At 72.6% G+C, this 56,854-nt stretch carries 53 protein-coding genes and 1 tRNA gene (1 of these 54 only partly in view); 28 read left to right on the forward strand and 26 right to left on the reverse strand.

Features of this window, described 5'->3' with window-relative positions:
* Positions 1–1,098: the 3' portion of an NAD(P)(+) transhydrogenase (Re/Si-specific) subunit beta gene (locus B0I33_RS11130; protein WP_106178538.1), read on the forward strand. The gene continues 291 nt to the left of window position 1, outside the view; the window shows 1,098 of its 1,389 coding nt (coding positions 292–1,389); its start codon lies off the left edge, out of view; it ends in the stop codon at positions 1,096–1,098.
* Between the two features lie 120 nt (positions 1,099–1,218).
* Here the strand turns inward: B0I33_RS11130 and B0I33_RS30195 are convergent, their stop codons facing one another.
* Positions 1,219–2,016, reverse strand: coding sequence for an Lsr2 dimerization domain-containing protein (locus B0I33_RS30195; protein ID WP_219927176.1), 798 nt, complete (start codon positions 2,014–2,016; stop codon positions 1,219–1,221).
* A gap of 111 nt (positions 2,017–2,127) precedes the next feature.
* Between B0I33_RS30195 and B0I33_RS11140 the strand changes: the two genes are divergently transcribed.
* Entirely contained in the window at positions 2,128–3,525 is a 1,398-nt protein-coding gene (locus B0I33_RS11140) for a dihydrolipoyl dehydrogenase family protein (RefSeq protein ID WP_106178539.1), read from the forward strand.
* Between the two features lie 31 nt (positions 3,526–3,556).
* On the opposite strand, the gene B0I33_RS11145 is transcribed toward B0I33_RS11140, so the two are convergent.
* Positions 3,557–4,927, reverse strand: a complete 1,371-nt coding sequence (locus B0I33_RS11145; protein WP_106178540.1) for a hypothetical protein — start codon at positions 4,925–4,927, stop codon at positions 3,557–3,559.
* Between the two features lie 222 nt (positions 4,928–5,149).
* On the opposite strand from B0I33_RS11145, the gene B0I33_RS11150 reads away from it, so the two are divergent.
* The 3 genes from B0I33_RS11150 (at position 5,150) to B0I33_RS11160 (ending at position 8,118) form a co-directional block, all read left to right on the forward strand.
* Positions 5,150–6,640 (forward strand): S8 family serine peptidase, encoded by a 1,491-nt coding sequence (locus tag B0I33_RS11150; protein ID WP_106178541.1) that lies wholly within the window; start codon positions 5,150–5,152, stop codon positions 6,638–6,640.
* Positions 6,641–6,848: 208 nt separating this feature from the next.
* Positions 6,849–7,340 carry a DUF3145 domain-containing protein gene (locus tag B0I33_RS11155; RefSeq protein WP_106178542.1) on the forward strand — a complete coding sequence of 164 codons (492 nt, stop codon included), beginning with the start codon at positions 6,849–6,851 and terminating at the stop codon, positions 7,338–7,340.
* A 187-nt stretch (positions 7,341–7,527) separates the two neighbouring features.
* Complete coding sequence (locus B0I33_RS11160) at positions 7,528–8,118, forward strand: hypothetical protein (protein WP_245900600.1); 591 nt, start codon at positions 7,528–7,530, stop codon at positions 8,116–8,118.
* A gap of 130 nt (positions 8,119–8,248) precedes the next feature.
* Here B0I33_RS11160 and B0I33_RS11165 read toward each other — a convergent pair whose 3' ends face one another.
* The 6 genes from B0I33_RS11165 to aceE form a co-directional block, all read right to left on the reverse strand.
* Positions 8,249–9,496: a beta-ketoacyl-[acyl-carrier-protein] synthase family protein gene (locus tag B0I33_RS11165; RefSeq protein ID WP_106178543.1), complete on the reverse strand. Its 1,248-nt coding sequence runs from the start codon at positions 9,494–9,496 to the stop codon at positions 8,249–8,251.
* 52 nt (positions 9,497–9,548) lie between these two features.
* Entirely contained in the window at positions 9,549–9,794 is a 246-nt protein-coding gene (locus B0I33_RS11170; RefSeq protein WP_106178544.1) for an acyl carrier protein, read from the reverse strand.
* A 71-nt stretch (positions 9,795–9,865) separates the two neighbouring features.
* Positions 9,866–10,852 (reverse strand): beta-ketoacyl-ACP synthase III, encoded by a 987-nt coding sequence (locus B0I33_RS11175; protein WP_106178545.1) that lies wholly within the window; start codon positions 10,850–10,852, stop codon positions 9,866–9,868.
* Positions 10,849–11,733, reverse strand: coding sequence for an ACP S-malonyltransferase (locus B0I33_RS11180; protein WP_106178546.1), 885 nt, complete (start codon positions 11,731–11,733; stop codon positions 10,849–10,851). Before B0I33_RS11180 ends, B0I33_RS11175 begins: the two co-directional genes overlap by 4 nt.
* 290 nt (positions 11,734–12,023) lie before the next feature.
* Positions 12,024–13,217, reverse strand: coding sequence for a PucR family transcriptional regulator (locus tag B0I33_RS11185; protein WP_106178547.1), 1,194 nt, complete (start codon positions 13,215–13,217; stop codon positions 12,024–12,026).
* 252 nt (positions 13,218–13,469) lie between these two features.
* Complete coding sequence (gene aceE / locus B0I33_RS11190; RefSeq protein WP_106178548.1) at positions 13,470–16,292, reverse strand: pyruvate dehydrogenase (acetyl-transferring), homodimeric type; 2,823 nt, start codon at positions 16,290–16,292, stop codon at positions 13,470–13,472.
* A 344-nt stretch (positions 16,293–16,636) separates the two neighbouring features.
* Between aceE and B0I33_RS11195 the strand changes: the two genes are divergently transcribed.
* The 6 genes from B0I33_RS11195 to B0I33_RS11220 all read left to right on the forward strand — a co-directional run bounded on the left by B0I33_RS11195 (position 16,637) and on the right by B0I33_RS11220 (position 20,774).
* Positions 16,637–17,062: a DUF3052 domain-containing protein gene (locus B0I33_RS11195; RefSeq protein WP_106178549.1), complete on the forward strand. Its 426-nt coding sequence runs from the start codon at positions 16,637–16,639 to the stop codon at positions 17,060–17,062.
* A 97-nt stretch (positions 17,063–17,159) separates the two neighbouring features.
* Positions 17,160–17,621 carry a peroxiredoxin gene (locus B0I33_RS11200; protein WP_106178550.1) on the forward strand — a complete coding sequence of 154 codons (462 nt, stop codon included), beginning with the start codon at positions 17,160–17,162 and terminating at the stop codon, positions 17,619–17,621.
* A 32-nt stretch (positions 17,622–17,653) separates the two neighbouring features.
* A tRNA-Val gene (locus B0I33_RS11205) sits at positions 17,654–17,725 on the forward strand.
* A 38-nt stretch (positions 17,726–17,763) separates the two neighbouring features.
* Positions 17,764–18,000, forward strand: a complete 237-nt coding sequence (locus tag B0I33_RS11210; RefSeq protein WP_106178551.1) for a hypothetical protein — start codon at positions 17,764–17,766, stop codon at positions 17,998–18,000.
* A 265-nt stretch (positions 18,001–18,265) separates the two neighbouring features.
* Positions 18,266–19,660 carry an alkaline phosphatase PhoX gene (locus B0I33_RS11215; RefSeq protein ID WP_106178552.1) on the forward strand — a complete coding sequence of 465 codons (1,395 nt, stop codon included), beginning with the start codon at positions 18,266–18,268 and terminating at the stop codon, positions 19,658–19,660.
* A 157-nt stretch (positions 19,661–19,817) separates the two neighbouring features.
* Positions 19,818–20,774, forward strand: coding sequence for a neutral zinc metallopeptidase (locus B0I33_RS11220; RefSeq protein WP_106178553.1), 957 nt, complete (start codon positions 19,818–19,820; stop codon positions 20,772–20,774).
* Between the two features lie 12 nt (positions 20,775–20,786).
* Here B0I33_RS11220 and B0I33_RS11225 read toward each other — a convergent pair whose 3' ends face one another.
* Positions 20,787–21,320: a 2'-5' RNA ligase family protein gene (locus tag B0I33_RS11225; protein ID WP_106178554.1), complete on the reverse strand. Its 534-nt coding sequence runs from the start codon at positions 21,318–21,320 to the stop codon at positions 20,787–20,789.
* Between the two features lie 83 nt (positions 21,321–21,403).
* On the opposite strand from B0I33_RS11225, the gene B0I33_RS11230 reads away from it, so the two are divergent.
* The gene (locus B0I33_RS11230) at positions 21,404–21,952 is read left to right on the forward strand and encodes a DUF4383 domain-containing protein (protein WP_106178555.1); all 549 of its coding nucleotides are present in this window, start codon (positions 21,404–21,406) and stop codon (positions 21,950–21,952) included.
* Positions 21,953–22,030: 78 nt separating this feature from the next.
* Here the strand turns inward: B0I33_RS11230 and B0I33_RS11235 are convergent, their stop codons facing one another.
* Positions 22,031–22,795 (reverse strand): PP2C family protein-serine/threonine phosphatase, encoded by a 765-nt coding sequence (locus tag B0I33_RS11235; protein ID WP_106178556.1) that lies wholly within the window; start codon positions 22,793–22,795, stop codon positions 22,031–22,033.
* 72 nt (positions 22,796–22,867) lie between these two features.
* Between B0I33_RS11235 and B0I33_RS11240 the strand changes: the two genes are divergently transcribed.
* From B0I33_RS11240 to B0I33_RS11260, 5 genes are all read left to right on the forward strand, one after another.
* Entirely contained in the window at positions 22,868–24,049 is a 1,182-nt protein-coding gene (locus B0I33_RS11240; protein WP_106178892.1) for an aminotransferase class V-fold PLP-dependent enzyme, read from the forward strand.
* A 37-nt stretch (positions 24,050–24,086) separates the two neighbouring features.
* Positions 24,087–25,226, forward strand: a complete 1,140-nt coding sequence (locus B0I33_RS11245; RefSeq protein WP_106178557.1) for an acyl-CoA dehydrogenase family protein — start codon at positions 24,087–24,089, stop codon at positions 25,224–25,226.
* 246 nt (positions 25,227–25,472) lie between these two features.
* Complete coding sequence (gene dnaE / locus B0I33_RS11250; protein ID WP_106178558.1) at positions 25,473–29,042, forward strand: DNA polymerase III subunit alpha; 3,570 nt, start codon at positions 25,473–25,475, stop codon at positions 29,040–29,042.
* Between the two features lie 26 nt (positions 29,043–29,068).
* Positions 29,069–30,541, forward strand: coding sequence for an MFS transporter (locus B0I33_RS11255; RefSeq protein WP_245900602.1), 1,473 nt, complete (start codon positions 29,069–29,071; stop codon positions 30,539–30,541).
* Positions 30,542–30,969: 428 nt separating this feature from the next.
* Positions 30,970–32,139, forward strand: a complete 1,170-nt coding sequence (locus B0I33_RS11260) for a low temperature requirement protein A (RefSeq protein ID WP_106178559.1) — start codon at positions 30,970–30,972, stop codon at positions 32,137–32,139.
* Here the strand turns inward: B0I33_RS11260 and B0I33_RS11265 are convergent.
* Positions 32,098–32,421: a hypothetical protein gene (locus tag B0I33_RS11265; protein ID WP_146147482.1), complete on the reverse strand. Its 324-nt coding sequence runs from the start codon at positions 32,419–32,421 to the stop codon at positions 32,098–32,100. The genes B0I33_RS11260 and B0I33_RS11265 overlap by 42 nt on opposite strands.
* A gap of 58 nt (positions 32,422–32,479) precedes the next feature.
* On the opposite strand from B0I33_RS11265, the gene B0I33_RS11270 reads away from it, so the two are divergent.
* On the forward strand, positions 32,480–34,414 hold the full coding sequence (locus B0I33_RS11270; RefSeq protein WP_106178561.1) for an acyl-CoA dehydrogenase family protein: 1,935 nt from the start codon (positions 32,480–32,482) through the stop codon (positions 34,412–34,414).
* Positions 34,415–34,486: 72 nt separating this feature from the next.
* On the opposite strand, the gene B0I33_RS11275 is transcribed toward B0I33_RS11270, so the two are convergent.
* From B0I33_RS11275 to B0I33_RS11290, 4 genes are all read right to left on the reverse strand, one after another.
* A complete protein-coding gene (locus B0I33_RS11275; RefSeq protein ID WP_106178562.1) occupies positions 34,487–35,149 on the reverse strand; it encodes a DedA family protein in 663 nt (220 codons plus the stop codon).
* Between the two features lie 134 nt (positions 35,150–35,283).
* Positions 35,284–36,291, reverse strand: a complete 1,008-nt coding sequence (gene lipA, locus B0I33_RS11280; RefSeq protein ID WP_106178563.1) for a lipoyl synthase — start codon at positions 36,289–36,291, stop codon at positions 35,284–35,286.
* Between the two features lie 58 nt (positions 36,292–36,349).
* Positions 36,350–37,306, reverse strand: a complete 957-nt coding sequence (locus tag B0I33_RS11285; RefSeq protein ID WP_106178564.1) for an oxidoreductase — start codon at positions 37,304–37,306, stop codon at positions 36,350–36,352.
* 51 nt (positions 37,307–37,357) lie between these two features.
* Positions 37,358–37,894: a hypothetical protein gene (locus tag B0I33_RS11290; protein ID WP_106178565.1), complete on the reverse strand. Its 537-nt coding sequence runs from the start codon at positions 37,892–37,894 to the stop codon at positions 37,358–37,360.
* A 129-nt stretch (positions 37,895–38,023) separates the two neighbouring features.
* Here B0I33_RS11290 and B0I33_RS11295 point away from each other — a divergent pair, with 129 nt between their 5' ends.
* Both B0I33_RS11295 and B0I33_RS11300 read left to right on the forward strand, forming a co-directional pair.
* On the forward strand, positions 38,024–38,620 hold the full coding sequence (locus tag B0I33_RS11295) for a TetR/AcrR family transcriptional regulator (protein ID WP_106178566.1): 597 nt from the start codon (positions 38,024–38,026) through the stop codon (positions 38,618–38,620).
* A gap of 10 nt (positions 38,621–38,630) precedes the next feature.
* Complete coding sequence (locus B0I33_RS11300) at positions 38,631–39,563, forward strand: LLM class F420-dependent oxidoreductase (RefSeq protein WP_106178567.1); 933 nt, start codon at positions 38,631–38,633, stop codon at positions 39,561–39,563.
* Positions 39,564–39,640: 77 nt separating this feature from the next.
* Here B0I33_RS11300 and lipB read toward each other — a convergent pair whose 3' ends face one another.
* From lipB to lpdA, 5 genes are all read right to left on the reverse strand, one after another.
* A complete protein-coding gene (gene lipB / locus B0I33_RS11305; protein WP_106178568.1) occupies positions 39,641–40,381 on the reverse strand; it encodes a lipoyl(octanoyl) transferase LipB in 741 nt (246 codons plus the stop codon).
* A gap of 10 nt (positions 40,382–40,391) precedes the next feature.
* Positions 40,392–41,027, reverse strand: coding sequence for a phosphatase PAP2 family protein (locus B0I33_RS11310; RefSeq protein WP_425440470.1), 636 nt, complete (start codon positions 41,025–41,027; stop codon positions 40,392–40,394).
* Positions 41,027–41,911, reverse strand: coding sequence for a TIGR01777 family oxidoreductase (locus tag B0I33_RS11315; protein WP_106178570.1), 885 nt, complete (start codon positions 41,909–41,911; stop codon positions 41,027–41,029). The genes B0I33_RS11310 and B0I33_RS11315 overlap by 1 nt, the downstream gene beginning before the upstream one ends.
* 343 nt (positions 41,912–42,254) lie before the next feature.
* Complete coding sequence (gene sucB / locus B0I33_RS11320; protein WP_106178571.1) at positions 42,255–44,165, reverse strand: 2-oxoglutarate dehydrogenase, E2 component, dihydrolipoamide succinyltransferase; 1,911 nt, start codon at positions 44,163–44,165, stop codon at positions 42,255–42,257.
* A 70-nt stretch (positions 44,166–44,235) separates the two neighbouring features.
* Complete coding sequence (lpdA, locus tag B0I33_RS11325; protein WP_106178572.1) at positions 44,236–45,609, reverse strand: dihydrolipoyl dehydrogenase; 1,374 nt, start codon at positions 45,607–45,609, stop codon at positions 44,236–44,238.
* Between the two features lie 177 nt (positions 45,610–45,786).
* Between lpdA and B0I33_RS11330 the strand changes: the two genes are divergently transcribed.
* On the forward strand, positions 45,787–46,158 hold the full coding sequence (locus B0I33_RS11330) for an oxidoreductase (RefSeq protein WP_245900606.1): 372 nt from the start codon (positions 45,787–45,789) through the stop codon (positions 46,156–46,158).
* A gap of 78 nt (positions 46,159–46,236) precedes the next feature.
* Here the strand turns inward: B0I33_RS11330 and B0I33_RS11335 are convergent, their stop codons facing one another.
* Both B0I33_RS11335 and B0I33_RS11340 read right to left on the reverse strand, forming a co-directional pair.
* Complete coding sequence (locus B0I33_RS11335) at positions 46,237–47,304, reverse strand: SMI1/KNR4 family protein (protein WP_106178574.1); 1,068 nt, start codon at positions 47,302–47,304, stop codon at positions 46,237–46,239.
* Entirely contained in the window at positions 47,301–48,806 is a 1,506-nt protein-coding gene (locus tag B0I33_RS11340; RefSeq protein WP_106178575.1) for a leucyl aminopeptidase, read from the reverse strand. Before B0I33_RS11340 ends, B0I33_RS11335 begins: the two co-directional genes overlap by 4 nt.
* Positions 48,807–48,913: 107 nt before the next feature.
* Between B0I33_RS11340 and B0I33_RS11345 the strand changes: the two genes are divergently transcribed.
* Entirely contained in the window at positions 48,914–49,822 is a 909-nt protein-coding gene (locus tag B0I33_RS11345) for a hypothetical protein (protein ID WP_106178576.1), read from the forward strand.
* Positions 49,819–50,457: a ribonuclease FAU-1 family protein gene (locus B0I33_RS11350; RefSeq protein WP_106178577.1), complete on the forward strand. Its 639-nt coding sequence runs from the start codon at positions 49,819–49,821 to the stop codon at positions 50,455–50,457. Before B0I33_RS11345 ends, B0I33_RS11350 begins: the two co-directional genes overlap by 4 nt.
* Here the strand turns inward: B0I33_RS11350 and B0I33_RS11355 are convergent.
* Positions 50,454–50,765 carry a hypothetical protein gene (locus B0I33_RS11355; protein ID WP_106178578.1) on the reverse strand — a complete coding sequence of 104 codons (312 nt, stop codon included), beginning with the start codon at positions 50,763–50,765 and terminating at the stop codon, positions 50,454–50,456. The genes B0I33_RS11350 and B0I33_RS11355 overlap by 4 nt on opposite strands.
* A 52-nt stretch (positions 50,766–50,817) precedes the next feature.
* Here B0I33_RS11355 and B0I33_RS11360 point away from each other — a divergent pair, with 52 nt between their 5' ends.
* Entirely contained in the window at positions 50,818–51,921 is a 1,104-nt protein-coding gene (locus tag B0I33_RS11360; RefSeq protein WP_106178579.1) for a branched-chain amino acid aminotransferase, read from the forward strand.
* Positions 51,922–51,967: 46 nt separating this feature from the next.
* On the opposite strand, the gene B0I33_RS11365 is transcribed toward B0I33_RS11360, so the two are convergent.
* From B0I33_RS11365 to B0I33_RS11375, 3 genes are read right to left on the reverse strand one after another with little or no spacing between them, the layout of a single operon-like run.
* Positions 51,968–52,963 (reverse strand): nicotinate-nucleotide--dimethylbenzimidazole phosphoribosyltransferase, encoded by a 996-nt coding sequence (locus B0I33_RS11365; RefSeq protein ID WP_181193250.1) that lies wholly within the window; start codon positions 52,961–52,963, stop codon positions 51,968–51,970.
* A gap of 3 nt (positions 52,964–52,966) precedes the next feature.
* Entirely contained in the window at positions 52,967–53,920 is a 954-nt protein-coding gene (locus tag B0I33_RS11370) for a sugar-binding transcriptional regulator (RefSeq protein WP_106178580.1), read from the reverse strand.
* Between the two features lie 2 nt (positions 53,921–53,922).
* Positions 53,923–54,189: an HPr family phosphocarrier protein gene (locus B0I33_RS11375; protein ID WP_106178581.1), complete on the reverse strand. Its 267-nt coding sequence runs from the start codon at positions 54,187–54,189 to the stop codon at positions 53,923–53,925.
* Between the two features lie 128 nt (positions 54,190–54,317).
* On the opposite strand from B0I33_RS11375, the gene srlA reads away from it, so the two are divergent.
* Genes srlA through B0I33_RS11395 form a run of 4 tightly spaced genes read left to right on the forward strand, consistent with a single transcriptional unit; the run spans position 54,318 to position 56,821 of the window.
* Positions 54,318–54,968, forward strand: coding sequence for a PTS glucitol/sorbitol transporter subunit IIC (gene srlA / locus B0I33_RS11380; protein WP_245900608.1), 651 nt, complete (start codon positions 54,318–54,320; stop codon positions 54,966–54,968).
* Complete coding sequence (gene srlE / locus B0I33_RS11385) at positions 54,965–56,026, forward strand: PTS glucitol/sorbitol transporter subunit IIB (RefSeq protein ID WP_106178583.1); 1,062 nt, start codon at positions 54,965–54,967, stop codon at positions 56,024–56,026. Before srlA ends, srlE begins: the two co-directional genes overlap by 4 nt.
* A 19-nt stretch (positions 56,027–56,045) precedes the next feature.
* A complete protein-coding gene (locus B0I33_RS11390; RefSeq protein ID WP_106178584.1) occupies positions 56,046–56,429 on the forward strand; it encodes a PTS glucitol/sorbitol transporter subunit IIA in 384 nt (127 codons plus the stop codon).
* Positions 56,426–56,821 (forward strand): transcriptional regulator GutM, encoded by a 396-nt coding sequence (locus B0I33_RS11395; RefSeq protein WP_106178585.1) that lies wholly within the window; start codon positions 56,426–56,428, stop codon positions 56,819–56,821. Before B0I33_RS11390 ends, B0I33_RS11395 begins: the two co-directional genes overlap by 4 nt.
* The last annotated feature ends 33 nt before the right edge of the window (positions 56,822–56,854 follow it).

Raw genomic sequence — 56,854 nt, forward strand, 5'->3', positions numbered from 1 at the left:
GCGCTCATCGCGTGGGTCGAGTTCCGCGACACCGCGGGCTACGCGCACGAGCCGCTGTACGTCGCGATCGCGTCGCTGTTCGCCGCGATCGTCGGGTCGATCTCGTTCTGGGGCTCGAACATCGCCTTCGGCAAGCTCCAGGAGATCCTGCCCGGCAAGCCGATCACCGTCGGCAGGCTGCAGCAGCCGCTGAACATCGTCGTGCTCGTGGCCGCGGTGGCGTTCGCGGTCGCGATCGCGGCCGGGGCCACCTCGGAGTGGCTGATCATCGGCGTGCTGGTGGCCGCGGCCGGGTTCGGGCTCATGGTGGTGCTGCCGATCGGCGGCGCCGACATGCCCGTGGTCATCTCCCTGCTCAACGCGATGACCGGGCTCTCCGCGGCGGCCATGGGACTCGCGCTCAACAACACCGCGCTGATCGTGGCGGGCATGATCGTGGGCGCGTCCGGCTCCATCCTCACCAACCTGATGGCCAAGGCCATGAACCGGTCGATCCCGGCGATCATCGCGGGCGGGTTCGGTGGGTCGACCGGCCCGTCGGGCGGTGCGGGCGACGGGGAGGAACGCCCGGTGCGCAGCACGAGCGCCGCCGACACGGCGATCCAGATGGCCTACGCGAGCAAGGTCGTGGTGGTGCCCGGATACGGCATGGCCGTGGCGCAGGCGCAGCACGCGGTGCGCGAGATGGCCGACCTGCTGGAGTCCAAGGGGATCGAGGTGCTCTACGCCATCCACCCGGTGGCGGGCCGGATGCCGGGGCACATGAACGTGCTGCTCGCCGAGGCGGACGTGCCGTACGAGTCGCTCAAGGAGATGGACGAGGCGAACTCGCAGTTCCCGCAGACCGACGTCGCGCTCGTCATCGGCGCCAACGACGTGACCAACCCGGCGGCCCAGTCCGACCCGAGCTCCCCGATCTACGGCATGCCGATCCTCCAGGTCAACGCCAGCCGGTCGGTGATCGTGCTCAAGCGGGGCATGAGCTCCGGGTTCGCGGGCATCGAGAACGAGCTGTTCCACGACCCGAAGACGAGCATGCTGTTCGGCGACGCGAAGGCGTCGGTCGCCGAGATCGTGGAGGAACTGAAGAACCTCTGACCCGAAGCTCCCCAATGTGGCATAGGGTGCGCTCGACGCCCCCAATGTGGCATTCGGTGCGTTGAACGCCACCAATGCCACATTGGGGGCTCGTCGGCGCTCGGCCGGGGCGGCGGGTGATCAGTCGTCGGCGGCGGAGAACCGCACCGGGGGCACGGCGGGCACCCGCGCGGTGGCCGCCCTCCCGGGCTGCCTGGCGGCGGTGCTCTTCTTCCCGCCGCTCCGCTTCGGCGCCGGGGCCTTCCTGGTGCCGCCCGTCGCCTTCGGCGTCGCCGGCTTCGTGCCCTTCGCCGCCGACGGGGTCTTCTTCGTCGCGGGGGAGCCGGACTTGGCCGTCCTGCCCGTCGCCTTGGCGGTGGTCTTGGCGGTGGTTTTGGCAGCGGTCTCGGCGGTGGCCTTCGGTGCCGTCTTCTTCGTGGCCGACGCCGCGGAGCGCGCGCTCTTCGCCGCACCCGTCTTCGGTTCGGCGGGTGCGGCAGTCTTCCGGGTGCGGCTCGTGCCCGCCGCGCGAGGCGCGGTGGCCCGCACGGGTGCGGTCGAGCGCGTCGTGGTCTTCTTGCCGCCCGCCTGCTTCTTCGGCGCGGTGGCCTTTTTCGGCGCGGTGGCCTTCTTCGGAGTGGTGGTCTTCTTCGGCGTCGCTTTGGCTGTCGCCGTTCGCTTCGGGGCCGTGGTGTCGGTCGCGGTCTTCGTGGCGGCGCCCCGGCGGCGTGCTCGGTTGATGATCCTGGGGCGCCGCTTGCGCCCCCCGGTGCGCCGTCCGTGCGCGACGTAGCGTTCGAGCGCCCGGCGCAGGTCGTCGGCGTTGGCTCCGGACAGGTCGATGTCGTACTCGACGCCGTCGAGTGCGAAGCGGACGGTCTCCTCGGCCGGCTCGCCGTTGATGTCGTCCAGCAGTTCGACTGCCGTGCTCCTGGCCATGAAGATCTCCCGTACCGCTGCCGACCGTTCGCGGCAAGGATAGCGCCCGGTGACCCTCCACTCGCGGGGTCCCGGCTTGCGCCGGACCGTCCTGTGGTGTGCGCTTTCCACATGACTGAACAGACTTTCGACGTGGTGGTGATCGGCGGCGGACCGGTGGGGGAGAACGCCGCGGCCCGCGCCGTCCGCGGCGGGCTCACCGCCGCGCTCGTGGAGCACGAGCGTTTCGGGGGCGAGTGCTCGTACTGGGCGTGCATTCCGAGCAAAGCGTTGCTGCGCCCGGGAAACGCGCTCGCCGCCGCGCGGCGGGTGCCCGGTGTCGAGGCCGGATCCCTCGTGCCCGCGCCGGTGTTCGCGCGGCGTGACGAGTTCGTCTCGCACTGGGACGACGGTGGGCAGTTCGACTGGGCGAACGGTGCGGGGGTGGAGCCGATCCGGGGGCACGCCCGGATCACCGGTGAGCGGGAGGTCACCGTCGACGACGGCACGGTGGTGTGCGCCCGGCACGCGGTCGTGGTCTGCACCGGCAGCGTGCCCCGGATGCCCCGACTCCCCGGGCTGGCCGACGTGCCCGTGTGGACATCGCGCGACGCCACGGCCGCGTCGGAGGTGCCGGGCAGGCTCGTCGTCCTCGGTGGCGGTGTCGTGGGCGTCGAGATGGCGCAGGCGTGGGCCAGGCTCGGCGCCGAGGTGGACCTCGTCGTGGCCGGCCCGAGGCCGCTGCCGCGGTACGCGGAGTTCGCGGGGGACGCCGTCGCCGAGGGACTGCGGGCCGACGGCGTGCGGGTGCGTCTGGACGCCCGTGCCGAACGGGTGTCCACGGTGTCCACAGCGGACGGCTCGGTCCGGCTGGAGCTCGCGGGCGGCGAGCGGATCGAGGCGGACCGCTTTCTCGTCGCCACCGGCCGCAGGCCGGCCACCGACGATCTCGGCCTGGACGCGATCGGGCTCGAGCCCGGCGCGGCCCTCACGGTGGACGACACCGGCACGGTGTCCGGAGTGGACGGACGCTGGCTGTACGCGGCGGGGGACGTGACCGGCCGGGCGCCGCTGACCCATCAGGGGAAGTACGCGGCGCGGGTGCTCGGGGACGTGATCGCGGCGCGCGCTCGCGGCGACGAACCAGCGGCGGCGCCGTGGAGCCGGTACGCGGCGACCGCCGACCACCACGCGGTGCCGCAGGTGGTGTTCACCGATCCGGAGGTCGCCTCCGTGGGCCTGGCCTCGGCCACCGGTGAGCGGCACCGGGAGGTCGACCTCGACATCGCCGTCGCCGGGTCCGCGCTGCACGCCGACGGCTACACCGGCAGGGCGCGGATGGTGGTGGACACCGAGCGCGAGGTACTGGTGGGGGTGACGTTCGTCGGGCAGGACGTCGCGGAGCTGCTGCACTCCGCGACGATCGCGGTGGCGGGGGAGGTGCCGCTGCACCGGCTGTGGCACGCGGTGCCCGCGTTCCCCACCATCAGCGAGGTCTGGCTGCGCCTGCTGGAGGAGTACGGCCTCTAGTGCCCCGCCGCGGGCGGCCGTGGGGCCGTGGTCACGGTGGCACCGGCAGTTCGAGTGCGGCGCGGGCGACCTTGGCGAGCCCGGCATCGCCCGGTTCGGCCGCGCCGCGCAGCGGTCCGCTGAGCGTGAGCCGCACCGTCGGCCCGTCGGCCGCGGCGGCGAACGCGGCGTTCGCGAACGTCGGCGCCGGATCCGGCCAGTCGCCGGTTCGCGTGGCGAGGTCCTCGACGGTGCCGCTGCCGGGCGTCTCGGCGACGGCCAGGAACTCCGCCGCGGTGGCGTCGTCGGCGAAGGTGATCGCGGCGAACGAGACGGCGATCAGCGTGCCGTCCACCGTCGTGTCGTAGCTGCCGCGGTGCAGCCGGACGCAGCCGTGCTCCCGCAGCGCGACCTGAAGGTCGCCGGTGGCGTGCGGGGCGCACCGGCTGTCCGACGCGGTCGCGCGCTCGGTGAAGTCGAGCCCACCCGCGGGAACCACGGTGGGTGGCCGGTCGCCGGGCTCGCCACCGCCGTCGGCGACGGCCACCGCGATGGCCGCCACGGCGAGGAGCACGAGCAGCGCGAGTGCGGCCACGCCCTGCCAGCGCACCCGGCGGTGGCGTGACGCGGGTGCCCGCCCCCGTGCGGAGGGCACGGGAGGGCGCGGGTCCGGAACGGGGGACACCGGGGCGGCGATGGGTCCCCCCGGCACTGCCGGTCGCGGTGCTGGTGCCGGTCTGGACGTGGTGGTCGTGCCCGCCCTGGCGGGGTGTGGCGCGGGCACGGTCGGCGCCGACGCGGCGAGCGGGTGTTCCTCGTCGGCCACCGGGAAGCCCTCCGCGCGCAGCGCGTCGTCGGGTTGCTCGGGCGCGTCGGGGGCGACCACGGACAGCACCGAGCGCACCTGGGTGGCGGAGAGCGGGTCGTCCGCCGAGGCGAGGGAGACGGTGGCGGCGAGCATGCTGGTGGCGGTGGGGTAGACCACCCGCACCGGCCCGGCGAGGTCGGTGGGCGGCTGTTCGATGGTCTCCACGAACGGGCCGACCGCGATCACCGTGCCGATCGGCACGTCCGGCTGTTCGGCACGGACGAGCGAGGCCAGCGACTCGGCGAGCTCGAGCGCCTCGATGGCGGGGTTGACGGCCTCACCGCGGTGGACGAGCGGCCAGCCGTCGGCCTTCCACTGCCCGGCCAGCGGTGCCTCCAGCCGGATCGAGGGATCGGGCAGGTCCACGCCCACCACGACGACGACGCCACGCGGAGTGATCAGCACGGCGTCCAGGTCCCTGGTCCAGCCGGGTGGCCGTACTCCGAGGACGCCGATCCCGCCGATCACGGTCTGCCCGCGCCCGAGGGAGGCCAGTGCCGCGCGGATGTCACCCGACACCCGGGCGGGTTGCCGCGGGAAACGGACGAGTCGCACGCCCACACCTCCCCTGGTCACCGCGCGCTTGCGCACACGCTAGCGCGCGGCCGGTACGGCCGCTGACCGCTCACCCCGCTTCACGCGGCAGGACGACGCCAATCCGGGTGGTGCGTAGCACAACGTGTCCACAAAGTGAGCATTGACAGTGATCGTCGTCACCTAGTTGAGTGCTACTCGTTAGTAGGCACGTTGTTGGTCCGAGCATGTTGGAGGCCGTACATGCGCCCACGCCCGAGCCGGATGCGACGATCCGTCCTGGTCGCCGCGTCCGTGATCGCACTACCGCTGGCCGGGGCCGTCCCGGCGGCGGCACAGCAAGCCGACCCGCTCGCTCCGGTCTCCGACACGCTCGAGGCCCTGCTGGGGTCCGCGTCCGGGGTCACCCCGGTCACCGCGCTGGTTCACGGCACCGACCTCGCGGCGGCGACGGCGGCCGTGCGGGACGCCGGTCTGAGCCCGATCACCAGCTTCCGCAGGATCGGCGTGGTCGCGGCGTCGGGGACCGCCAGCCAGGTGCGCCAGGTGCGGGCGAGCGAGGGCGTCACCTACGTCGAGAACAACGACCCGCTGCGGATGTTCGCCAGCACCGGGACGGCCGCGACGCGCAGCGCGGCCGCGCGCACGACGTTGACCGGCGCGAACGGCCAGCCACTGGACGGCAGGGGCGTCTCGGTCGCCGTGATCGACACGGGTGTGGACCCGACGCACCCCGCGTTCCGCGGGCCGGACGGGTCCAGCCGGGTCGTCGCCAACCTCAAGAGCCTGTGCGCGGGCAGCGGCACCGGCACCGGCTGCGTCGTCCGCGTGCCCAACACCGTCGACACCGACACGCTGTCCCTCGGCGGGCACGGCACCCACGTCACCGGCATCGCGGCGGGCCGGGCCATGACCCTGTCCGGCGGGACCGAGGTCGGCGGGTCCGCCCCGGGCGCGAAGATCGTCTCGATCTCCACCGGGGCCGCGCTGGTGGTGCTGGGCGCCGACGCCGCCCTGAACTGGGTCCTGGAGAACCACGAGGCCCCGTGCGGAGCGGGTGTGCCGGCCGCGCAGTGCCCGCCGATCAAGGTGGTCAACAACTCCTACGGCCCGAGCGGAGGCGGCGACTTCGACCCGAACTCCGCGACGGTCAAGCTGCAGCGTGCGCTGGCCGCCGAGGGCGTCGTCACCGTGTGGGCGAACGGCAACGACGGCGGCGACGGGTCGCAGAACCTGTCCAACCCGCCGGGGCAGGACCCCACCCCCGGCGTGCTGTCGGTGGCGTCGTACAACGACCAGGGCACGGGCACCCGGGACGGCACCGTCTCCGACTTCTCATCGCGTGGCCTCGAGACCGATCCGCGAAGCTGGCCGGACATCTCCGCGCCGGGGGAGAACATCCTGTCCGCCTGCAGGCCCTACCTGGTGATCTGCTCGACCGGTCTGCAGCCGGTGAACGGCCCCGGGCTGCTGGACATCGGCACGTACAACGTGATCAGCGGGACGTCGATGGCGGCGCCGCAGATCACCGGCATCGTGGCGCAGCTGTTCCAGGCGAAGCCGGCCGCGACGCCGGGGGAGATCGAGGACGCGCTGAAGTCGACCGCGTACAAGTACGCCGACGGTGCTCCGTACCAGCAGGCCGGCGGGTACACGTCGAGCTTCGACAAGGGCACCGGCCTGGTGGACACGGTCGCCGCGGCCACCCTGCTCGGCGCCCGCCCCGCCGCCTGACCCGCGCGCCGGGTGAGCGAGGGAGCTTTACTCCCGTTCAACGGTAGTAAAGCTCCCTCGCTCACTGGCGGGTGTGATTTCTGGTGCTCATGTGGCCAAATGGGTGAGCGCGGTGCAGAATAGGCGGCGGAGTCGCTACGGGTCGGTATGTCCGTCACTCGCGAGGTCGTAGGGGAAGACGCCCCTCGTCGAGTAGCGGAGGTCAGCAGTGAGCACTCGTGGCGTGGTGTACGTCCACTCGTCGCCGTCTGCGGTTTGCCCGCACGTCGAGTGGGCGATCTCGGGCACGTTGGGTGGCCGGGTGGATTTGCGGTGGACGGCCCAGCCAGCCGCCCCTGGGCAGCTGCGTGCCGAGTGTGACTGGCGAGGCCCCGCGGGCACGGCCGGGAAGCTCGCCGCCGCGCTCAAGGCGTGGCCGATGGTGCGCTTCGAGGTGGCCGAGGAACCAAGCCCCGGAGTGGACGGCCAGCGCTTCTGTTACGCGCCCGGACTCGGGCTGTGGCACGGGCGCACCAGCGCGAACGGTGACATCGTCGTGGGCGAGGACCAGCTGCGCAGCCTCGTCGCCCGCTGCCGCGCGGGGGAGCAGCTGGCGCACAAGCTCGACGAGCTGCTCGGAGCCAACTGGGACGAGGCGCTGGAGCCGTTCCGGCACGCGGGCGACGGCGCCCCAGTGACCTGGCTGCACCAGGTGGGCTGAGCGCCCGCTCCACCGTGTCCGCGATCCGGGAACGCGTGTCCGACATCGGTGACACCGGCAGCGGCGGGACACCGTCGCGGACCGCGGGCACGTGAGCATGGACCGCGGACACGCGTGCGCGGACGGCGGACACGCGTGCATGGACGGCGGACACGCGTGCGCGGACCGCGGACACTAATCTGGCATCGTGCCGCCGTCGCCGACCCCCAACCCGCTGCGGCTGCTCGTGCCGGTGCTCGTCGTGGTGATCTCGCTGACCGTCGGCGGCGGCCTGCTCGCCCGGGAGCTGTACCACCCGCCGGCCGGGCGGAGCCAGGAGCCGGTGACCGCGTCCACCACCAGCTCGCTGGGCCCGGAGCGGCAGCCGGGCTCCTCCCGCGTCGACCTCACCACCGACGCGGCGGCGCACCCGGAGAGCGAGGCGGTGCGGCGGCTCCTGCAGGCGCACTTCGACGCGATCAACGAGCGGGACTACGACGCGTGGACGACCACGGTGGTGTGGTCGCGGATCGAGGCGCAGCCCAGGGAGGAGTGGCTCGTCAACTACCGCAGCACCCGGGACGGCAGCATCGTCGTGCACCGGATCGAGGCGGGGCCGGACGAGCGGTTGAACGTGCTGGTGGCGTTCACCAGCGTGCAGGATGTCGCGGACGCGCCGCCGGACCTGCCGGAACCCTGCATCCGCTGGCGGCTCAACCTCCCGCTGGCCCGCGAGCAGGGAGCCTGGAAGCTGGACACCCTCCCCGCGGGCACCACGCCCGAACGCACCCCCTGCTGACCCGGAGACGGGAAGTCCCCCAAGGCCACCTTGGTCGCGCCCACCCGTCTCCCACCACCGCCCGAACGGAGACGCTGCGCGCCGCTGTGCTCGATGCCAGCAACCAAGGTGGCCCTGGGGGACAACAGGGCTACGCCGCGGTGAACAGCAGGGCGGTGTTGTGGCCGCCGAAGCCGAACGAGTTGCTGATGGCCGCGGTCAGCTCGACCTTGCGCGGCTCGCCCGCGACGACGTCGAGGTCCACCTTCGGGTCGAGGTTCTCCAGGTTCAGCGTCGCCGGCACGACCCCGTGGTAGAGCGACAGGATCGTCGCGATGCCCTCGACCGCGCCCGCGCCGCCGACCAGGTGGCCGAGGGCGCCCTTCGGCGCGGTCACCACGGGGTGCTGGCCGATGGCCTGCCGAATGGCCGCGGCCTCGCCCACGTCACCCACGACCGTGGAGGTCGCGTGCGCGTTGACGTGGCCGACGTCGTTCGCCGTCAGCCCGGCCATCGTGATCGCGTTGCGCATCGCGGCGATCTGGCCGATGCCCTCCGGGTGGTTGCCCGTGATGTGGTGGGCGTCGGACGTGATCCCGAAGCCGGACAGCCGCGCGTACACCGTGGCGCCCCGGGCGGCGGCCCGGTCGGCCCGTTCCAGGATGACCACCCCGGCGCCCTCACCGAGCACGAACCCGTCGCGGTCGGTGTCGAACGGCCGGGACGCGTGCGCCGGGTCGTCGTTGCGCGTGGACACGGTCCGTGCCTGCGCGAACCCGGCGATGGTGATCGGCGCGATACACGCCTCGGCACCACCGGCGATCACCACGTCGGCGCGACCGGACTGGATCATCTGGTAGCCGGTCGCGATGCCCTCGGCCCCCGACGCGCAGGCCGACGCGGGCGAGTGCACCCCGGCCCTGGCCTTGAGGTCGATCCCCACGTGCGCGGCGGGACCGTTCGGCATCAGCATCGGCACGGTGAGCGGCGAGACCTTGCGGATCCCGTGCTCCTCGAGCAGGTCGTCCTGCTGCAACAGGGTGACCGGCCCGCCGATGCCGGTGCCGATGGACACGCCGAGCCGCTCCGGCTCGACGTCGGTGTGCTCGTCGGTGGGCTCGGCGAAGCCCGCGTCGGCCCACGCCTGCCGGGCCGCGATGAGCGCCACCTGCTCGCAGCGGTCCAGCCTGCGCGCCTGCACCCGCGGGATCCGCTCCGTCGGTTCCTCGGCGAGCGCGGCGCCGATCCTCACCGGCAGGTCGAATCGCTCGAGCCAGTCTGCCTCGATGGCGCGGACGCCGCTGCGGCCGGCGAGCAGGCCGTCCCATGTGGACGCGACGTCCCCGCCGAGCGGCGTGGTGGCGCCGAGTCCGGTGACGACGACGTCGATGTTGCTCATTGGAGTCTCCCCGAGGTTGGCGAAGGCTGCCGCGAGATCGTCGCGGCCGGCCTTACTTCGAGTTGTTGGCGACGTAGTCGACGGCGTCGCCGACGGTCTTGAGGTTGGCCAGCTCGTCGTCCGGGATCTTCACACCGAACTTGTCCTCGGCCTGCACGGCGATCTCCACCATGGACAGCGAGTCGATGTCCAGGTCGTCGACGAACGACTTCTCCAGGCTCACGTCGTCCTGGGCCACACCCGCGACCTCCTCGACGATCTCGGCCAGACCGGACAGGATCTCTTGCTTGTCTGCCACTGGGGATTCCTTCCTGGGTTCTTCCGCTGCTTGCGAACCGGCGAGCACGGTGCCCGCCGGGGTAAGTGGTATCACGGGCAGATGACGACCTGACCCGCGTACGACAGTCCGGCACCGAATCCGACGATGAGGACGACGTCTCCCGAGCGCACGGTACCGGCGGCGCGCATGTGGTCCAGCGCGAGCGGGATCGACGCCGACGACGTGTTGCCCGAGTACTTGATGTCGTCGGCCACCACCATGTCCTCGCGGGCGCCCTTGGCGCGCAGGCGCTTGGCGATGGCCTCGACGATGCGGAGGTTGGCCTGGTGCGGGATGAGGACGTCCACATCGGAGGGCTGCAGGCCCGCCAGCTCGACCGCGCGCAGCGCGACGGGCGCGATCTGCGTCGTGGCCCAGCGGAACACCGACTGGCCCTCCTGGTGGATGTACTTGTGGTCACGCATGTAGATGGTGTCCACCAGGTCGCCCGCGCTGCCCCAGGCGACCGGCCCGATACCGGGCTCGTCGGAGGGACCGACCAGCACGGCGCCCGCGGCGTCGGCGAAGATGATCGCGTTCGCCCGGTCGGTCGGGTCCACCACGTCGGTGAGTTTCTCGGCGCCGATCACGAGCACCTTGTTTGCCGATCCGGCGCGGATCAGGTCCGAGGCCACGCCGAGGCCGTAGCAGAACCCGGCGCAGGCCGCGTTGAGGTCGAACGCGCCGGCCGCCTTGATCCCGATCCGGTCGGCGACCTGGCCCGCCGCGTTGGGGATGGGGGAGGGCATCGTGCAGTTGGGCACGATCACCGTGTCCACCTCGGACGGGTCGGTGCCCGCGTCGGCCAGTGCCTTCGCGCCCGCCGTGACCGCCATGTCCACCAGCAGCTCGTCCTCCGCGGCGAACCGGCGCTCGACGATGCCGACGCGTTCCCGGATCCACTGGTCGGTGGTGTCCATGATCCGGGAGAGGTCGTCGTTGGTGACGATCCGGTCGGGCTGGGTGCTGCCCACGCCGAGCACGCGCGTGGCGGCCGCGCCCTGCCGCAGTCGCAGCGCCGGTCGCTCGCGGCTCATTCGGTCTCCTCCCGCTCGGCGACCAGCGACGACACGGCGTCGAGGTCGGCCGGGGTCTTCACGGGGACGGTCGCGGTGACCGTGCCCTTGAGCTCTCGTTTCACCAGCCCGGTGAGGGTTCCCGCCGGCGGCAGTTCGGCGGTGGTGGTGACGCCGGCCCCGGCCAGCCCGCGCATCGTCAGGTCCCACCGGACCGGGCTGGTCACCTGCCGGATCAGCCGCTCCAGGTAGTCGGCGCCGCTGCGCACCACCTCGCCGTCGGCGTTCGACAGCAGCGGCCGGACGGGGTCGGCGGGCGTGATGCCCGCCGCGTGGGTCCGCAGGGCCTCCTCGGCGGGCGCCATGTAGCGCGTGTGGAACGCGCCAGCCACCTTCAGCGGGCGGACCTTGGTGCCCGCCATCGGCTCGGCGAGGATGCGCTCGATCGCCGCGCTGGAGCCGGAGGCCACGATCTGGCCCGCGCCGTTGCGGTTGGCGGCGTCGAGCCCGTTGTCGGCGAGCCAGGCCACCACCTGGTCCGGGTCGCCGAGCATGACGGCGGCCATGCCGGTGGACTCGATGGCGCACGCCTTGGCCATCTCCGCGCCGCGCACCGCGGCGAGGGTGACGGCGTCGTCGGCGGAGAACACACCCGCGATGGCGGCGGCGGCGAGCTCGCCGACCGAGTGCCCGGCGACAGGCGCGTCCGCGGGCACGGTGCCCCGCAGGTGCTCGTACGCCAGGAGTGTGTTGGCGACGATCAGCGGCTGGGTGATCGCGGTGTCCTGGATCTCCTCCGCGGTGCCCTCGGTGCCGAGGCGGAGCAGGTCGAGGCCGCAGCCGTCGGACCACTGCCGGATCCGGTCACGGGCACCGTCGAGGTCGAGCCAGGGGGTGAGCATGCCAGGGGCCTGGGAGCCCTGTCCGGGACAGAGAAGCGCGATCACACTCTCCAGGGAACACGGTCGGCGTGCGGGGAGGGGATGCCGCGTGGTCACCAAACCCGCGCCGTGACGTTGTGGGGCAGCTACAAAAGTGGCCGGGAGATGAACGTGACGTGCAGGAAAGAATTGTCGGGTTCGGGCACTTTCCGACGTGAAACGGGTCACGTCCCGCGCTGTGCCGGCGGCAGTGAAGGCCACCTTCACTGCGCCCAACGCAGTGAAGGTGGCCTTCACTGCTGGGTCGTGCGTCACCACAGGCCGCGGGCGCGAGCCAGCCTGCCGACGGTCAGCGCGACGCGCAGCACGAGCGCGTCGCGGGGGTCGGCGGGATGGCGGCCGGTGAGCTCCGCGGCCTTGCGCAGGCGGTAGCGCACCGTGTTGGGGTGCACGAACAGGGTCCGCGCGCAGGTCTCCAGCACGCCGCCGCTCTCGAGGTACGTGTCGATGGTCTCCAGCAGCGCGGGACCCGCCTCCTCCAGCGGCCGGGCGATGCCCTCGATGAGCAGCCGTTCGGCCTCCGGGTCGCCGGCGAGCGCCCGTTCGGGCAGCAGGTCGGCCGAGCGGGCCGGCCGGGGCGCCGCGGGCCAGCCCACCACGGCGCGCAGGCCGGACAGTGCCTCCGCCGCGCTGTGGTGCGCCTCCGCGAGGGACGGCACGGTGGGCCCGGCGACGACGGGGCCCTCGGCGAACGCGATCGCGAGCGTGGGCAGGATGCCCTGGTCCTTCGCCGAGCCCTCGGTGGGTCCCGCGACCACGACGACCAGGCGGGATCCCTGCACGCTGAGCAGCACGGGCCTGCCCGCGCGGGCCGCCCTGCTGCGGACCTCGAACACCACGGTGGGCGGGTCGTCCGACGGCGGGTTGCCGACGAGCACGGTGGCGTGCGCGGCCGGGTCCCAGCCGAGCGCGGCGGCGCGGGACAGCAACGACTCCTCGGCGTCGCCGCGCACGATGCCGTCGACGACCAGCGCCTCCAGCCGGGCGTCCCAGGCGCCCCTCGCCTCGGCGGCCGCGGCGTAGGAGCTGGCGGTGGCGAAGGCGACCTCCCGCCCGTAGCGCAGGATGCCCTCGGTCAGGGCGGCCCGTTCGCGCTCGTCGGCGGCGAATTCGGGCAGCTGCTCCTCGAACACCTCGATCGCGAGCCGGACCAGGCCGACGGCCTGCCGGAGGCTGATCCACCGGGACAGCTCCTGCGGTGCGGAGCGGAAGGCCTCGGTGGTGAGCTTGAGTGCCTCCTTGGAGTCCCGCAACCAGCGCACGAAGCCCGCGGCCCCGCTCTGGGTGATCATCAGAACGCTGGCGCGCTGGTCGGCGGGGAGCCGGCCGAACCACGGCAGCTGCTCCTCCATGGCGGACACACTCGCCTTGGCGAGCCGCCCGGAGGCCCGCTCGAGCTCCCGCAGGGTCTTGGCGGACAGACCGTGCCGCTTGGTCGGTGACATCGTGCCGCGATCCTACGTCGCGGCCGACCCCGCACATACGAGACCGCCCGACGCGCTGCGGTTCTCGCTGCGTCGGGCGGTCTCGTCTCCCCGGTCCCCACCGGTGATTCCACTATGGACCTAGTCGATCATCGGACGCCAGGCATCTCACCCGTTCGTGGTTCACTCGAACCGGCGGGAAACCACGGATGTCATGAGTGGCTCGTTACTGAGGAAAAGTGCCAGTAACGAGCCACTCACGACCCTCGGGGCTCAGGCGGAGCCGGGGTCGGAGGTCTGCGGGGCGGCGGCGCCGACGTCGTCGATGCGGTACCTCCGCGCTGCCTCGACCACCTTCGCCCGGTCCACCTCGCCGCGCCGGGCCAGCATCGTCAGCACGGCGACCGTGATCGACTCGGCGTCGACCAGGAAGTACCGGCGTGCGGCCGGGCGGGTGTCGGAGAAGCCGAACCCGTCGGTGCCGAGCGTCATCATGTCGTTCGGCACCCAGGGGCGGATCAGGTCCGGCACTGCCCGCATCCAGTCGGACACCGCGACGACCGGGCCCTCGGTGCCGCGCAGCGCCTGCGTGACGTACGGCACGCGCGGGGTGTCGTCCGGGTACAGGAAGTTGTCCCGGTCGACCTCGACGGCCTCCCGCCGCAGCTCCGTCCACGACGTCGCCGACCACACGTCTGCCCGCACGCCCCACTCCTCGGCGAGCATGGTCTGCGCGCGCAGCGCCTCCGGCATCGTCACGCCGGACACCAGGATCTGCGCCTTCGGGCCGCGCTGGTCGCCGCCCTCGGGCGCGGTCTGGTACCGGTACAGGCCCTTCAGCAGCCCCTCGACGTCGAGGTCGGCGGGCTCGGGCGGCTGCTGGTACGGCTCGTTGTAGATGGTGATGTAGTAGAAGATGTTCTCCCCGTTGCCGTCCGGGCCGCCCTCGCCGTACATGCGGCGCAGGCCGTCCCGGACGATGTGCGCGATCTCGAACGACCACGCCGGGTCGTACGTCACCGTCGCCGGGTTGGTGGCCGACAGCAGGATCGAATGCCCGTCGGCGTGCTGCAGACCCTCACCGGTGAGCGTGGTGCGGCCCGCGGTGGCGCCGAGCACGAACCCGCGCGCCATCTGGTCGGCCGCCGCGTACAGCCCGTCGCCGGTGCGCTGGAACCCGAACATCGAGTAGAAGATGTAGATCGGGATCATCGGCTCGCCGTGCGTGGCGTACGACGTCCCGATCGCCGTGAACGAGGCGGTGGAGCCCGCCTCGTTGATGCCCTCGTGCAGCAGCTGGCCCTGCTCGGACTCTTTGTACGCCAGCATCAGCTGGGCGTCGACCGACGTGTAGGTCTGCCCGTGCGGGTTGTAGATCTTCGCCGTCGGGAACATCGAGTCGAGGCCGAAGGTGCGGGCCTCGTCCGGGATGATCGGCACGATCCGGTTGCCGATCTCGGCGTCCTTGGCCAGCTCGCGCACCAGCCGGACGAACGCCATCGTGGTGGCCACCTCCTGCTTGCCCGAGCCCTTGCGGATGGCCTCGTACACCTTGTCGCCGGGCAGCACCAGCGGCTTCGCCCTGGAGCGCCGCTCCGGTAGGAAGCCGCCGAGGGTCTTGCGGCGGCCGAGCATGTACTCGATCTCGGGCGATTCCATCCCCGGGTGGTAGTACGGCGGCAGCTTCGGGTCGCGCTCCAGCTCCTCGTCGCTGATCGGAATACGCTGCGCGTCCCGGAACAGCTTGAGGTCGTCGAGCGTGAGCTTCTTCATCTGGTGCGTGGCGTTGCGGCCCTCGAACGCGGGGCCGAGCCCGTAGCCCTTGATCGTGTGGGCCAGGATGACGGTCGGCTGCCCGTGGTGCTCCAGCGCGGCCTTGTACGCCGCGTAGACCTTGCGGTAGTCGTGCCCGCCGCGCTTGAGGTTCCAGATGTCGGCGTCGGACAGGTCCTTGACCAGGTCCTTGGTCCTCGGGTCCCGGCCGAAGAAGTGCTCGCGGACGTAGGCGCCGTCGTTGGCCTTGTACGTCTGGAAGTCGCCGTCCGGCGTGGTGTTCATCAGGTTGACCAGCGCGCCGTCGCGGTCGGCGTGCAGCAGGGCGTCCCACTCGCGGCCCCAGATCACCTTGATGACGTTCCAGCCCGCGCCGCGGAAGTACGCCTCCAGCTCCTGGATGATCTTGCCGTTGCCGCGCACCGGGCCGTCGAGCCGCTGCAGGTTGCAGTTGATGACGAAGGTGAGGTTGTCCAGCCCCTCGCCGGAGGCCACGTGGATGAGCCCGCGCGACTCCGGCTCGTCCATCTCGCCGTCGCCGAGGAAGGCCCACACGTGCTGGTCGCTGGTGTCCTTGATGCCGCGGGAGTGCAGGTAGCGGTTGAACCGCGCCTGGTAGATGGCGTTCATCGGGCCGAGGCCCATGGACACCGTGGGGTACTCCCAGAAGTCCGGCATTAGCCTCGGGTGCGGGTACGACGGCAGGCCGCCGCCCGCGCCCGCGTGCGAGTGCTCCTGGCGGAACCCGTCGAGCTGGTCGCCGGTCAGCCTGCCCTCCAGGTAGGCCCGCGCGTAGATGCCGGGCGAGGCGTGGCCCTGGATGAAGATGTGGTCGCCGCCGCCCGAGTGGTCCTTGCCGCGGAAGAAGTGGTTGAAGCCCACCTCGTACAGTGCGGCCGACGACGCGTAGGTCGAGATGTGACCGCCGACGCCCACGCCGGGGCGCTGCGCGCGGTGCACCATCACCGCGGCGTTCCACCGGATGTACGCGCGGTAGCGGCGCTCGATCTCCTCGTCACCCGGGAACCACGGCTCGTTCTCCGTGGGGATCGTGTTGACGTAGTCGGTCGCGGTGAGCGGCGGCACGCCTACGTTGCGTTCCCTGGCGCGTTCCAGCACCCTCAACATCAGGTACCGCGCGCGCTGCTGCCCGCCCCTGGCCAGTGCGGCGTCGAAGGAGTCCAGCCATTCGGCGGTCTCCTCGGGGTCGATGTCGGGCAGGTGCGCCGCCAGTCCGTCACGGATGACGCGGACACGCGCCGGTGCGCCCTGGCCGGCGCCAGTGTTGGTGCTGCGCCCGGCCTCGTCGTTCTGGGGGGCCAAGGGATCTCCTCGCCGGTTGTTGCCGTTGTTGTGTGCTCGTCTGCCATCGTCGTCGCATTCGCGGCTCCCGTCACCGCTACTGGGCGGTAACGTTCGACCGCCCCGCCTGCGCCGCGTTTGGGCTGCTGACGCCCACGATGGGACCTCGTGTCTACCCTAGTTGAGTGGCGGCGGACAGGGTGCCGTGCTCCGGGTCGGGGGCGGCGACTTTCGGGCGATCCGGTGTGGACGGTTGCGCCGTGCGCCGCACCAGTGTTCGCTAAGCCCATCCGTGTACGAGTGTGCGGTGCGGGCGTGATCGGCGTCACGTACCGCGCCTGGCTGTAGTTGGAGGAGTGAAAGTCGTGGTCGCCGCGGGAGACGCTGACCAGAACAGCGTCGCCGAGAGGCTTGGGATCAAGCCGGACATGGTGGTCCAGGAGCTTGGCTGGGACGAGGACGTCGATGACGACTTCCGTGCCGCCATCGAGGAGCACGTCGGTGGCGAGCTGCTCGACGAGGACGCCGACGAGGTGATCGACGTCGTGCTGCTCTGGTGGCGCGACGGCGACGGCGACCTGGGTGACGCGCTGGTCGACGCGCGGGGACCGCTGGACGAGAACGGGGCGATCTGGGTCCTGACCCCGAAGACCGGGCAGCCCGGTCACGTCGAGCCGAGCGAGATCGCCGAGGCGGTGCCCACGGTGGGCCTTTCGCAGACCTCCAACATCAGCATCGGCTCCGGCTGGATGGGAACCCGGCTGGTGCCGAGGTCGAAATCACGTCGCTGACGTCCCCTCGGCCCGGTGGGACGGCCGTACCTCGCGATAGGGTTGCCCGGCACGGACTCATGTATCGGCGGGACGATCCAGCGGGAGGAATAGCGCCATGGCTGTCGAGGTCGGAACCGAGGCCCCGGACTTCACGCTCAAGGACTACAACAAGCAGGACGTCACGTTGTCCTCGTTCCGTGGGGAGAAGCCGGTCCTGCTGGTGTTCTACCCCTTCGCGTTCAGCGGGATCTGCCAGGGTGAGCTGTGCCAGCTGCGCGACGAGTTCGCCGACTACGAGAACGAGGGCGTGCAGGTGCTGGGTGTCTCCGTCGACACGCCGTTCTCCCTGAAGGCCTGGGCGGAGCAGCAGGGCTACCAGTTCCCGCTGCTGTCCGACTTCTGGCCGCACGGCGAGGTCGCCAAGGCCTATGGTGTCTTCAACGAGACCGCCGGGCTCGCCCTCCGCGGCACGTTCCTCATCGACAAGGAGGGGATCGTGCGGTACGCCGAGGTCAACGAGCCCGGTCAGGCTCGTGACCAGCAGGCCTGGAAGAAGGCCGTCGCCCAGCTCGGCTGACGCACCGGTGACGCCGCCCGGCGTCACCACCAGGGCGCATAGCTCAGCGGAAGAGCACCTGCCTTACAAGCAGGGGGTCGCAGGTTCGAACCCTGCTGCGCCCACCGTCCTCCGGTCACGACGACCGCTCAGGCGGTGTCTTGTGCCCGAACCCTTGGTCGTCATCGACGGCGGATACGCCCACCGCGACGACACGGCCATGGGGCCGCACCTGAGCGGCCGGCTCGGCGCGAAGCTCAGGGAAGCCGCGTCCGGGAGCCCGCTCAAGCAACCGGCGGACGAGGCGCGCAAGCCCGGTTCGCACTCCTGGCCGGTCACGGACACCAAGCGCGGGCAGCGGGTGCAGGACAGGCGCGGCGAGGCACTGACCCGCCGCTGAACCTCGCTCGGCCGCCCTGCGGGCGGCTTCGGGATCGGGCCCGGAGGGGGCCGGCGCGCGCGGGGACGGCGAACTCGACGGTGTCCTGGCGGTGCGCGGCACCGGCCGGTACCACGTCCGCCATCCCGCCAGGCACCTCCTGGGCGGGTTGGTCCGGCCGCCGACTGTTCACCCGGCCTTTCCGGGCCGTCCTCGCGGTGGCGATGAAACGGGCCCATTCGGCACCTAGCGTCCCGTGGCGTTCCCCACCGACGGAGGTTCCCGAATGACGGACACCGCAGACCACGCCGACAGAACCGCACTCGCCCGCCGCGGCTTCCTCAAGGGCGGCATCGCCACCGCCGCCGCGCTCGCGGCGCTGGGCCCGCTGGAGGCGCTCGGCGCCCGCACGGCGGGTGCGGCGCCGCTGCACAAGCACCGGTCGTCGCCCGACTACGGCCCGCTGCGCCCCGTGCGGGACCACACGACCGGCCTCGCCCTGCTGGCGCTGCCCCGGGGCTTCGAGTACCTCAGCTACGGCTGGACCGGCGACGAGATGTCCGACGGCACCCCGACGCCCGGCGCCCACGACGGCATGGCCGCCTTCCGCCGCGCCGACGGCAAGGTGGCGATCGTCCGCAACCACGAGCTCGGCGGCTACTCGGGTGCCTTCACCGAGCCCGCGTACAACCCGGCCGCCCGCGGTGGCACCACCACGCTCGTGTTCGACCCCGACCGGGGGGAGTTCACCGAGTCCTGGGCCAGCCTGTCCGGCACCATCCGCAACTGCGCGGGCGGGCCCACCCCGTGGGGCACCTGGCTGACGTGCGAGGAGACCACCGAGATCGGTCCGGACGGCACCCGGCACGGCTACGTCTTCGAGGTGCCGTTCGACGGCAAGGGTGACCCGAACCCGCTGCGTGCCATGGGCCGGTTCAGCCACGAGGCCGTGGCCGTCGACCCGGGCACCGGCATCGTCTACCTGACCGAGGACGCCACCCCTTCCGGGTTCTACCGGTTCCTGCCGCGCGAGCGGGGTGAGCTGGCCGCGGGCGGCGAGCTGCAGATGCTCGTGGTGGAGACCCCCGACGGCTCGTCGTACCGCACCTACACCGACGGGACCGGGGTGGAGTACCGCACCTCGTGGGTCACGGTGCCGAACCCGGACTACGCGCCCGGCGAGACGCGTCCCGCCGAGCAGGGTGCCGCGCTCGGCGCCGCCGTGTTCCGCAGGCTCGAGGGTGCGTGGTGGGGCAACCACCGTGTCTACATCGTCTCCACCAGCGGCGGCCCGAAGGGCCAGGGTCAGGTCTTCGAGTACGACCCGAAGCGCGAGCGCATGCGCGTGCTGTTCGCCTCGCCCGACGCCGCCGTGCTGAACAACCCCGACAACATCTGCGTCAGCCCGCGTGGCGGCATCGTGCTGTGCGAGGACGGCAGCGAAGGGGAGTACGTGCACGGTCTCACCACCGACGGCGAGATCTTCCCGTTCGCGCTCAACCAGGTCGTCATCCCCGGCGGCGGGGTGCCGGGCAAGTCGGTCGCGCCCGGCGACTACTCCGGTTCCGAGTGGTGCGGGTCGACGTTCGAGCCGAAGAACGGCAACTGGCTGTTCGTCAACGCCCAGTCGCCCGGCATCACGTTCGCGATCACCGGCCCCTGGCGGCGCGGCTCCCTGTGAGTGCCTGGTCACCGTTCGTGAGTGCTGACCGTTGTTCTAACCACGTTCTTCACTCACGAACGGTGACCAGCGCGGCACGGTCCCGTGTCGGGATCGCCGTGGCCGCCGCCCCCGCTTATCCTCATCGCCGACGTTGCATCCGATCCCGAGGTTGGTCGTGGACTCTGCCGGCAACCGTCCCGGGCGGCCCGAGCCCACGCAGCCGCTGATCGAGGACCTGCCCCTGTCGCTGCTGGACGGCGAGCCCGCGCGACCGCGCCCCCGGCGCGGGCGTTCGGTGCGGCTGCGTCTCCTGCCGCTGCTCGTCGCCGTCGCGCTGGGCGCCGGTGTGCTGCTCGTCGTGACGGCGACCAGGGACGGCGACGGCGGCGCATCCGGCGGTGACGGGCTGGTCGCCGCGGGCGGCGGGGGACCGGCGCCGGTGTTCGCCACCGAGGGCAACCCGGTGGTCACCATGGCCCTGCGGCTGCCTCGCGTGACGTGCGAGCTGCCCGCGATCGGTGCGGGCGAAGCCCGGCTGCGCGCGCTGTACGAGGCGGAGATCCGGTGCCTGGAGCGGGCGTGGCGCCCGGTGCTGCGGGAGGCGGGCGTGCCGTTCGGGCCGGTCGCCGTGCACCTGGGCGACGATCCGCAGACCGAGTGTGGCGACCTCCCTCCGCCCGGCCAGGCCACCGGCTTCTACTGCGGCGAGGACCGCACGATCTACCTGCCGCACACCCGCGCGGTCGACGCCTTCGGGCTCGACCCGGCCGCGCACATCGCCACTCTCGCCCACGAGTACGGCCATCACGTCCAGGAGCTCAGCGGCATCCTCGACCGGGCGGGCCACGACCTCGGCGGGCACGAGCCGGGCAGCGCGGGCGACCGGGAGCTGGGGCGCCGCGTCGAGCTGCAGGCGAACTGCTTCGCGGGACTGTTCCTCGCCAGCGCCGCGGGCCGGGGCTCGATCGACCGGGAGCTGGCCGTGGCGGCGACCGAGGACTTCGCCAACTGGGTGGACAGCGACACACACGGCAGCAGCGCCACCCAGCTGCGGTGGGCGAAGACCGGGTTCGCCGGGCCCACGACGGCCGCCTGCAACACCTGGACCGCGCCGCTCGGCGAGGTCACCTAGCGGGCGGTGGCTTCAGGGCACGGCGGGCAGCGGCCACAGCTCGCCGGTCGCGCTGTCGATGAGCGCCGCCCGCGCGACCCGGACGTGCAGCGGCAGCACGTCGTAGACCGCGGCGGCGACCGAGGGCAGCTGGTCGGCGCGGGCCCGCGTCGCCACGGACGCATGCGGCAGCCAGCGGTCGATCTCGTAGTGCCGGTGCACGAGCGCACCCGTGGCCCGCACCGCCTCGACCACCGCCTGCTGCCGGGGAACCAGGTCGGCTGGCACCGACGGCAGCAGCGACACCCGGCCCCGCCGGAAGGCGCCGAACGCGTCGAACGTGAGGTCGAACGGCCCCGCGGCGGTGCCCTTGCCGAGCCGTTCCACCGCCGCGTGCACGGCAGGCAGGTCCCAGTCCAGCAGCACCACGTAGGACAGGTGCGGGTGGTGCCTGCCGTGCGTGTGGGAGAGCAGGGTCGGCACCCCCTCGTTCTCGAGGCGCCGCCAGAGCCGCGTCATCGCGCGTTCGGACCGGCCGTCGAACAGCAGGCACACGCCGAGAGCCACGCACAGACGGTAGTCGTGCGGGTTTCGTCCGGTTCGGGGCGGGTACTCCGGGCAAAGTGACGCACCGCACAGAGGAGGCGATCATGGCTCAGCCCGCAGAGACGCGCATGCGTGTGGGCGGCGTGCAGCCCACCCAGATCCTGGCCGCGCTCGTCGGCATCGCGTACCTGGGTCTCGGGATCTGGGGTCTCACGGTCACCGGATTCGGTGATTTCATCGATCCGGTCGGTGCCTCGATCTGGGTGTTCTCGGTGAACCCGTTGCACAACATCGTCCACCTGGTCGTCGGCGTGCTCGGTGTCGCCATGGCGATGAACTCGGGCCTCTCTCGCACGTTCGGGTGGTTCCTGTTCATCGTGTTCGGCCTGCTGTTCGTGTGGGGCCTGGCGATCACGGGGGTCTTCGCGAGCAACCCGGTGTCCGGGCTCGGTAACCCGCTGGCGATCGGCACCGCCGACAACTGGCTGCATCTCGGCACGGCGCTGGCAGGCCTGCTGATCGCGGTGATGCCGGCGCGCCGGGTGGTGGAGACGGCCGGTCCGGCGTCGGCGTCGCCCGCCGTCGAGGAGGAGCCGTCCCGGGGGCACGGCGGTCTGCGGAACCGCTTCAGCCGCCGCGGCACCGCCCACTAGCCGACGGCCGCCCCGCGCCCCGGCAGTGCCCGGCAGTGAAGGGCACATCCCCTGCGTTGAGGGCAGGGAATGTGCCCTTCACTGCCCTCGGTCGTGCCCGCCGGTGACGTCGGCGACGACGCAGGTGATGTTGTCCGGGCCGCCGTTGTCGTTGGCCAGGTCGATCAGGGTGCGGACGGCCTGCGCGGGCTCGGTCACGGTGGCCAGCACGTCCTGGATGTCCTCGTCGTCGACCGCGTCCGTCAGCCCGTCGGAACACAGCAGGTAGCGGTCGCCGGGGCGCACGTCGAGCGCGGCCACGTCGGGCTCCGCGGGGCTCTCCGCCAGCAGCGCCCTGGTGAGCACGGAACGGTGCGGGTGCCCGGCGGCCAGCTCCGGCGCGAGGCTGCCCTCGTCGACCAGCGACTGCACCACCGTGTGGTCCTTCGTGAGCCTGCTCAGCTCCCCGTCGCGAAGCAGGTACCCGCGGGAGTCTCCGATGTGCGCCAGCGTGAACCGCGTGCCGTCCCACAGCAGCGCGGTGAGAGTGGTTCCCATCCCCGCCAGGTCGGCGTCGCCCGCCACCTGCTCGTCCAGCCGCCCGGCCGCGTCGGCCACGGCCTGCCGCAGTGCGGTCTCCGGCTCCAGTTCGGCGGGGTCGAGGTCGGCGACGCGCCGGTCGAGGTCCGCGATCGCCGCCATCGCGAGCTCACTGGCCACCTCGCCGTGGGCGTGCCCGCCCATGCCGTCGGCCACGGCGAGCAGGCGCGGGCTGGTGAAGACAGAGTCCTCGTTGCCCGAACGCCGCCGGCCCGTGTCCGAGCCGGCCGCGTAGCGCAGCCCGAGCACATCGTCGTGAGTCATATGTGCAGTGAACCACGTGCGGAAAACGGCTCGGCGGGTAAGGACTCCCACACCCAGAATGGCCGAATGACCATGCAGGAGGAGGACATCAGCAGGGCGCGTGCGGAGACCCCCGGCTGTGCCGAGGTGATCCACCTGAACAACGCGGGGTCGGCGCTCCCGCCGACGTGCGTGACCGACACGGTCGTCGAGCACCTGCGGGCGGAGGCCGCGCTCGGCGGGTACGAGGCCGCCGAGCGGGCGGCGGCGCGCCTCGACGCCGTTTACACCTCGATCGCGACGATGCTCAACGTCTCGGCGGACGACATCGCGCTCGTCGACTCGGCGACCCGCGCCTGGCAGGCGATCTTCTACGCGCTGGAGTTCTCGCCAGGGGACGTGATCCTCACCGGCCACGCCGAGTACGCCAGCAACGCGATCGCGCTGCTGCAGGTGGCCCGCCGCACGGGCGCGCGGGTCGAGGTGGTCGACGACGACGAGACCGGTGCGCTCGATGTCGCGGACCTGCGCAGGCGGCTGCATCCGCGCGTGAAGCTGATCTCGCTGACGCACGTGCCGACGCAGGGCGGGCTCGTCAACCCGGCGGAGGAGGTGGGCCGGGTCGCGCGGGAGGCGGGCGTGCCGTACCTGCTCGACGCCTGCCAGTCCGCCGGGCAGCTGGAGCTCGACGTGGCGCGCCTCGGCTGCGACGCGCTCACGGCCACCGGGCGCAAGTTCCTGCGCGGACCGCGTGGCACCGGGTTTCTCTACGTGCGGCCGGAGCTGCGGGAGCGGGTGGAGCCGGTGATGCTCGACCTGCACTCGGCCGAGTGGACGGCGCCGGAGGAGTACCGGGTGCGCGCCGACGCGCGCCGGTTCGAGACGTGGGAACGCGACGTCGCCGCCGTGCTCGGGCTCGGCGCCGCCGTCGACTACGCGCTGTCCTGGGGGCTGCCCGCCGTGGAGCGGCGGGTCACCGCGCTGGCCGCCCGGTTGCGCGACGAGCTCGCCGCCCTGCCCGGCGTCCGGGTGCACGACCAGGGCGCGCGCCGGTGCGGGATCGTCACGTTCACGGTCGACGGGCTGCCCGCCCCCCGGGTGCGGGAACGCCTGCTGGCGGCGGGGATCAACACGTCGGTCTCGCGACCCGGGTCGGCGCGGTTCGACCTGCCCGCGCGCGGCATCGACGCGCTCGTGCGGGCGTCGGTGCACTACTACAACTCCGAGGCCGAACTGGACCGCCTCGTCGGGGAGGTACGCGGTATGCTCCTCTGAATAAGCGCTTGGTCACCTCGTCTGCCAGGGAGGTCGCGTGGACGCCGAGGACTTCGCCGCCATCGAGTCGGCCGTGCGGGAGTTCGTGCGCAAGGAGGTCGTCCCGAGGGAGGCCGAGATCGACGAGCGGGACGAGATCCCGGCCGACCTCCGCGAGAAGGCCGCCGGGCTGGGCCTGTTCGGGTGGGCGCTGCCCGCCGAGTACGGCGGGCTCGGCCTGACGATGGCCGAGGACGTGCGGCTCGCGATCCAGCTCGGGTACACCACGCCGGCGTTCCGGTCGCTGTTCGGCACCAACAACGGCATCGCGGGGCAGGCGATCGTCGGCTACGGCAGCCAGGCCCAGCGCGAGCGGTGGCTGCCCGCGCTCGCCTCGGGCGAGGCGGTCGCCTCGTTCGCGCTCACCGAGGCCGAGGCCGGGTCCGACCCCAGCGGGCTCACCAGCAAGGCGGTGCCGGAATCCGGCGGCTACGTGCTCACCGGCACCAAGCGGTTCATCACCAACGCGCCGATCGCCGACGTGTTCGTGGTGTTCGCGCGCACCGACCCGGCGTCGACCGGCAGGGAGGGCATCTCCGCGCTGCTGGTGCCCGCCGGGCTGCCCGGGGTGACGGTCGGCCCGCACGACCCGAAGATGGGCCAGGCGGGAGCCTGGACGGCGGAGGTCTTCCTCGACGAGGTGCGGGTGCCCGCCGACGCGTTGATCGGCGCCGAGGGCGACGGCTTCCGGATCGCGATGGCCTCGCTGGCCCGGGGCAGGCTGCACATCGCGGCGGTGTGCGTCGGCATGGCCGAGCGGGCGCTGGCCGAGGCGGTGGAGCACGCGCGGACCACGCGCCAGGGCGGCCGCGTGATCGGCGACTTCCAGCTCGTGCAGGCCCTGCTCGCCGAGTCCCATGCCGAGCTGTACGCGGGCCGCTCCATGGTGCTGCGGGCGGCCGAGGAGTACGACGCGGGCACCGATCGCAGGCTCGGGCCGTCCAGCGCGAAGCTCTTCTGCACGGAGATGCTGGGCCGCGTCGCCGATCGTGCCGTGCAGGTGCACGGCGGCATGGGGTACATGCGCGGGGTCGCCGTGGAGCGGATCTACCGCGACGCCCGCCTGTTCCGCATCTACGAGGGCACCAGCGAGATCCAGAAGCTCGTGATCGCCCGCACCCTCCTGCACCCCCGCTGAACCCGGCGGCCTGCAGTGAAGGCCACCTTCACTGCGCCCAACGCACTGAGGGTGGCCTTCACTGCATCCGGCGGCACGCGCGGCGGGTCGCCACCACCGCGGCCGGTTCCGGGGCGAAGATGGGGGACGCGCCCTGCTCCGTGGTTCTGTCGCACCCCGGGGCTAGGGTGATGAGGCTGTGAAGCCCGGGGCTGTCCTCGCGGGCCCGCGCGCGCCGGTCGCACTACTCAGGGGAGGTTTTCGCTGGTGTCGAACGATTCCTTCGTCCACCTGCACGTCCACACCGAGTACTCGATGCTCGACGGCGCCGCGAAGATCGCCCCCCTGTTCGAGGAGGCCTCCCGGCTGGAGATGCCCGCCGTGGGCATGACCGACCACGGCAACATGTATGGCGCGGACGAGTTCTACCAGCAGGCCAAGAAGGCGGGCATCAAGCCGATCATCGGCATCGAGGCCTACATCGCGCCGGAGAGCCGGTTCCACAAGAAGCCGGTGTTCTGGGGGCAGAGCAGCCAGCGCGGCGCCGACGAGTTCGGCGAGGGCGGCGACGTCTCCGGCGGCGGCGCCTACACCCACATGACGATGCTCGCGGAGAACTCCGCCGGCCTGCGCAACCTGTTCAAGCTCTCGTCGCTGGCGAGCATGCAGGGCTACTACCGCAAGCCCCGGATGGACAAGGAGCTGATCGCCGAGAACGCCGAGGGCATCATCGCCACCACCGGCTGCCCCTCCGGAGAGGTCCAGACCAGGCTCCGGCTCGGGCAGAAGGACGAGGCGCTCCGGGCCGCCGCCGAGTACCGCGACATCTTCGGCCCCGACAACTTCTTCCTCGAGCTGATGGACCACGGCCTGCCGATCGAGCGCTCGGTCCGCGAGGGCCTGCTCGAGATCGGCCGGAAGCTCGGCCTGCGGCCGCTGGCCACCAACGACTCCCACTACGTCACCAAGGACCAGGCCGACTCGCACGCCGCGCTGCTGTGCGTGCAGTCCGGCAAGACCCTGTCCGACCCGAACCGCTTCAAGTTCGACGGCGACGGCTACTACCTCAAGTCGGCCGCCGAGATGCGGGAGTACTGGGACACCGAGGTGCCCGGCGCCGCCGACTCGACGCTGCTGATCGCCGAGCGCGTGCAGTCCTACGAGGAGGTCTACACGCACCGCGACCGGATGCCGCGGTTCGAGGTGCCGGAGGGGCACGACGAGTCGAGCTGGCTGCACCACGAGGTGATGAAGGGCCTGGAGTGGCGCTTCCCCGAAGGGATCCCGGACGGCTACCGCGAGCGGGCCGAGTTCGAACTCGGCGTCATCGCCCAGAAGGGCTTCCCCGCCTACTTCCTGGTCGTCGCCGACCTGATCAACTACGCGCGCAGCGTCGACATCCGGGTCGGCCCCGGCCGGGGCTCGGCGGCCGGGTCGCTCGTGGCCTACGCGCTGGGTATCACCAACCTGGACCCGATCCCGCAGAAGCTGCTGTTCGAGCGGTTCCTCAACCCGGAGCGCTCGTCGATGCCCGACATCGACATCGACTTCGACGACCGCAGGCGCGGCGAGATGGTGCGCTACGCCACCGACAAGTACGGCGCCGACCGCGTCGCGCAGGTGATCACCTTCGGCACGATTAAGACCAAGGCCGCCATCAAGGACGCCGCCCGCGTGCAGTACGGCCAGCCCGGGTACGCGATCGCCGACAAGATCTCCAAGGCGCTGCCGCCGCCGATCATGGCGAAGGACATCCCGCTGTCCGGCATCGTCGACCCCGAGCACGAGCGCTACGCCGAGGCCGCCGAGGTGCGCTCGCTGATCGAGAACGACGAGGAAGTCAAGACGATCTTCGAGACCGCGCGGGGCCTGGAGGGCCTGATCCGCAACGCGGGCGTGCACGCCTGCGCGGTCATCATGTCCAGCGAGCCGCTGATCGACGCCATCCCGCTGTGGCAGCGCGACGACGGTGCCGTCATCACGGGCTGGGACTACCCGTCCTGCGAGGCCATCGGCCTGCTGAAGATGGACTTCCTCGGGCTGCGCAACCTGACCGTCATCGGCGACGCGATCGACAACGTCAAGGCCAACCGCGGGCTCGAGATCGACCTCGACCGGCTCGGCCTCGACGACCCCGAGGCATACCAGCTGCTCGGCAGGGGGGACACGCTCGGCGTGTTCCAGCTCGACGGTGGCGCGATGCGCGACCTGCTGCGCCGCATGCAGCCCACCGGCTTCGAGGACATCGTCGCGGTCCTCGCGCTGTACCGTCCCGGCCCGATGGGCATGAACGCCCACAACGACTACGCCGACCGCAAGAACGGGCGGCAGAAGATCAAGCCCATCCACCCCGAGCTCGAGGAACCCCTGAAGGAGATCCTGGCCGAGACCTACGGCCTGATCGTCTACCAGGAACAGATCATGCAGATCGCGCAGAAGGTGGCCGGCTACTCCATGGGCCGCGCCGACGTGCTGCGCCGGGCGATGGGCAAGAAGAAGAAGGAGGTCCTGGAGAAGGAGTTCGAGGGCTTCCACGCCGGGATGAACGCCAACGGCTTCTCCGACGAGGCCATCCAGGCGCTGTGGGACACGATCCTCCCCTTCGCCGGGTACGCGTTCAACAAGAGCCACGCCGCGGGTTACGGCCTGATCGCGTACTGGACCGCCTACCTCAAGGCCAACTACCCGGCCGAGTACATGGCCGCGCTGCTCACCTCGGTCGGCGACAACAAGGACAAGTCGGCGGTCTACCTCTCCGAGTGCCGCAGGCTCGGGATCAAGGTGCTGCCGCCGGACGTCAACGAGTCGGAGCAGCGGTTCGCGGCCGTCGGCGACGCCATCCGCTTCGGCCTCGGCGCCGTGCGCAACGTGGGCGCCAACGTCGTCGAGTCGGTCATCAAGACCCGCGACGAGAAGGGCAAGTACGTCTCGTTCACCGACTTCCTCGACAAGTCGGAACTGGTGGTCTGCAACAAGCGCGTCATCGAGTCGCTCATCAAGGCGGGAGCGTTCGACTCGCTCGGCAACACGCGGCTGTCGATGATCCAGGTGCACGAGGACGCGGTGGAGGCCGTCGTGCCGCTCAAGCGGCAGGAGGCGATGGGCCAGTTCGACCTGTTCGGGGCCGGCGACGACACGGTCGCCGCCGACGCCTCGGCCTCGTCCCCGCTGGCGCACCTGAAGTTCGGCGAGGAGGAGTACCCGCGCAAGCAGCTGCTCGCCTACGAGCGCGAGATGCTCGGCCTGTACGTGTCCGCGCACCCGCTCGACGGGGCCGAGCGCATCCTGCGCAAGCACGCCAAACGGCCCATCGCGGCGATCCTCGAGGACCCGCCGAAGGAGGGCGAGATCGAGATCGCCGGCCTGATCACGTCGCTGGAACGGCGGGTGAACAAGCGCGGCGAGCCGTGGGCCATCTGCACCGTCGAGGACATGGACGCCGCACTGGAGGTGCTGTTCTTCGCCAAGGCCTACGCGGCGTTCTCCGCCGACCTGGTGGAGGACAACGCCGTGCTCGTCAAGGGCAGGGTCAACTGGCGCGAGGACAAGATGTCGGTCTTCGGCGGCGCACTCGTGCCGCTGGACCTCAGTGACGCCGCGATCGGCGACGAGGAGCCGCCGCTGGTGCTGGTCGCCTCGGCGGAACGGATCGACCACGGGGTGGTCAGCGAGCTCAAGCAGACGCTGCAGGCGCATCCGGGCGACACGCCGGTGCACCTGAAGCTGCTCGGCAGGGACCGGCACACCGTGTTCGCCCTGTACGACTACCCGGTCAAGGTCACCTCGATGCTCATGGGTGAGCTGAAAGGCATTCCCGGCATCACGGCGAGCACGTAGCGGCGCGGCTCAATAACGTGGGACGGGTGGCGACGTCCCCCGAGCAACCGGATCCCCGCCGCTGGCGGGCCCTCGCCGTCACCCTCGCCGCGGGGTTCATGACCCTGCTCGACGTGAGCATCGTCACCGTGGCCCTGCCCTCCATCCAGCAGGGGCTGGAGGCGTCGGTCGCCGGCGCGCAGTGGGTCGTCTCCGGCTACGCACTGACGTTCGGCCTGGTGCTGGTGTCGGGCGGCAGGCTCGGCGACGCGGTGGGCAGGCGGCGCATGTTCCTCATCGCCCTGTCCGCGTTCGTGCTCACCAGCGCACTGTGCGGCGCGGCGGTCAGCGAGCCGATGCTGGTGTTCTCCCGGCTGGCACAGGGGATGGCGGCCGGGCTGCTCACCCCGCAGAACACGGGGCTGATCCAGGAGCTGTTCCGCGGAGCCGAGCGCGGCCGCGCGTTCGGCATGTTCGGGGCGACGGTGGGCATCGCGACAGCGGTCGGCCCGGTGCTCGGCGGCTTCATCATCAGCCTGTTCGGACCTGAGCAGGGCTGGCGCTGGGTGTTCTTCGTCAACATCCCGATCGGTGCCGTCGCGCTGGTCCTCGCCGCCCGGCTGCTGCCCGCCGCGGCGCCGAGGAAACGGTCGCTGCTGGCCGATCTGGACCTTGCCGGCATGGTGCTACTGGGTCTGGCGGTCGGGAGCGTGCTACTACCCCTGGTCGAGTCGGAGCAGGGCGGCTTGTCGTCGCTCTGGTGGCTGTTCGTCGCGGCGGCCGTGCTGGGTGCCGCGTTCGTCCGCTGGGAACGCAGGATGCTCAGGAGGAACCGGTCGCCGCTGCTGGACCTGCGGCTCTACACCGAGACCCCGGGTTACGCGGCGGGCGCGTCGATCGCCACGGTGTACTTCAGCGGGTTCACCGGCATCTGGCTGGTGTTCGCCATGTTCTTCCAACGGGGCCTCGGCTACTCGGCGTTGCAGTCCGGGCTCGCGGTCACCCCCTTCGCGCTCGGGTCCGCGGTCTCGGCTGTGGTCGCGGGCAGGCTGGTCAGCCGCTGGGGCCGCCGCCTCACGATCGCCGGCCTCGGGCTCGTGGCGCTCGGTCTGGGCACGGTGGGGGTGGTGGCGCAGCTGGTGCCCCCGCAGCAGCTCGGGTACGCGGTGGCGCTGCCGCTGCTCGTCGCGGGCACCGGGGGCGGGATGGTCATCTCGCCGAACACCACGTTGACGCTGGACCGGGTGCCGACGCGCCTGGCCGGGGTGGCGGGCGGTGCGCTCCAGACCGGGCAGCGGATCGGCTCTGCGGTCGGCGTGGCGCTGCTGGCCTCGGTGTTCCACGCGCGGATCAACGGGGCGGGGCACAGCTATCCGGTGGCGCTCTCGCTGGCGATGTCGTGTTCGGTGGGGGTCGTGCTCATCGCGCTGGTGCTCGCCGTGCTCGACCATCGCCGCCAGGTCGAGCGCGGCGAAGCCAAGAAAGCACGCTCCGTGACAGGCGCTGGTCCGTTAGAGTGACGTTAGGTGCAAACGGTTGGTGTCACGCAGAGCAACCGAGTAGACCTTGAGGCACGCTCTCGATGAGGGATGTCGCTACCTAGCGTGGCGATTCGGTAGTGATCCGGGGATGGGACCTGCGACCGAGTGCACTGGCTCTGAGCGCCGGCCCGGACGGGTTGGACACTCAGGGTTACCCCTCTCGAGTGAGTCACCGGCGGCCGCGGGGGATCGATCGGTGGCGCGCGCGAGCGGCCGCGCGAGGCGACCGCGTCGGGAGCTTCACCCGGATGGGTCCGGAAGGTAGGGGGCCGGACCCGTCCGGGTTCTCGTCTGCGGCCCCTCCTGTGCTGTGATGGCGCCTGTCCCGGCAGGAGAGCCCCCGAGGAGCGCGCCTGACCCCAGAGGCTGGGCAGCCCCGGTACCGGGTCCGTGTCTGGTACCGCCCGATGCGGGCGCGCGGCGACCGCGAGACGCACCGGGCGGCGACCCCGCTGGAACTGTTCTTCGATCTCTGCTTCGTCGTCGCCGTCGCGCAGGCCGCCGCGGCGTTGCACCACGCGCTGGCGGAGAACCACATCGGGACCGGGGTGTTCGGCTTCCTCACCGTCTTCTTCGCGATCTGGTGGGCCTGGCTGCAGTTCACCTGGTTCGCCTCGGCGTACGACACCGACGACGTCCCTTACCGCGTCGCCACGTTCGTGCAGATCGGGGGTGCGCTGGTGCTGGCGTCCGGTGTCGGCCGCGCGTTCGACGGCGACTTCACGATCATCGTCATCGGCTGCGTGCTCATGCGGCTCGCACTGGTGGGCCAGTGGCTGCGGGCGGCCCGGTCCGACCCCCCGCGCAGGCCGGCGGCGCTGCGGTACGCCCTCGGCATCGCCGTGCTGCAGGGATGCTGGGTGGCGCGGCTGGCGCTGCCGGAGAACCTGCTGGTGCCCTCGCTGCTCGTGCTCGTGCTGGGGGAGCTCGCGGTGCCGGTGTGGGCGGAGCGGGTGCGCGGCACCGGCTGGCACCGTCGCCACATCGCCGAGCGGTACGGCCTGTTCACGATCATCGTGCTCGGCGAGGTCGTCCTGGCCACGACCAACGCGGTCCGGGAGGCGCTGGAGTCGGGGCACGCGGTGGGATCGCTGGTCTCACTCGCGGTGGCCGCCCTGGTGATCGTGTTCTCGATGTGGTGGCTGTACTTCGACCAGCCCGCCCACGAACGGCTCACCTCCCTGCGGATCGCGATGACCTGGGGATACGGGCACCTGCTGATCTTCGCCTCCGCCGCGGCCGTCGGCGCGGGCATCGAGGTCGCCATCGACTACGACACCCACGCGACCCACCTCGGCGGCGTGGCCGCCGGGATGGCCACCACCGTGCCCGTGGCGGTGTTCCTGCTGGCGGTGTGGCTCATGCACATCGGGCCACGCAACGAGTGCCGCCCGATCGCGGTCGGCTTCCCCGCCGCGGCGGCCCTGGTGCTGGCCGCCTCCTTCACCGGAGCCCCGATCCACGTCACGGCCGGGGTCCTCGTCGCGCTCGTGGCCACGGTCGTCATCGCCACCCACGGGGAACCCGAGCCCGGCTCACCTGAGCGCGGGCGGAACCTCCCCGAGCGGGCCGCGTAGCACGACCTCGGCCAGGTCGTCGTCCGGCGCCCACCAGCCCACCAGCCCGGCCGCCCGGTGGGCGGTGAGCGGGCGGCCCGCCACGAGCAGCAGGCGGCCCCGGGCGCGCGTACTCCCGTGCGCGTGCGGCACGGCGACGGCGCGATCGTGGCCGCCGCAGATCGGCGCGGACCGCGGGACGCCGCCGCGGGCCCGCCTGCCCTCCGCACGCACCTGCCCGCCGCGCGCGCGGTCCTGGAGCCGGGAGCGCCGCCCGGCGGGAGGTTTCGGATCTCCTACCAATGAGTAACACTGGTCACATGACCGTGTGAGCGCGTGAGCCGACTCGAGGAGGAGTCCGATGGCCGACCAACCGCAGGTATCGGAGAAGGAAGCCAGGGCCGTCGCCGAGGAAGCGCGGGAGAGCGGCTGGCAGAAGCCGTCGTTCGCCAAGGAGCTCTACCTCGGGCGCTTCCGGCTCGACCTGGTGCACCCCCATCCCCGGCCGACGGCGGAGGACTCGGCACGCGCGGAGAAGTTCCTGACGCGCCTGCGGGAGTACTGCGAAACCCTCGACCCCGCCGTCATCGAACGGGAGGGCCGCATCCCGGACTCCTACGTCAAGGGACTGGCCGAGCTCGGCTGCTTCGGCATCAAGATCCCCGAGGAGTACGGCGGCCTCGGGCTGACCCAGGTGGCCTACAACCAGGCGCTGATGCTCGTGGGCTCGGTGCACTCGACGCTGTCCGTGCTGCTGTCGGCGCACCAGTCGATCGGCGTGCCGGAGCCGCTCAAGCTCGCGGGCACGCCCGAGCAGAAGGCCCGGTTCCTGCCCCGCTGCGCCAAGGGCGCGGTGTCGGCGTTCCTGCTGACCGAACCGGACGTGGGATCCGATCCGGCCCGGCTGGCCACGTCGGCCGTGCCCACCGACGACGGCGCGGCCTACGAGCTGGACGGCGTGAAGCTGTGGACCACCAACGGCGTCGTCGCCGAGCTGCTCGTCGTGATGGCCCGGGTGCCGAAGACCGAGGGCCACCCCGGTGGCGTCACCGCGTTCGTCGTGGAGGCCGACGCGCCCGGGATCACCGTCGAGCGGCGCAACGAGTTCATGGGCCTGCGCGGCATCGAGAACGGCGTCACGCGGTTCCACCGGGTGCGGGTGCCGAAGGAGAACGTGGTCGGCGGTGAGGGCAAGGGCCTCAGGATCGCCCTGGCCACGCTCAACACCGGCCGGCTGTCCGTGCCCGCCGCGTGCGCCGGGGCGGCCAAGTGGAGCCTGAAGATCGCCCGCGAGTGGTCGGCCGAACGGGTCCAGTGGGGCAAGCCGGTCGCCAAGCACGAGGCGGTGTCCAACAAGATCTCGTTCATCGCCGCCACCGCCTACGCGCTGGAGAGCGTGGTCGAGCTGTCCGGGCACATGGCCGACGAGGGCCGCAACGACATCCGGATCGAGGCGGCGCTGGCGAAGCTGTGGGCCAGCGAGATGTCCTACCTGGTGGCCGACGAGCTGATCCAGATCCGGGGTGGCCGCGGCTACGAGACGGCCGCGTCGCTGGCCGCCCGTGGCGAGCGGGCCGTGCCCGCCGAGCAGCTGCTGCGCGACCTGCGCATCAACCGCATCTTCGAGGGCTCGACCGAGATCATGCACCTGCTCATCGCGCGGGAGGCCGTGGACGCGCACCTCGCGGCCGCGGGTGACCTCGCCGACGCCGAGGCGGACGGCCGGCGCAAGGCCAGGGCCGCGGTCAAGGCCAGCGGGTTCTACGCGAAGTGGCTGCCGCAGCTGGTGGCGGGCAAGGGACAGGTGCCGACGACCTTCCGGGAGTTCGGACCGCTGGCGGCGCACCTGCGCTACGTCGAGCGCACCGCCCGCAAGCTGGCGCGGTCGACGTTCTACGGCATGGCGCGCTGGCAGGCGGCGCTCGAGCAGCGCCAGGGTTTCCTGTCGCGGATCGTGGACATCGGGGCCGAGCTGTTCGCGATGTCGGCGACGTGCGTGCGCGCGGAGATGCAGCGCCAGACCGACTCCCGCGAGGGCGGGTCCGCCTACGAGCTGGCCGACGCGTTCTGCCGTCAGGCGCGACTGCGCGTGGAGCGGCTGTTCGACGCACTGTGGGACAACACCGACGCGCTGGACCGGCGGATCACGCGGCGGGCGCTCGACGGCGCGTACACGTGGCTGGAGGCGGGCGTCCTCGACCCGAGCGAGGGCACCGGCCCGTGGATCGGCGACTGGCGCAAGGGCGAGACGGACACCGAGAACGTCGCCCGCCGCTACCTGCCCTCGACCCGCTGACCGGCCCTGGCGGCAGTGAAGGCCACCTTCACTGCGTTCAACGCAGTGAAGGTGGCCTTCACTGCCCGCGGGTCAGCTGTGCGGGGTGAGGGGTTCGCGTTTCTCGTCGGAGTCGCCCGCCGCGACGGCGAGCGCCTTCTTCCGCTTGTAGCGCAGCAGGAAGAACACGGCCACGGCGGCCAGCGCGGCCACCACGATCATGCCGCCGGTGCTCAGCGCGCCCTCCACCTGCCGCGCGGCCTCGCCGAGCGCGGCGCCGATGCTGATGTGCAGCACCGACCAGCTGGCCGCGCCCGCGAGCACGGCGGGCAGGAACTTCCGGTACGGCAGCCCCGAGGTGCCCGCCGCCGCGGGCGTCAGCGTGCGCACCACCGGCAGGAACCGCGCGAAGAACACCGCCCACGCGCCCCGGCGCTGCAGGATCCCGGTGGCCTTGTCCCAGGCGTCGGTGCCGTAGCGCTGGATGAGCTTCGTCTCCCGCAGGCGCGGGCCGAACCGCCTGCCGATCGCGTACCCGATCGAGTCGCCGACACCGGCGCACGCGGTGACCACCGCCCACAGGATCAGGAACCGGGGGACGGTGGTCGCCGTCGTGGCCGCCACCAGCAGCCCCGACTCGCCGGGGGCGATGAAGCCGAGCCCGATCGTGCATTCGAGCAGGACCAAGGTGCCGGTGGCCCCGACGAGCGCCGGTTGCGGCAGGCTCTGCAGCCAGTTGAGCAGATCGGTAACCACGCGTCGTCCCCTTGATCCTCGTCCCCTGCGGTCCGGCGTGCCGGCCGTCCTCGCTCCACGCTATGTGGACACTAGCGTCCGCGCGAGTGCCCGTCGTCGGGGACGGACCCTGACTTTCGTGGGGGACGCCGTGCTCAGCCCAGCCTGCTGAGCACGCTGCTGGCTTCCTGCGCGGCGGGTGCGGCGGCGGCCAGGTGGTGCAGGTTCTCCGGCAGCGGCTCGCCGCGGTGGGCCTTCGTCTGCGCGTACAACTTGCCCGCGCGGTAGGAGGAGCGGACGAGCGGACCGGCCATCACCCCGGCGAACCCGATGGCCTCGGCGGCCTGCGAGTGCTCGACGAACTCCTCGGGCTTGACCCAGCGGTCCACCGGGTGGTGCCGCACCGAGGGCCGCAGGTACTGCGTGATGGTGAGGATCTCGCAACCCGCCTCGAACAGGTCGCGCATCGCGGGCTCCACCTCGTCGGGGCGCTCGCCCATGCCGAGGATCAGGTTCGACTTGGTGACCAGCCCCGCCTCCCTGGCGCGGGTGAGGACGTCGAGGGAGCGCTGGTAACGGAAGCCAGGCCGGATGCGCTTGAAGATCCGCGGCACGGTCTCCACGTTGTGCGCGAGCACCTCGGGCCGGGCGCCGAACACCTCGGCGAGCTGCTCGGGGTCCGCGTTGAAGTCGGGGATCAGCAGCTCCACCCCGGTGCCCGGGTTCAGCTGGTGAATCTGCCGGACGGTCTCGGCGTACAGCCACGCGCCGCCGTCGGGCAGGTCGTCCCTGGCGACCCCGGTGACGGTCGAGTAGCGCAGGCCCATCGCCTGCACGCTCTCGGCGACCTTCCTCGGCTCGGTCCGGTCGAGCTCGGCGGGCCTGCCGGTGTCGATCTGGCAGAAGTCACATCGCCGGGTGCACTGGTCGCCGCCGATGAGGAACGTGGCCTCCCGGTCCTCCCAGCACTCGTAGATGTTGGGACAGCCCGCCTCCTCGCAGACGGTGTGCAGCCCCTCGCGCCGCACCAGCCCCTTGAGCTCGGTGAACTCGGGACCCATCCGCGCGCGGGTCTTGATCCACGACGGCTTCTTCTCGATCGGCGTCTCACTGTTCCGGACCTCGAGCCGCAGCAGCTTCCGACCATCAGGCGCAACAGTCACGTCCCCACCCTACGCGGCACCCCGCGCCGGACACGACCTCCGTGCAACGTTCCCCTGGTCACGCAGGGTCGGGGGTGATGCCGGTCAGCTTGGCGGTGAGGTCCCACAGACCGGAGCCGACGGCCGGGTCCAGCGCGGCGGACAGCGGCCTGATCCGGGCCGGGTAGCCGCGGGCGCCGCCCAGCCGGGCGGGCCCGACGTAGTCTCCCGGCCGGACCTCCGGCGCCGTCGCCGCGTGCAGCTGCGGCAGGGCGCCCATCCGCGTGCTCTGCGCGAACAGCAGCTCGCCCGCCTTCGTCCCGGCGGTCAGCACGCCGCGGACGAGGGCGTTGCGGTACGAGCGGGCCATCGTGGACGCCAGCCCGGACGCGGTGTAGCCGGGGTGGGCCGCGACGCTGGTCACCGGGTCGCCCGCGGCCCGCAGCCGCCGGTCCAGCTCGATGGCGAACACCTGGTTGGCGAGCTTGGCCTGGCTGTACGCGGTCACGGGGTTGTACGCGCGCCGTTCGAAGTGGGGGTCCGCGAGGTCGATCCGGCCCGCGACCGCGGCCAGGCTGGACACGGTGACCACCCGCGCGCGGTCGCCGCCGCGCAGCGCGGGCAGCAGCAACCAGGTGAGGGCGGCGTGTCCCAGGTGGTTGGTGCCGAACTGGGTCTCGAACCCGTCCACGGTGACGCCCCGGGGCGTGCCCATCACCCCGGCGTTGTTGACGAGCACGTCGAGCGCGTCGCCGGTGAGCTCGCGCACCCGCGTCGCCGCGTCCCGCACCGACGCGAGGTCGGCCAGGTCGAGGCGGACGTACTCGGGCCGGGTGGCGGCGCGGGCGGCGACCTGGGCGAGCGCCCGCTCACCCCGCTCGGGGGAGCGGCAGGCGAGCAGCACGCGCGCTCCGTGCTCGGCGAGCACCTCGGCGGTGCGCAGGCCGAGACCCGAGTTGGCGCCGGTGACGACCACGGTGCGGCCGGACTGGTCCGGGATGTCGCGCTCGGTCCACCTACTCCTGCGTACGGTCATGGGCGACAGCTAACTACACCCGGTGCCGGACGGGCCAGCGCCCGCGGCGGGTCAGCCCGCGGGCGCCAGCTTGCGCAGCAGCTGGCCCACCGGGTTGGCGCGCCGGGCCGGGGCCGGGGCCTGGTTGCGCAGCAGCGCCACGAACGCGGCGCCGACCTTCGCCACCTCGTCGCGCGGCTCGTACGGCTCGGCCAGTCCGGCGGTGATGGCGAGCATCCGCAGCTCGGCGTCGTGCATGGGCCGCAGCGCCGGGTACCGCGGCAGGTGCGCGTCGAGCACCGCGCGCAGCGTCGCGTGGTCGCGGGCGGCCTCGTGCCAGGCTCGCGACACGGCGTCGACGTGGTCGCTCTCCCCGCCGCCGGGCACCTCGTCGGCGTCCTCCGGGCCCGCGACGTGCGCGCGCAGGTACCCGCCGAGCACCTGCGTCCACTTGTGCTGCAGCGCCTGCAGGAGCTGCTCCTCGGTGCCGAAGACCTCCTCGGCTCCCTCGATCCCGGCGAAGGGCAGTTCGGCGTCGGGTGCGCGCCGCGCCTGCCGCAGCACGGCCTCCATCACGTCCCGCCGCCGGTAGAAGTCGTTCCAGCTCATGGCCTGATCCCCTTCCGTGACCCGGGCCATACCGCCGGTTTGCGGCATACTCCCGGTACGGACCTTGTACGGCCAACATACCACCGGTATGGCCGCGCAAAACCGCGTAGAGTTGTGAGGGTGGTGACAATGAGGTCCAGGCGAGAGGACTATTCCGAGTCCACGCGTTCCGCCCTAGTCGACAGCGCCGTCAAGCTCTTCACCAAGCGTGGCTACACCGGCACGTCCCTCGACGAGATTGCCAGGCGTGCGCGGGTGACGAAAGGTGCGCTCTATCACCACTTCAGTGGTAAGCAGGCGCTGTTCGAGGCGGCATTCGACGCGGTGGAAAGCCAGGTTCACGGCAAGCTGGACAAGATATTACGCGGAGACGAACCGCCGTGGGAGCGCGCATTGCGCGGACTGCGCGAATTCATCGCCAGCTGCCTGGATCCGGCGTACCAGCGGATCGCCATTCACGAGGCACCGGTGGTGATGGGCTGGCAGCGCTGGCGGGAGGCCGAGGACCGCTACAGCTTCGGGCTGATCCGCTCGAGCCTGGAGGACCTCATCGCCGCGGGTGAGATCGACCACGTCAACGTGGAGATCACCGCCCGGCTGCTCTTCGGCGCGCTGCTCAGCGCCGCCACCGAGATCGCCAACTCGGCCGAACCGGAGAAGGTCGGCTCGCAGATCGAGGACGGCATCGTGCACCTGCTGCACCTGGTCCGGCGGCGGCCCGAATAGGGTCGGTTCCGTGGAACTGAGGATCTTCACCGAGCCCCAGCAGGGGGCCTCCTACGACGACTTGCTGCGGATCGCGAACGCCACCGAGGATGCCGGCTTCGACGCGTTCTTCCGCTCCGACCACTACCTCAAGATGGGGTCGGTCTCCGGCCTGCCCGGGCCGACCGACGCCTGGATCACCCTCGCGGGGCTGGCGCGGGAGACCTCGCGCATCCGGCTCGGCACGCTGGTGAGCGCGGCGACGTTCCGGCACCCGTCCCTGCTCGCCATCTCCGCCGCCCAGGTGGACCAGATGTCGGGCGGGCGAATCGAACTGGGCCTGGGCACCGGGTGGTTCGAGGCCGAGCACGCCGCCTACGGCTTCGCGCTGCCGCCGCTGCGGGAACGGTTCGGCCTCTTCGCCGAGCAGCTGGCGATCATCACCGGCCTGTGGGCGACCCCGGAGGGCGAGACCTTCTCGTTCGACGGTGAGCACTACCGGCTGGCCGAGGCGCCCGGCCTGCCCAAGCCGGCGCAGCGCCCGCGCCCGCCGATCATCATCGGCGGCACCGGCCGCAGGCGCACCCCGGAGCTCACCGCGCGGTTCGCCGACGAGATCAACGTGCCGTTCCGGGACAGGGACACCGCGCTCGCCCAGTACGAGCGCGTGGCCGCCGCCGCGAAGGACGCTGGCCGCGACCCGGCCGAGATCACCCGCTCGGCGGCACAGGTCGTGGCCATCGGGCGCGACGAGGCGGAGCTCGCGCGGCGCGCCGCCGCCATCGGCCGCGAGGTGCCCGAGCTGCGGAGCAACGGCATCGCGGGCACGCCGGCCGAGGCCGTCGACACGATCGGCCGCTGGCGCGAGCGGACCGGCATCAGCCGCCTCTACCTGCAGGTGCTGGACCTCTCCGACCTCGACCACCTGGAGCTGATCGCCGCCGAGGTGGCCCGCCAGCTCTGAGCGCGACGGGTCATGAGTGGCTCGTCACTGGCGACGAACGTCAGTAACGAGCCACTCATGACAGTTCACGCCCGCGGTCAGGTCCGCAGGGCGAAGGTGACGCCGGGGGCCTCCGGCTCGGCCGGGCGCGGCAGCCAGCGGCTGTCGTCCACCGGCAGGTCGCCCTCGAGCGCGGCCAGCACGGCGTCACGGGCCAGCGGCAGCGCCTCGGCGACGGTGACCTCCCGGTCCAGCTCCGCCGACAGCGACGTCACGCCCGCGTCGCGGATGCCGCACGGCACGATCCGGTCGAACGCCGCCAGGTCGGCGTTGCAGTTCAGCTCGAACCCGTGCATGGTCACGCCGCGCTGCACGCGGATGCCGATCGCCGCGATCTTGCGCTCGGGCCCGCGGTCGTCGGCGGGCAGCCACACGCCGCTGCGGCCCTCGACACGGCCGGTGCGCACGCCGAACCGCTCGCACACGTGGATCAGCGCCTCCTCCAGGCGGCGCACGTAGTGCACGACGTCGATCGGGTCGGCCAGCTTGACGATCGGGTAGCCGACGAGCTGTCCCGGCCCGTGCCAGGTGATCTTGCCGCCGCGGTCCACGTCGATCACCGGGGTGCCGTCGGCGGGCCGGTCGCCCGGCTCGGTGCGCTTGCCCGCCGTGTAGACCGACGGGTGCTCCAGCAGCAGCAGCGTGTCCGGACCGGACCCGTCCGCACGGGCGTGCAGGACGTCGCGTTGCAGGTCCCACGCCTCGAGGTAGTCGATCGTCCCGATCTCGCGGACGTCGACGGGATCGGCTCCGGCACGGCAGGTTGGGCTCGCAGTCACGGATCCGAGGCTACGCCGTGCCGCGACCGGCCGGAACCTTGTCCCGCACGGCGGGCAGCAACCCCACCGCGGTCGCGGCCAGCAGCCCGACGCCGGTCACGGCGAGAACCGCGCCGATCGTGTCGGTCAGCCAGTGCACGCCGAGCACGAGCCTGCTCGCCGCGGACAACGCCGTCGCGGCCACCGACACCGCCACGGCCGCCCGCACCAGCCACGGCGCCAGCCACAGGCACAGCAACACCACCGCGAAACCCGTGCTCGCCACGGACACGACGTGCCCGCTCGGGTAGGCGTAGTCGGCGTACGCCCTCGGCCGGGCGCGGTCGAACACCGGTTTGAACACGAGGCTCGGCAGCCGGCACAGGCCCAGCACGACCGTCACGCGCAGCGCGATCCCGGCCGTCGCCCGGTCGCCCCGCCGCCACCGGACGGCGGCCCAGCCGAGCAGCGCCACGCCCAGCAGCACCGGGAGCACCGGGCCGAACACCGCGCTCACGACGGCCGCCACGTCGCCCGGGACACCGCGCCAGTCACCCGCTAACGTGGTCCGCAGCACCGCGTCCGGCGGCGACGGCGCCGGCGTGACCAGCAGGCCGAGCAGCAGGAACGCGGCGATCAGCAGGACGCCGGCGAGCACGTACCCGATCACAGCACGGCGGCCAGCGCGTCGTCGATCTCGGTGTGGCGGAAGGCGAACCCCGACTCCGGCAGGACCCGGGGCACCGCCCTCGGCCCGGTGAGGACCATCTCGTCGGCGGCCTCGCCGAGCGCGGCCCGCAGCGCGGGCGCCGGTACCCACCACGGTGCCGGGCGGCGCAGCGCCCGGCCGAACGCGTGGGTGAACTCGGCGTTCGTCACCGGTTCCGGCGCGGTCAGGTTGACCGGTCCGGACACGGTGGCGTGCTCCAGCAGGAACCGCACCGCCTCGATGTGGTCGGGCAGGCTGATCCAGGGGAAGTACTGCCTGCCGTCGCCGAGCCTGCCGCCGAGGCCGAGCCAGAACACCGGCTTGAGCGCACCGAGCAGCCCGCCCCTGCCGGAGAGCACCGGTGCCGTGCGGAGGAACAGGACCCTGGCTCCGGCGCGGGCGGCGGGCGCCGCGGCCGCCTCCCAGGCGACGCACAGCTCGGCGAGGAAGCCGGTGCCCGCGGGCGCGGACTCGTCGACCACCCGGTCGCCGGTGTCGCCGTAGACGTTGATGCCGGAGGCGTTCGCGAGCACGGGGATCCCGCGCTCGGCGACCGCCTCGGCGAGCACCTCGGTCGGTTCGAGCCTGCTGTCGCTGAGCACCTGCTTGCGCGCGCCGCTCCAGCGGCCGGAGGCCAGGGGCGCGCCGCAGAAGTTGACCACGGCGTCCACGCCGTCGAGCGCGCCGTCGGCGATGCGGCCCGCGGGCGGGTCCCAGCGGAACTCGCCGTCGCCCCGCGCCTCCCGGCGCACCAGGTGGCGTACCTCGTGCCCGGCCTCGCGCAGCCGGGTGGACAGGGCGGAGCCGAGCAGGCCACTGGATCCCGCGACGAGTACGCGCATGTGCCAACCCTATTCGTGGCGAAGGGCGCCCGCCGACCGGCAGGCGCCCTCCGAAAGGGGGAGCGAGGGAGCTTTACTACCGCCCGCCCGTCTCCCACCGCCACCCAAGCGGAGACGCTGCGCGCCGCGGTTCCGCCCGCCCGTCTCCCACCGCCACCCAAGCGGAGACGCTGCGCGCCGCGGTTCCGCCCGCCCGTCTCCCGCCACCACCCAGGCGGAGACGCTGCGCGCCGCGGTTCCGCCCGCCCGTCTCCCGCCACCACCCAGGCGGAGACGCTGCGCGCCGCGGTTCCGATTTCGGTAGTAAAGCTCCCTCGCTCCCGCGCTCGTCCGGGATGGGCGGTTACAGGCCCAGCTCGTCTTCGAAGTTGCCTTCCTCCAGCCGCTGCTTGATCGTGGTGAGGAACCGGCCCGCGTCGGCTCCGTCGATCAGGCGGTGGTCGTAGGTGAGCGGCAGGTACGCCATCGACCGGATGGCGATGGTGTCGTTGCCGTCGGCGTCGGCGCTCACCACCGGGCGCTTGACCACCGCGCCGGTGCCGAGGATGCCCGACTGCGGCTGCACGATGATCGGCGTGTCGAACAGCGCGCCCTGGCTGCCGATGTTGGTCACCGTGAACGTGCCGCCGGTGAGCTCCTCCGGCTTGATCCGGTTGGTGCGGGCCCGGTCGGCGAGGTCGGCGATCCGGTGCGCCAGCCCGGCCAGGCTCAGCTCACCCGCGTCGTGGATCACCACCGACAGCAGGCCGCGCTCGGTGTCCACGGCGATGCCCAGGTGCACGGCGCCGTGGTAGGTGATCTCCTTGGTCTCCTCGTTGTAGGAGGCGTTGACGTTCGGGTGCTGCTTGAGCGCCTCCACCGTGGCCTTGGCGAAGAACGGCAGGAACGTCAGGTTGACGCCCTCCCGCTGCCGGAAGGCCTCCTTGGCCCGCTGGCGCAGCCGCGCGATCTTGGTGACGTCCACCTCGTGCACCTGCGTCAGCTGCGCCGACAGCTGCAGCGACTCCTTGGTCTTCTGCGCGGTGATCTGCCGGATCCGGCTGGCCTTCTGCACCGTGCCGCGCAGGGCCGCCTTCTCCGACTCCGACACCGTCGGCCGCGGCGCGGCGGGCGCCTGGGCCGCGGGCGCCGGGGCCGCGGGGGCCTGCGGCTCCGGCTGCGGTGCCTGCTGCTCCCGCTGCTGCTTCTCCTCGACGGCCGCGAGCACGTCCTGCTTGCGGATCCGGCCGCCCACGCCGGTGCCGCGCAGCGAGTTCAGGTCGATGTCGTGCTCCGAGGCGAGCTTGCGCACCAGCGGCGTCACGTACGGGGTTCCCGCACCGTCCTGGCTCGGCTGTGATGCCTGCTGCTGCGGCGCCTGCTGCTGGGCCGGAGGCTGGGCCTGCTGCTGCGGGGCGGGCTCGGGCTGCTCCGGTCGCTCGGGCTGCTCGGGCTGGGTGGGTTGCTGCGGGGCGGGCTGTGTCTGTTGCTGCTGCGGCGCGGCCGGGGCAGGCTCCTCGGCCGGCGCCTGCGGGCGGGCCTGCTGTTCCCGCTGCTGCGGCTCGGCGGGCGCGGCGGGGGTCTCCGCCTGCGCGCCCGGCTCGCCGATCACCGCCAGCTGACCGCCGACCTCGACGGTCTCGTCCTCCTGTGCGCTGATCTCCAGCACGGTGCCCGCGACGGGGGAGGGGACCTCGGTGTCCACCTTGTCGGTGGAGATCTCCAGCAGCGGCTCGTCGACCTCGACCTGGTCGCCCACCTGCTTCAGCCACCGGGTGACGGTGCCCTCCGTGACGCTCTCGCCCAGCTCGGGCAGGGTCACCGGCGTGCCCTGCCCCTGGCCACCGGACGGCGGCTGCTGTTGCTGCTGCGCCGCGGGTTCCGGCTGCGCCTGTTCCCGCTGTGCGGGCTGCGGCGCCTGCTGGGCCTCCTGCGGCGCGGCCTGCTGCTGTTCCTGCTGTTGCTGCGGCTGCTCCTGCTGCTCCTGCTGCGGGCGCGCGGCCTCGGCGGCGGACTCGGCACCTCCGCCACCGCCGGAGCCGTCGTCGATGACGGCGAGCTCGCCGCCCACCTCGACGGTCTCGTCCTCGCGCGCCACGATCTTCTGCACCGTGCCCGCGACGGGGGAGGGGACCTCGGTGTCCACCTTGTCGGTGGAGATCTCGAGCAGCGGCTCGTCGACCTCGACCCGGTCACCCTCCTGCTTCAGCCACCGGGTGACGGTGCCCTCCGTAACGCTCTCCCCGAGCTCCGGCAATGTGACGGAGTACGCCATCGTTCGCTGACTCCTCTTTGCGTGTGTCTGGTGTGGTCTGCTGGTTCCGGTCGGCGTCGGTCGGCCGCGGTCAGCCGTGCACGTGCAGCGGCTTGCCGGCCAGCGCGAGGTGCGCTTCGCCGAGAGCCTCGGTCTGGGTCGGGTGGGCGTGGATCAGCGGGGCGACGTCCTCGGGGAACGCCTCCCAGTTGTAGATCAGCTGGGCCTCGCCGATCAGCTCACCGACCCGGTCGCCGACGAGGTGCAGGCCGACGACGGGCCCGTCCGGTGCCTTGACCAGCTTGACCGCACCGGAGGTCTTGAGGATCTGGCTCTTGCCGTTGCCCGCGAGGTCGTAGGTGAACGTGGTGACGCCCGAGCCGTACTTCTCCTTCGCGGCGGCCTCGGTGAGCCCGACCGAGGCGACCTCGGGGTGCGAGTACGTGACCCGGGGGATGCCGTCCTCGTCGATCGGGCGGGGGTCGAGGCCCGCGATCTGCTCGGCCACGAAGATGCCCTGGGCGAACCCGCGGTGGGCCAGCTGCAGACCGGGCACGATGTCGCCGACGGCGTAGACACCCGGCAGGTTGGTGCGCAGCCGCTCGTCGGTGAGCACGAAGCCGCGGTCCATCCGCACGCCCGCCTCGTCGTACCCGTGGCCCGCCGTGTTCGGGCCGCGGCCGACGGCGACCAGCAGCAGGTCGGCCTCGATCGTCTCGCCGGACTCCAGGGACACGCTCACCCCGTTGTCGTCCTGCTTGGCGCCGGTGAACCTGACCCCGGTCTTGAAGGCGATCTTGCGCCTGCGGAAGGCGCGCTCCAGCTGCTTCGAGGCGAACTCGTCCTCGTTGGGCACCAGCCTCGGCAGCGCCTCGACGATGGTGACGTCCACGCCGAACGAGGCCCACACGCTGGCGAACTCCACCCCGATCACGCCGCCGCCGAGCACGACGACCTTCTCCGGGACGAAGTCGAGCTTCAGCGCGTCCTCGCTGGCGATGATGCGGCCGCCCAGTTCGAGGCCGGGCAGCGTCTTGGAGTACGAGCCGGTGGCCAGCAGCACGTTCTTGCCGGTGTAGCGGGTGCCCTCGACGTCGACGGAGGTGCCGCCGGCGAAGGTGCCGGTGCCCTCGACGTAGTTGATCTGGTGGGCCTTGGTGAGGCCCTGCAGACCCTTGTAGAGGCGCGAGACGATCGTGTCCTTGTACTTGTTCACGCCGTCGATGTCGACCCCCTCGAAGGTGGTCCGGACACCGAACTGCTCGCCGTCGCGCGCGGAGTCGGCGACCTCGGCCGCGTGCAGCAGTGCCTTGGTCGGGATGCAACCTCGATGCAGGCAGGTGCCGCCCAGCTTGTCCTTCTCGATCAAGGTGACGGAAAGGCCCAGCTCGGCCGCTCGGAATGCCGCGGCGTAGCCGCCCGAGCCGCCACCAAGGATCACTAGGTCGGCTTCAGCGTCGGTCACTTCACAAACTCCTCGGCAGGCAGTGGCGATCGTTCGGCGAGCGCCAGGGTGCGCGCGCCACACCTCATCTTGTCACTACGTCTGACACGCTTGCGACCTAGTGCTCGTCAGCCGGTACTTGGCCGGTCGCCAGCCGGGATAATGATCGTGAACGGGCCGAGAGGAAAGGTGGTCGAGGTGGGACTGTTCGACCGGTTGCGCAAGCGGTCGGGAGGCAAGGACAGACCGGGCACGCTGCGCGGCGCGACCGACGCCGACACCGAGCATCTCCAGGCGTGGGCCGCGCGGCGGCGCGGGGTCGAGGCCTTCGTCGAGCCACGCACGGCGGTCACGGAGACGACCGTGGTGCTGGTCGCCCACGACGGCGAGTGGACCCGGCGGCGCATCGGCAGCCTGGACGCGGCGCAGCGGTTCGGAAAGAAGAACTCGATCCCGGTGTACGAGGCGGCCAAGACCGGCTACCCCCGGCGCATGCGCGAGTACACCGAGCGGCAGCGCATCCTGGAACGCAAGCGCCGGCAGGAGCGCGACGACGCCCCCCGGGAGTGAACCGGCGGGCGGCGCGCGGCGGAGCGCCTCCGGCAGGGGCGGCGGCCGGGCGGCGGGCGGGCGTGCCGGCCACGCTCCTCACTCCCGACCGGAAGGCGGGCCCGCGGCCTCCAGCAGGCGCAGGTGTTCCTCCACCAGCGCGCGGATCCCGCTGTGCACGGTCGTGCCGAACAGCGGGTCGTGCTCGAACACCCGCCCGGTCGCCGGGTCCAGCTCGACCCCCTCGGGTTCGCTGATCCGCACCCGGGGGCCCGTCGGCACCAGGTCCGCGGCACCGAGCAGCCGGGGGAACACGACGTCGGCCGGGAACCCGTCGCAGGTCAGCAGGAACTCCCGGTAGTCGGCGGGCAGCGGCCGCCCCAGCCGGTGCTCGGCGTCGGCGAGGGCGCCCGGCGTGGCCGGTGCCGGGAGCGGGCCCTCCTCCCCGCGCAGCCGCAGCACCTCCGCCAGCAGGCCGGGCCAGTCCCGCTGGGCGGGGGCGGGCCGGTAGCGCGTGTGCAGGGCGGCGATCAGCGCGTCGGCGCAGTCCCTCGGCCAGCCCCGCGGCGCCGGGAGGGCGCCCGCGACCAGCAGCGGGGCGACGTGCCGGCACGCGGCGAGGGTGGCCACGTCCGGCCTCGGCCGTCGCCACGCCAGCTCCGCCCACCGGTGCAGGGCCGCGCTGGCGGCCTCCTCGTCCCCGTCCCGCGCGGCCGACTCGGCCTCGGCCGCCAGCGCCCGCAGCGGGTCGCGGCGAGGCCGCTCGGTGTGCTCGGCCAGCCCCGTCACGACCTGGGCCGGCAGCGAGTCGCCGAGCAGGCCGGGCGGCAGCGGCGGTTCGGCGCGGCCCAGGTGCCGGTGGTGCGCGGACTCCTCCGCGTCGAGGTCGAGCGGGGGCAGCTCGGCCGCCCAGCCCGGGGCGCCGCCGGGCCGGGCGGCGGACAGCATCGCCCACGCCCTGGCCGTCACGGCGTCGGGCACGAGGGCGCTCACCGGGCGCTCGGTGGCGGCCAGCCAGCGCCGGACCAGGTGGTCGGCGTCGGCCGCGGCGCCCGCGCTCGCCACGAGCAGCGCCGCGTGCCCGACGGTCGCGTCGACGGCCGGGTCGGCGGCCGTGAGCACCGACTGCACGGCCGCCTCGAGGTACTGCGCGGGGCTTCCCGTCACCCGTTGTCGGCGATGTCGGCCAGGGCCGCGGCGATCGTGCGCACCGGGAGGCCGGTGCCGCCCTTGCCCGTGTAGCCCCACGGGGAGCCGGTGTTGAACGCCGGGCCCGCGATGTCGATGTGCGCCCAGGACAGGCCGTCGGCCACGAACTCGCGGAGGAACACACCCGCGGCGAGCATGCCGCCCCAGCGGTGCCCGGTGACGTTGGCGATGTCGGCGATCCGGGAGTCGAGGTCGCCGCGCAGCTCGTCCGGCAGCGGCATCGCCCAGCCGTTCTCGCCGGTGGCCTGCGCGAGCGTGGCGATCCGGTCGCGGAACTCGGGCGAGCCCATGATGCCGGGGGTGCGGTTGCCCAGCGCCACCACCTGCGCGCCGGTCAGCGTCGAGGTCTCGATCAGGTAGTCGGGGTCGTCCTCGGCCGCGCGCACGATCGCGTCGGCCAGCACGAGCCTGCCCTCGGCGTCGGTGTTGAGCACCTCGACCGTCTTGCCGCCGTACATGGTCAGCACGTCGCCCGGCCGGTAGGAGGTGCCGGACGGCATGTTCTCGGCGAGCGGGATGTGCGCGACCACCTCGAGCGGGTACTTGAGCTTCGCGGCGAGCAGCACGGACGCGAGCACCGCCGCGGCCCCGGACATGTCCGAGGTCATGTGGTCCATGTTGGCGGCGGGCTTGATCGAGATGCCGCCGGTGTCGAACGTGATCCCCTTGCCCACCAGCGCGACGCGCGACTTGGCCTTCGTGCCGCGGTAGGCCAGCCGCAGCAGCCGCGGCGGGCGGGCCGAGCCGCCACCGACCCCCAGGATGCCGCCGAAGCCCTTGCGCTTGAGCGCCTTCTCGTCGAGCACCTCGAAGTCGAGCCCGGCCGACTCGGCGAGCGAGCGCGCGCGGTCGGCGAACGAGGCCGGGAACAGGTCGTTGGGCGGGGTGTTGACGAGGTCGCGTGCGATGACCACCGACTCGGCGATCGCGGTGGCGGCCTTCAGCGTGGCGCGGTGCCGGCGCGCGTCGCCCTCCGCCGGGCTCGCGACGTCCACGGCGGACACGGGGGCGTCGCCGGGCTCCGACTTGTACTCGGTGAACACGTACGCGCCGAGCACGGTGCCCTCGACCGCACCCTGCAGGTCGACGGCGGACAGCGTGGTCAGCGCGCGGCCCGTGCCCGCGAGCGCCCGGCCCGAGGCGCCCGCCGCGCGGCGCACCTGCTCCTGGGTGAACGTGCCGTCGGCACCCGGCTTGCCGAGACCCACCGCCAGCACCACCCCGGCGGGCAGCCTGCCCAGCGTGGGCAGCTTGACGACCTCCTCGGCCTTGCCGGTGGCACCGAGGGTGCGCAGGACGTCGAGCAGCGTGCCGCCGAGCGCGCCGTCCACGGCCTCGGCTCCCGGGCCGAGCTCCAGCCCGCCGCTGCCCTGCACGGTCCCGACCACGACGGCGTCGGCGCGGCTCTTGCCCAGCGCCGTCTCGGTGTTCTCGGTCAAGGCAAGCTTCGGCACACTCACGTCAGGCTCCTGGCTCGGTTGCTGGTGCACGCCGGGCGGTTACCCGGGCTGATCGTGAGCCATGCTATTGACTCGCCGGACGACCGACACGAGGGAGGTGCCCGCGGATGCGGCTGGCAGCGGGCCTTCCCGTCGTGCTCGCCGTCGCCGCGTCGGTGGCCGGCTGGTGGCTGCTGCTCGGCGTCGGCGTCGCCGCGCTGCTGGCGTTCGGCACCCGGTGGGCGGTGCCGCAGGGCCGGGGCGGGCTGCTGCGCGGCGCCCGGATCGGCACGCTGCTCGGCGTCGCCGTGCTCGCGGGCAGTGCCTTCGCCGCCTACGCCGCCGACGTCGTTCCGGGCCACGCGAGGTGGCCGGGCGGGCTGCTCGTCGCGGGCGCCGCGGTGGCCGTGGCGGCCGGGATCCGGTTCACCGCGTACTGGCGGCGGTGGGTGCTCGGCGTGCTGTGCGCCGCCGCGGTCGTGTTCACCAGCGTGTGCGTGGCCATCGCCCCGGCCGCGCACACCGCACCCGGGTCGCCGGACGCGGGTGTCCTCGCCTCCGCCGCCGTGCTGTATCCGTTGCTGGGCGGGCTGCGCGGGGTCCGGCTCGCCGCGGCCGCCGCGAGCGCGGCCGTCGTGGCCGCCGCCGCGCTGTACCAGCTGGGCCCGGTCCGGCTCGGGCTGTCGGTGACCTCGCTGCGGGATGTGCTGGTGGCGGCCGACGCGCGGGTGCTGCTACCGCTGCTGGCGGCCGTGGTGACGGTCGCGGCGGCCGGTGCGGCGGTGGCGGCGCTGGCCGCCGTGCGCGACGAACTGCCGGGGCGGGGACGGACGGGGGTGCTGGTGCCCGGGCTGGCGGCGGCGCTGGGCGCGGTGGTGCTCGCGCCCGCGGGGGCGGTCCTGCTGGCGGCGCTGCTGGCACTGACCGAGGTGCTGCTGACGGCGGGCTCGGCACTGCGCGGCGGGCGTCGGCTGCCCGCCGCCGCGGTGGCCGTGCTGGCCGCGGCGATGCTCGCCGGGATGGTGCTCGTCCGGTGAGCACCGTGCGGTGGCGGCCGGGGCAGACCGTCGTGCAGCGGTTCGTGCGGCCGGACGGCAGCGTCGGGCAGCGGCACCCGCTGCGGGTGATCGCCGACGACGGGCGGTCGCTGGTGGGCTGGCTGCCCGCGGGCACGGAGATCGTCGGCAGCAGGCTCGCCGACGGCCGCGCGATGCGGGACGCGCCACTGGCCGAACGGTTCACGGTGCCGCGCGTGCCGGTGCGCGACCACTGGCGGGACCAGTCGACGTTGCGGCTGATCCCCGAGGACATCTGGTCGTCGGTCTGGTGGTTCTTCACCGCCGAGGGGGAGTTCCTCGGGTGGTACGTGAACCTGGAGATCCCGCTGGGCAGGCGTGCCGGAGGGCCGGACCGGATCGACGGTGTGCTCGACGTCGTGGTGCCGCCCGGCGGGCGCTGGCGGTGGAAGGACGAGGACGAGGCCGCCGCGGCCGTGCGGGCGGGCAGGCTCACGGCAGACCAGCTCGCCCGGCTGCGCGCGGAGGGCGAGCGGCTGGGGGCGCTCGCCGAGGAGGGCACGTTCCCGTTCGACGGGACCTGGACCGGGTTCCGGCCGGAGCCGGGCTGGCCCGCCCCGCGCCTGCGGGACTCCCCGGACCTCCAGGACCGTTAGGCCATCAGCACGACGAGGCCGAACAGGACGGCGGCGGCCACGGCGAGGCCCACGACGGACTGGGCGGGCAGGTCGCGCGGGAAGACCTTCTCGTGCAGGCTCCGCCACCAGACCACGGCGAACACGGCACCGATGAGACCGAGGAACCCGCCGAACCCGCCTGCCATGACGTAGCCGATCAGCACGATCATGCCCGCCGCGAACGTGAGCAGGGCTGCGGCGACGAACGTCTTGGCGTCGGAGGCCGGGCCCGCGGAGACACCGTTGCCGAGGGGCGGGCGCTGAGCTGGTTGCGTCACCCCGCCCATGCTAGGCCAAGCGGAATGTTCTGACGTCCAACTAAGCGATATCCTCCTGGGCATGACGACGACGAACCCCTTCACCCGTACCCTCAGCCCGACGCCCGCCTCCGCGGAGCGGGTAGCGGAGGTACTGGCGCAGCCGGGGTTCGGCACGCATTTCACCGACCACATGGTCACCGTGCAGTGGGACCGCGAGCGCGGCTGGCACGACGCCGAGGTCCGCCCGTACGAGTCGCTGACCCTCGATCCGGCCACGTCCGTGCTGCACTACGGCCAGGCGATCTTCGAAGGGCTCAAGGCCTACCGGCAGCCGGACGGCTCGGTCGCCGCGTTCCGGCCGGAGTCCAACGCCGCCCGCTTCCAGCGATCGGCACGCAGGCTCGCGATGCCGGAGCTGCCCGAGGAGCTGTTCGTCGGGTCGCTGCACGAGCTGATCGCCGTGGACGGCCGCTGGGTGCCCACCAAGCAGGGCGACTCGCTGTACCTGCGCCCGTTCATGGTCTCCACCGAGGCGGGGCTCGGCGTGAACCGGCCCGCGGGCCGCTACCTGTACGCGCTGATCGGCTCGCCCGCCGGGTCGTACTTCGCGGGCGGCGTCCAGCCGGTGAGCGTGTGGCTGTCCACCGAGTACGTGCGGGCCGCTCCCGGCGGCACCGGCGAGGCGAAGTGCGCCGGCAACTACGCCGCCGCGTTCGTGGCGCAGGCGCAGGCCGTGGAGCAGGGCTGCGACCAGGTGGTGTGGCTGGACGCCGTGGAGCGCAGGTGGGTCGAGGAGATGGGCGGGATGAACCTGTTCTTCGTCTTCGGCTCCGGTGCCGACGCGCGGCTGGTGACGCCCGAACTGTCGGGTTCGCTGCTGCCCGGTGTCACCCGCGATTCGCTGCTGACGCTGGCCGCCGACTTCGGCTACCGCGTCGAGGAGCGCCGGATCTCCACCGACGAGTGGGAGAAGGCGGCCACGTCCGGTGAGCTGACCGAGGTGTTCGCGTGCGGCACCGCCGCCGTGATCACGCCCGTCGGGAGGGTGAAGCACGCCGGGGGCGAGTTCCTGGTGTCCGGCGGCAGGCCGGGCGAGGTGACGATGCGGCTGCGCGAGGAGCTGACGGGGATTCAGGAGGGCACCCGGCCCGACCCGCACGGCTGGATGCGCAAGCTGGGCTGATCCGGCAGCGGCGACCGTGGGAGTCCGCGGTCGCCGCTGCCGAGGCTCACGAAGCCAGCACGCGCACCGCCGCCGTCAGCAGCGGCAGCGCCGCCACGGCGCCCGCGCCGCCGCCGTGCCGGATCCCCAGGTCGAACACCGGCCGCAGGTCGAGGTGCTCGAGTGCCAGCGCGTGCGCCGGTTCGGGCGTGCGGTGCGCCGCCAGCCACCACGAGCGGGCACCGGGCGCCAGCTCCTCCGCGACGAGCGCGGCGGCCGTGACGCTGAGCCCGTCCAGCAGCACCGGCGTGCGCCGGGCCGCGGCCTGCGCGAGGAACCCGGCGAGTGCGGCCAGATCGGCCCCGCCCGCCGTGCGCAGCAGTGCGACCGGGTCGTCCAGCACCGTCTTCGCCCGCCGGAGGCCGTCGCGCACGGCCAGCGCCTTGCGCATCCACGCCGGGTCGTCGATGCCGGAGCCCCGGCCGGTCACGGCCACCGGCTCGGCCCCGGTCAGCGCGGCCACCAGCACGGCGGCCGGGGTGCTGGCACCCACGCCGAGCTCGGCGGGCACGAGCAGGTCGGCACCCTCGTCCACCTCGGCGTCGGCGACCCGCCTGCCCACGTCGACCGCGGCCTCGGCCTCGTCCTCGGTGAGCGCGTCGGCCACGTCGAGCGCGCCGGAACCCCGCCGCACCTTGAACCCGGCGGCGTCGTCGGTGTCCACGGCCACGTCCACCACGCGCACCCCGGCCCCGGCCGCGTCGGCGAGGACGTTGAGCGGGGTGCCCCCCGCGAGGAGGGCGGCGACCTGCTCGGCGGTCGCTCCCGGCGGGTGCGCCGACACGCCGCGGGCGGCGATGCCGTGGTCGGCGGCGAACACGACGACGCGGGCCCGCTTCAGCGGCCGCGGTGGTGACTGGCCCTGGCACGCGGCGATCCACGCGCCGAGCTCGTCGAGCCTGCCGAGCGACTCCGGCGCGGGCCGCGCGCTCAGTCGCAGCGCCCCGGCTCGGGCCTGCTCGTCGGGTTGCGGGATGTTGGCGAACTCGGTGCGCACGCGCACAAGCTACCGGCCGTCGCGGGCGAGCAGCGCCCTGGCCAGTGAACTGTCACAGAGCAGGATGTCGAGCACCCTGGTCCGCAGCGCGCCGAGGACGCCGGGCGCCTTCTCCGGGCCCGCCGCGACGCCCGCGACGGTGGGGATGGCCGCCAGATCCGCGAGGGACACCGCGAGCACGCGGTCGTCGGCGGGGCCCGTCACCGGTGTCCCGTCGGCGTCGAAGAACCGTGCGCAGACGTCCCCGACGGGCTGGGCCCGGTCGAACCGTGCCCGCTCCTCGGGGCCGAGGTCGAGGGCCTTCACCAGCGCCGCCGACGAGCCGTGCCCGACGGCGCCGATGCCGACGAGCGCCACGTCCGCGCGCCGGGCCGCCTCGAGCGTGCGCTGGACCGTCGGCTCGGCCAGCAGCACGTCCCGGCCCGCCTTCGAGGTGAGCAGCGCGGGCGCGTGCAACCGCTGGAAGCGGCCGCCGACCCGGCCGGCCAGATCCCGCACGAGTTCCTCGCCGGTGATCGCCGAGTCGACCGCGGAGAGACCGCCGACCAGCGGCAGCACCTCGACGTCGAGGCCGCCCTCATCGGGGATGTGCTGGACGACCGCCTGCAGCCCGTGGCCCCAGGAGACCCCGACCTTGTGGCCGGGCCGGAGCGTCTCGAGCAGCCAGCGGGCACCGAGGTCGCCGACCCGCGCGAGCGGCCGGTCGCCGCTGTGGATCTCGGCGACCCGGCAGTCGCGCAGCCCGAAGCGCGTGGTGAGCTCCTCCTCCAGGCTCATGTCGCGCCCGGTCGGGTCGTTGATCTGGATCCGGACGATGCCGCGTTCCCTGGCGGCGGTGAGCATGCGCGAGACGCTCGACCGGCTCACGTTGAGCGCGGTGGCGATCTCGTGCTGTGAGCGGCCCGCCTCGTAGTACATCCGGGCGGCCGTCACCAGCAGGTGCTGGTCGCGAGGTGGTGGCATGCTCAGGCGTCCAGATCGCTGGTCAGCAGCCGCGACAGTTCCCTCAGCGCGGCCTCCGCGCCCTCGCCGTCGGTGCGCAGGATGACCTCCTCGCCGTGCCCGATCGCGAGGCTGAGCACCGACAGCATGCTGCGCGCGTCGACGGGCTCGCCGCCCGGCCGCCCGATCGACACGCTGCCGGCGTGTTTCGCGGCCGCCTTGACGAACAGGCTGGCCGGGCGCGCGTGCAGGCCGACGGGGGACGCGATCTTCACTCGGGCCTGGAGCATGCGGACTCCTTCTCGGTTGGCTCTTGTCGCCGCTGGGTCGGCATGTTACACACATCACTGTCAAACGTGAAGAAGGTACGCACATTCGTGCATATCACGGGGGCACGGGGGTCGAGAAGGAGGCCGGAATGCAAGTGCTTGCCGTCATGGCGCAGCAGCAACCCGCGCAGCCCGAGAGCGAGAGCAGTGGCGGCGTGCTGGGGGTGTTCGAATGGCTCGGCACCCACTTCATCGGACTCTTCAACGAGTCGGGCGAGCAGTTCGTCGGCCTGGTGACCGGCATCCTGCCCACGCTGATCGTGCTGCTGACGTTCATGTACGCCCTCACCACCTTCATCGGCGAGCAGCGGGTGACCCGGGCGGTGCAGTGGTCGGCGCGATGGTGGATCACCCGGTACACCGTGATGCCGGTGATCGCGGTGCTCATGCTGACCAACCCGATGTGCTACTCGTTCGGCAGGTTCCTGCCGGAGCGGCACAAGCCCGCGTTCTACGACTCGGCCGTGTCGTTCGTGCACCCGGTCACCACGTTCTTCCCGTACGCCAACGCCGGGGAGCTGTTCGTGTGGCTCGGCATCGCCAACGGCGTCATGCAGCTCGGAGAGTCCACGGTGCCGCTCGCGCTGCGGTACTTCCTCGTCGGCATCCTCGTGATCTTCATCCGCGGCATCGTCACCGAGAAGATCACCGCGTTCATGATCAAGCGCACCGGCCGCAGCGAGGTGTTCGCCGATTTCGACCGTGAGTTCGAGGCAGCGAAGGCGGGTGGCAAGGCATGAGTGAGATGGAGACCCACACGACCGGCACCGCCCGCGCGGTGTTCGTCCGGCCCGGTGAGGGCGGCTGGGGCCGGGGGTTGCTGCTCAGCCCCGGCGGCACGCGCACGAAGGTGCTCTCGGTGACCGGGGGCGGCATTCACCCGGTCGCCGCGCGGATCGCCGAGCTCACCGGCACGGAGGCGGTGGACGGCTTCACCACCTCGGTGCCGGACGAGGAGGTGCTCGCGGCGGTCATCAACTGCGGCGGCACCGCGCGGATCGGCGTCTACCCGCGCAAGGGCATCCCGACCGTGGACGTGTACGCGGGCGCGCCCGGCGGGCCGCTGGCGCAGTTCATCACCGAGGACCTGTTCGTGTCGGCCGTCGGCGTGCACGAGGTGGCGCCCTCGCTCGACGAGCCGGTCCCCGAAGAACACGCCGCGTCCACCGCGCCCACCGGGCCCGCCGTGCCGCCGCGCTCGGAGCGCCCCTCCGGTGCGGACGTCGCGGCCACCGTCACCGGCGGCGGGCGCTTCGGCGAGGCATTCAACTCGGTCACCGGCGTCTTCGTCCGGTTCGGCTCGGGCGTCGGCTCGTTCGTCAACACGATGCTGTCCGCGGGCAGGCAGACGATCGACCTCACGCTCAAGACGATCCTGCCGTTCATGGCCTACGTCAGCCTGCTGCTCGGCATCGTCATCTACACCGGTGTCGCGCAGTGGATGGGCCAGGTGCTCTCGCCGATCGCGAGCAACCCGATCGGGCTGGTGGCGATCAGCCTGGTGGTCGCGCTGCCGTTCCTGTCCCCGATCCTCGGGCCGGGTGCCGCGATCGCGCAGGTGATCGGCACGCTGATGGGCAGCCAGATCGCCATCGGCGCGCTGCCCGTGCAGTACGCGCTGCCGACCCTGTTCGCGATCAACGGCCAGGTGGGCTGCGACTTCGTGCCGGTGGGCCTCGCGCTCGGGGAGGCCAAACCGGAGACGGTCGCCGTCGGCACCCCGGCCGTGCTGGTCAGCCGGATGATCACCTCGCCGGTTGCGGTCGTCATCGCCTGGGCCGCAAGCTTCGGGCTCTAGACACGGAGGACGGCAGGACATGAGCGGGTACAGCGTCTACTACGAGAGCACCGTGCTGCGGGCGGGCGAGGAGGCCGCCGACCTGGTGGCGGGCGGCGTCGTCATCCTCTACGCCGACCCGATCCCGGACGCGCTGGAGAGCGTCAGCGTCGTGCACGGTCCGGCGAGGGGGCCGGAGCGGGAGATCCGGCCCGGTGACGTGCTGCTGTTCGGCGAGCAGCGCGTCGAGCTGGTCGCGGTGGGGGAGCGGGCGCACGAGAACCTGCGCACGCTCGGGCACATCGTCGTCTACCTCGACCCGGACGGCGGCACGTCGCTGCTGCCCGGTGCGGTGCACGCGAAGGGCGCGGTCGCGCTGCCCGCGGCGGGCACCCGCCTGGCCCTGGCCGGGAGCGCGGCATGACGTGGCAGGCGGCGGCGCTGCTGGTGGCGGGGTTCGTCGTCGCGGGCCTGCTGAGCTACCGCCAGCACCTGGCCTACCAGCGGGCGGTCAACGCGCTGGCCGCGCAGGAGAACCGCGGCGGCATGCTGCTGGTCAGCGGCCGGGCGAAGGGCAGGTTGCGCGGTGCCGTCGTGCTGCTGGTCATCGACCGCCGCCGGGGCACGGTCACCCGCGCGCAGGCGATGGAGGGCTCGTCGGTGTTCGCCCGGTTCCGGGAGCGACCGGACCTCACCGGCCCGGTGGCCGGGGCGGAGGAACGGGCGGGCTCCCGGCTGCTCGGCCGGGCCGTGCACGAGGCCCTCGGCATGGCGAGCCGCCTCAACGCGGGCGCCATCCGCCCCCACCCCACCTAACCCACCCCACCCGGCAGCAGTGAAGGCCACCTT

The organism is Prauserella shujinwangii (assembly GCF_003001955.1).
Classification (GTDB): Bacteria; Actinomycetota; Actinomycetes; order Mycobacteriales; family Pseudonocardiaceae; genus Qaidamihabitans; species Qaidamihabitans shujinwangii.

Coding starts and splice junctions, on each gene's coding strand:
- B0I33_RS30195 (WP_219927176.1), bottom strand. CDS start 2,016: ATGGCCAGGAGCACGGCAGTCGAACTGCTGGACGACATCAACGGCGAG.
- B0I33_RS11140 (WP_106178539.1), top strand. CDS start 2,128: ATGACTGAACAGACTTTCGACGTGGTGGTGATCGGCGGCGGACCGGTG.
- B0I33_RS11150 (WP_106178541.1), top strand. CDS start 5,150: ATGCGCCCACGCCCGAGCCGGATGCGACGATCCGTCCTGGTCGCCGCG.
- B0I33_RS11165 (WP_106178543.1), bottom strand. CDS start 9,496: ATGAGCAACATCGACGTCGTCGTCACCGGACTCGGCGCCACCACGCCG.
- B0I33_RS11175 (WP_106178545.1), bottom strand. CDS start 10,852: ATGAGCCGCGAGCGACCGGCGCTGCGACTGCGGCAGGGCGCGGCCGCC.
- B0I33_RS11180 (WP_106178546.1), bottom strand. CDS start 11,733: ATGCTCACCCCCTGGCTCGACCTCGACGGTGCCCGTGACCGGATCCGG.
- B0I33_RS11185 (WP_106178547.1), bottom strand. CDS start 13,217: ATGTCACCGACCAAGCGGCACGGTCTGTCCGCCAAGACCCTGCGGGAG.
- B0I33_RS11200 (WP_106178550.1), top strand. CDS start 17,160: ATGGCTGTCGAGGTCGGAACCGAGGCCCCGGACTTCACGCTCAAGGAC.
- B0I33_RS11215 (WP_106178552.1), top strand. CDS start 18,266: ATGACGGACACCGCAGACCACGCCGACAGAACCGCACTCGCCCGCCGC.
- B0I33_RS11230 (WP_106178555.1), top strand. CDS start 21,404: ATGGCTCAGCCCGCAGAGACGCGCATGCGTGTGGGCGGCGTGCAGCCC.
- B0I33_RS11235 (WP_106178556.1), bottom strand. CDS start 22,795: ATGACTCACGACGATGTGCTCGGGCTGCGCTACGCGGCCGGCTCGGAC.
- B0I33_RS11240 (WP_106178892.1), top strand. CDS start 22,868: ATGCAGGAGGAGGACATCAGCAGGGCGCGTGCGGAGACCCCCGGCTGT.
- B0I33_RS11260 (WP_106178559.1), top strand. CDS start 30,970: ATGCGGGCGCGCGGCGACCGCGAGACGCACCGGGCGGCGACCCCGCTG.
- B0I33_RS11270 (WP_106178561.1), top strand. CDS start 32,480: ATGGCCGACCAACCGCAGGTATCGGAGAAGGAAGCCAGGGCCGTCGCC.
- B0I33_RS11285 (WP_106178564.1), bottom strand. CDS start 37,306: ATGACCGTACGCAGGAGTAGGTGGACCGAGCGCGACATCCCGGACCAG.
- B0I33_RS11290 (WP_106178565.1), bottom strand. CDS start 37,894: ATGAGCTGGAACGACTTCTACCGGCGGCGGGACGTGATGGAGGCCGTG.
- B0I33_RS11295 (WP_106178566.1), top strand. CDS start 38,024: ATGAGGTCCAGGCGAGAGGACTATTCCGAGTCCACGCGTTCCGCCCTA.
- B0I33_RS11315 (WP_106178570.1), bottom strand. CDS start 41,911: ATGCGCGTACTCGTCGCGGGATCCAGTGGCCTGCTCGGCTCCGCCCTG.
- sucB (WP_106178571.1), bottom strand. CDS start 44,165: ATGGCGTACTCCGTCACATTGCCGGAGCTCGGGGAGAGCGTTACGGAG.
- B0I33_RS11345 (WP_106178576.1), top strand. CDS start 48,914: ATGCGGCTGGCAGCGGGCCTTCCCGTCGTGCTCGCCGTCGCCGCGTCG.
- B0I33_RS11355 (WP_106178578.1), bottom strand. CDS start 50,765: ATGGGCGGGGTGACGCAACCAGCTCAGCGCCCGCCCCTCGGCAACGGT.
- B0I33_RS11360 (WP_106178579.1), top strand. CDS start 50,818: ATGACGACGACGAACCCCTTCACCCGTACCCTCAGCCCGACGCCCGCC.
- B0I33_RS11370 (WP_106178580.1), bottom strand. CDS start 53,920: ATGCCACCACCTCGCGACCAGCACCTGCTGGTGACGGCCGCCCGGATG.
- B0I33_RS11375 (WP_106178581.1), bottom strand. CDS start 54,189: ATGCTCCAGGCCCGAGTGAAGATCGCGTCCCCCGTCGGCCTGCACGCG.
- srlA (WP_245900608.1), top strand. CDS start 54,318: ATGCAAGTGCTTGCCGTCATGGCGCAGCAGCAACCCGCGCAGCCCGAG.
- srlE (WP_106178583.1), top strand. CDS start 54,965: ATGAGTGAGATGGAGACCCACACGACCGGCACCGCCCGCGCGGTGTTC.
- B0I33_RS11390 (WP_106178584.1), top strand. CDS start 56,046: ATGAGCGGGTACAGCGTCTACTACGAGAGCACCGTGCTGCGGGCGGGC.
- B0I33_RS11395 (WP_106178585.1), top strand. CDS start 56,426: ATGACGTGGCAGGCGGCGGCGCTGCTGGTGGCGGGGTTCGTCGTCGCG.